Genomic DNA, 54,884 nt, shown 5'->3' on the forward strand with positions numbered 1-54,884 from the left:
TCAGGCGGCCCCGCCCCGGCGCCGCCTTCTCCGGCGGGGCGCTCGCCCTGCCCCGGCTGCGCGTCGACCCCGTCCGGCTGGCCGCCTACGAGCGGGTGTGCGGCTTCCCGACCGGCGACGACGCCCTGCCGGTCACCTACCCGCACGTCCTGGGCTTCCCCCTGGCCATGCGGATCATGAGCGGCCGCGCCTTCCCCCTCCCGCTGCTCGGCCTGGTCCACACGTCGCTCTCCGTCACCCGGCACCGGCCCCTCCCGGCCGCCGGGACGTACGAACTCCTCGTCCGTGTCGACCGGTTGGCCCCGCACCGGCGCGGCACGGAGGCCGTCGTCGTCACGGAGCTGCGGCAGGAGGGGGAGACGGTGTGGGAGTCGGAGAGCGCCTACCTCGCCCGGCACCGGACGCCGGACCGGGAGGGCGGCCGGGCCCCGTCGGACGCGGAGGGCCCGCTGCCCGCGGTGGCCGAGTGGCGGCTCGGCGCCGACGTCGGACGGCGGTACGCGGCCGTCTCCGGGGACCGCAACCCCCTCCACCTCTCCCCGCTCACCGCCCGCCTCCTCGGCTTCCCCCGCGCCGTCGCCCACGGCATGTGGACCGCGGCCCGCTGCCTCGCCGCCCACGGCACCCCGGACGCCGCACGCGTCCGCGTCGGCTTCCGGGCTCCCGTCCTGCTGCCGGGCACGGTGGCCTTCGCGGCGGAGGCGGGACGGTTCGAACTGCGCGGGACGGGCGGGGAGGGGCGCGTGCACCTGCGGGGGCGGGTGGAGCCGGTGTCCCCGGCCGGCTGAACGGCCTGGGCGCGAGGGTCCGGGCCGGGGGTCCGGGCCGGGGGTCCGGGCCGGGGGTCCGGGCCGGGGGTCCGGGCCGGGGGTCCGGGCCGGGGGTCCGGGCCGGGGGTCCGGGCCAAGGCCTCGGTCCAGGGCCTCGGTCCGGGGCGCTTGTCCGAGGTCCCGGTTCAGGACTCCGGTGGGGTCCAGGGCCGGCCGGTCATCAGGTTGCCCAGGCCCGCCCAGGCGAAGTTCATCAAGGTGGCCGCCGCCTGGCGGGGGGTGACCGATCCGGTCGTGTTGGCCCAGGCGGCCAGGGACTCGGCGGCGCCCACCAGGGCCTCGGCCAGGCCCGCCACCTCCCGGTCGGGCAGGTCCGGGTCGCGGTGCGCCTCGCGGGCGGCGACCGCGATCAGCTGGGTCACGAACGCCACGATCTCCGCGCGCATCGCCGTGACCTCGGCCGCGAACGTCTCGCCGTGGGTGCGGGCCTGGATGTGCAGGACGGACCAGGCGTGCGGGTGGCGGCCGGTGTGCGCGAAGAACGCCAGCAGGCCCTCCCAGAGCTGGCGATCGGCCGTCAGCTCCGTGTCCACCCCCGCGCGCACCGCCTCGACGAGCGCCTTGGCCTCGCGCCGGATGCACGCGGTGAACAGGTCTTCCTTGGAGTTCAGGTACAGGTAGACCAGCGGCTTGGACACCCCCGCCAGCTCGGCGATCTCGTCCATCGAGGCGACCATGTACCCGCGCCGCCCGAAGGTCTCCACGGCGGCGTCCAGCATCTGCTGCTCACGGACCGCACGCGGCATCCGCTTGGTCTTCACGGCACCCATGGGAGCCAAGACTAGTGCGGACCCGCGCACTTGGCCGGGAGAGCGGCGGTCACCGCTCGGCGCCGGCCTGGAAGGTACGGCGCGCCCACAGGTAGCCGAGCAGGGCGAGCCCCACGCACCAGGCGAGGCCCACGACCGCGCTGGAGCCGATCCCGGTGCCGAGCCACAGACCGCGCAGGGTCTCGATGACCGGGGTGAACGGCTGGTACTCGGCGAACCAGCGCAGGCCGGCCGGCATGGAATCGGTCGGCACGACGGCGCTGCCGACGAAGGGCAGGAAGGTCAGCGGCATCGGGATGTTGCTGGCGGTCTCCGGGTTCCTGGCGACCAGGCCGATGCCCGCGGAGAGCCAGGTGAGCCCGAGCGTGAGCAGGGTGAGCAGGCCGAGCGCGGCGGCCCACTCCACGGGCGTCGCGTCGGGACGGAAGCCCATCAGCAGGGCGGCCCCGATGACGAGCGCGACGCTGGTCATCGTCTGGATCACGCCCGCGACGACGTGGCCGGTCAGGAAGGCGGTCCGGGAGACCGGCATCGTGCGGAAGCGGTTGACGATGCCCTCGGTCTTGTCGACGCACACGCTGATCGCGGTGGTCAGGGCGCCGGAGGTGGCGGCCATCAGGATGATGCCGGGCGCGACGTAGTCGATGTAGTCGCCGCCGCCGGTGGGCAGGCCGCTGATGCCGGCGCCCAGGGCGTTGCCGAAGACGTAGGTGAACAGCAGCAGCATCATCAGGGGCATGATGACGACGGTGAGCGTCAGGGACGGGTAGCGCAGGGCCTTCTTGAGGTTGCGCCGCAGCATCGTCCTGGAGTCCCGGGCGGCGTAGGACACGGTGGCCATCAGACGTTCTCCTTCGGCGATGCGGCGGTGCCGGCGGTGTCGGCGGGGCGGGGCCGGCCGGTGAGGGTCAGGAAGACGTCGTCGAGGTCGGGGGTGTGCACGGTGAGCGACTCGGCCCGTGCCCCGGTGGCCTCCAGGGTGTCGAGAACGGCCCGCAGGTCGGCGACGGAGCCGTCGCCGGGGATCTGGAGGGTGAGGGAGTCCTCGTCGCGGGTGCCGATGCCGAAGGCGGCCACGGCGGTGTCCAGTGCCCGGAGGTCGGCGAAGCGCACCCGGACGTGCCCGCCGGGGATGCGCCGCTTCAGCTCCTCGGGGGTGCCCTCGGCGATCAGCCGGCCGTGGTCCAGCACGGCGATCCGGTCGGCGAGCTGGTCGGCCTCCTCCAGGTACTGGGTGGTCAGGAAGACGGTCACGCCGTCGTCGGCGACGAGGGCGCGGATGATCTCCCACATGGTGCGCCGGCTGCGCGGGTCGAGTCCCGTGGTGGGCTCGTCGAGGAAGATGACCCGGGGGTCGCCGACCAGGGTCATCGCCAGGTCCAGCTTGCGCCGCATACCGCCGGAGAAGGTGGCGGCCGTCTTGTCCGCCACCTCGGCCAGGTCGAAGCGGCGCAGCAGGTCGGCGGCCCGCCGCCGGCCCTCGCTCCGGTCCAGGTGGTGCAGGTCCGCCATGAGGAGCAGGTTCTCCTCGGCGGTCAGCAGGTTGTCGACCGCCGAGAACTGGCCGGTGACGCCGATCAGGGTGCGCACCTCGTCGGCGTCCCGGGTCAGGTGGCGGCCCGCGATCCGGGCCTCGCCCGCGTCGGCGCCGATGAGCGTGGAGAGGATCTCCACGGTGGTGGTCTTGCCGGCGCCGTTGGGCCCGAGCAGCGCGAAGACGGTGCCTTCGGCGATGCTCAGTTCGATGCCGTCGAGCACGAGCTTCTCGCCGTAGGACTTGCGCAGTCCGGTGGCGGTGATCGCCGGCGCCGGCCGGTGTGCGGCGGCCGGCGCGGACGTCTGGGTGGAAGTCATGCCGCTTCCCTTTCCGGGAGGGGGAGGGGGGTGTGCGGGGTCAGGCGCGGCGGATCAGGATGTCGCCGGCGCCGGTGCGGGCGTGCACCTCGACGGTCTCGTCGGAGTCCGCGGGGCCGTCGGAGGGGCCGAGCGCGTTGCGCACGGTGCCGAACTTGGTGGTCACGTCGAGCCAGGCGGCGGTGCCCTCGTGGATGCCGACCTCGACGTCGCCGACCGAGGTGCGCAGTTCGACGCGGCCGCGGCTCACGTCGCCGACGCGGACGCGGCCGTTGGACGACATCGCCTCGACGTCGGCGTGGGCGACGCCGATCTCGATGCGGCCGTTGGCGGACCTGGCGACGACGGCGCCGTGCGCGACGGCGACGGAGATGTCGCCGTTGGCCGCGTTGGCCTTCAGGGCGCCGCCCACCTCGCCGATCCCGGTCACGCCGTTGCCGTTCTTGACGGTCGCCGCGCCGGCGACCGCGCCGATCTCGATCCGGCCCGCGCCGACGACCTCGACGTCCGCGGTCGCGCGGGTCAGGCGGATGTCGCCGAGGTCGGTCCTCAGGTCGGCGCCGGCCACGTCGTCGGCCTGCAGGCCGCCGAGCGAGGTCTTGAGCGCGACGTCCCCGAGGCGGCCCTCGCAGAGGAGGTCGCCCATGGCGGTGGTGCCCCGGACGTCCGATCCGGCGGGCAGTTCGATGCTCACCTCGACGGCGCCCGGCTTGCCGAACAGGGACCGCTTCTTCGGGGTCCTGACCGTCAGGCGGCCGCCCGAGCAGGTGACCTGGGTCTGCTGCACGGCGCGTACGTCGTGGTCGTCGGAGCCGTTCCTCGGCAGCACCTCCACGACCGTGTCGGTGCGCTCGCCCGCGGTGACGCGGGCGGTGCCGACCTCCAGCTCGAGGACGACGGAGATCGGTTCGGGGGTCTCGAAAGCAGGCATGGCTGTGCCGTCCTCTTGGCTCGGTGGGGTGTTTCCGCTGGTGGGGCGGGTGAGAGGTGACGTCGGCGGATCGGTCGGCGATCCGCCGGTGAAGGGGTGGCGCGCGGTGGCCGGCGGGGCCTAGCGGACCCAGCCGGTGAAGCCGCGGCCGCCCGCGCCCGTGCCCTTGCCGCGGCCCGGCGGGGCGGCGCGCTCGCCGCCGTCCAGCGCGACGGACACGGCCCGCACCAGCCAGGCGTTGACCGACAGGCCCTCGGCCGCCGCGGCGTCCTCGGCGCGGGCCTTGAGGTGGGCGGGGAGACGGAAGTTGATCCGCGCCATGGCGCCGTCGTCGGCGTCCGCCGGCGGCGGGGCGGGCGCGACGGGGGCCGCGAGCGGCTCCCGCGCCTCCGCGAACGGCTCGGCGGCGGGCGGTGCCGTCACCACGAACTCCGGGTCGAGTCCGCGCAGCCGTACGTCGACCGAGCCCGGCGCCAGCTCCCGCGTGACCTCGCCCATGGCGGCGGACAGCGCGTTGAGGAGGGTCAGGCGGGCGGCGGACTCCAGGGGGGCGGTGAGCCGCTCGGCGAGGGCGCGGGCGTCGTCGCCACCGGCGTTCGCGGCGACGGCCAGTTCGTGCCGGAGGTTGTCGACGTAGGGGGTGAGGTCCATGACGCCATGATGGCACACACATGGCGCCACGCGCGAGCCTTAATGGCACCTTCTTGGCGTTAGCCGCTCCGACCTGGCGTTTCCTTCCGGAATCGGCGCGCCGGAACGCCGCCGTCGCACACTCGGAGGCGGCGGGGGATTTACCGTGGCGCCATACGACACCACGATGGCGCCATCGAGGCCACCGAGGGCGTCGGCGCGTGGCCCGCGGGGATGCACGCGGACGGGTCCCGGTGCACGTGAACGGGTCCCGGCCCCGGCGCACGCGGACGGGCCGCGGCCCCCGCACACGCGAACGGGCCGCGGTCACGGCCTCAGCCGTTCACCGCAGCCCGCATGGTCCCGCCCTCCGGGGGACGGGCGCCCGCCTACGAGGGCTGGCTCTGAGCCCGGGGGGAGTCGGCCGCCTCGTCCTCCTGGGAGCGACTGGACTCCAGGCCCGCCTTCATCCGGTCCACCCTGCGCACCACCGTCTCCGAGGCGCGGTCGCGCTCCTTGCGCAGCAGGACGAAGCTGATCGGCGCGGACAGCACCAGCGCGAGCAGCACGATCCACATGCCGTTGGAGTCACCCAGGCCACGCGGGAAGACGCCGAGGTACACGAGTCCCCAGACGGCCGCGAAACAGCCGACGAAGACACCGAGGCGCATCAGCGTGTAGCGGAGCATCTCAACCCACTCTTCCGTCTCTGGGCCCCCCGCGGGGGAGGCGAAAAGGTCCCGAAGGTCCCCATCCGGCACCGTCCAGTGAAGCACGCCCGGCTTGCGGTCCCGCACCGGGGGCGGACCGGTGCCGTCAGCCCAGCGGGAGCAGCATCGTGATGTCGTCCCGGTCGTCGCCCGGTGCCACCCTGATCGCGTCCGGCACGCGGCCGACCTCCTTGTAGCCGCAGGACGCGTAGAAGCGTTCCAGGCCGAGGCCGCCCCGGCAGGTGAGCCGGATCGCCTCCACGCCCTCGACGGTGCGGGCCGCGTCGGCGGCGGCGGCGAGCAGGTCGCGGCCGTACCCCCTGCCCTGGTGGCGGGGGTGCACCATCACCGTGTACAGCCACAGCCAGTGGGTCATCAGGCGGTGCGTGTTGGCGGTGAGGAACGCGGCCGCCGCCACGTCGCCCGCCTCGTCCCGGCCGACGAGGAGGCGGGTGCGGCCCTCGGCCATCTGCACGAGGTGGCGGACCAGTTCCGGGCGGACGAGTTCACGGGTCACGGGCGGTACGAAACCCACGGCCCCGCCCGCGTTGGAGACGTCCGTCCACAGGTCCAGGAGGCCGTCGCGCAGGTCGGGGGTGACGGCGGGGTCGAGAGTGAAGGTAAGGGACACGGAGGGATGGTAATCCTTACCATCGGCGAGAGGCGCGCGGACCCCTCCGGAGGCGGGACAGGACGGGTGCGGGTCCGGTGGGGCCGGTCGCGCGGTTCCCCGCACCCCTGGGAGGGGGCGGTCGCCCTTCGTCCACGGGCAGGTCCGGCCCCGGGGTGGGGCCGGTCGCTCCCGTCCGCGAGCGGGGCCGGCCCCCGGCGTGGGGACACCCGCCCCGCCTGCGGACAGGTGGCGTTCGTCAGAGGCGCATCGGCTGGGGGGAGTCCCGGCGGGCGGGGTCCGGGGCGTCGTACTCGCGGATGATCTCGTAACGGGTGTTGCGTTCCACCGGACGGAAGCCCGCGTCGCGGATGAGGTCCAGGAGGTCCTCGCGGGTCAGCTTGCTGGGGGTGCCGTAGTTGTCGGCGTCGTGGGTGATCTTGTACTCGACGACCGAGCCGTCCATGTCGTCCGCGCCGTGCTGGAGGGCCAGTTGGGCGGTCTGGACGCCGTGCATGACCCAGAAGACCTTGACGTGCGGGACGTTGTCGAAGAGGAGGCGGGAGACCGCGAAGGTCTTGAGGGCCTCCGCGCCCGTCGCCATCCGGGTGCGGGCCTGAAGGCGGTTGCGGATCTTGCCGTCCTTCATGTCCACGAAGTCGTGCTGGTAGCGGAGCGGGATGAAGACCTGGAAGCCGCCGGTCTCGTCCTGGAGCTCACGCAGCCGCAGGACGTGGTCCACGCGGTGGCGGGGCTCCTCGATGTGGCCGTACAGCATGGTGCTCGGGGTCTTCAGACCCTTCTCGTGCGCCAGGCGGTGGATCCGCGACCAGTCCTCCCAGTGGGTGCGGTGGTCCACGATGTGCTGACGGACCTCCCAGTCGAAGATCTCCGCGCCGCCGCCGGTGAGGGACTCCAGGCCCGCGTCGATGAGCTCGTCGAGGATCTCGGACGCCGACAGACCGCTGATCGTCTCGAAGTGGTGGATCTCCGTGGCCGTGAAGGCCTTCAGGGACACGCCGGGCAGGGCGGCCTTCAGCTCGCGCAGGGAGCGCGGGTAGTACCGCCACGGCAGGTTCGGGTGCAGGCCGTTGACGATGTGCAGCTCGGTGAGGTTCTCCGACTCCATCGCCTTCGCGAGCTTGACGGCCTCCTCGATGCGCATCGTGTACGCGTCCTTCTCCCCCGGCTTGCGCTGGAAGGAGCAGTACGCGCAGGAGGCCGTGCACACGTTCGTCATGTTGAGGTGCCGGTTGACGTTGAAGTGGACGACGTCGCCGTTCTTGCGCGTCCGCACCTCGTGCGCGAGTCCGCCCAGCCAGGCCAGGTCGTCCGACTCGTACAGCGCGATGCCGTCCTCGCGGGTCAGCCGCTCACCGGCCCCGACCTTCTGCTCCAGCTCGCGCTTGAGCCCGACGTCCATGCCCCTACCTCTTCCGTTCGCCCTGAGACAGACTCCGCCAACCGTACGCCCCGCCCGTCAGACCTCCTCCGGAAGCTCCCCCACCCGGTTCTCCCACTTGGTGGAGAGCACGATCGTCGTACGGGTCCGGGAGACGCCCTTCGTCCCCGACAGCCGGCGGATGATCCGCTCCAGCCCGTCGACGTCGTTCGCCCGCACCTTGAGCATGAACGAGTCGTCGCCGGCGATGAACCAGCAGTCCTCGATCTCGCCGAGGTCCTTCATCCGCGCGGCCACGTCCTCGTGGTCGGCGGCGTCGGAGAGGGAGATGCCGATGAGGGCGGTGACGCCGAGGCCGAGCGAGGCGGCGTCCACCGTGGCCCGGTAGCCCGTGATGACGCCGGCCGCCTCCAGCCGGTTGATGCGGTCGGTGACGCTGGGTCCCGACAGGCCGACGAGACGCCCCAGCTCCGCGTACGAGGCCCGGCCGTTCTCCCTCAGGGCCTGGATGAGCTGCCTGTCCACCGCGTCCATGCGATCGAGCCTTCCGATGAAGAGGTCCGAGAAGTCTGAAAGATCTGAAAGGTCTGAAGAGTTACTGGGGTCGTGAGAGGTGGGTGGTGCGGGGTGGCGCTGTTCTCCGGGGGTCTCCGGCTTCCCGGTTCCCCGGCTTCTCCGGTTCCCCGGGTTGTCCGGTTCCCCGGGTTGTCCGGCGGCCTCAGGCGGGGCGGGCGCCGCCGAGTTCGCCCTTCCACCGGCGGTAGAGACCGTGCCCCACGCCCGCCGCGTCGAGGACCCGGCCGGCGACGAAGTCGACCAGGTCCTGGATGTGGGTGGCGCCCGCGTAGAAGGCGGGGGAGGCGGGCACGACGCTCGCGCCCGCCTCGTCCAGGGCGACGAGCTGCCGCAGCGTCTGCCCGTTCAGCGGGGTCTCCCGGACGGCGACGACGAGCCTGCGGCGCTCCTTGAGCGTCACGGCGGCCACCCGCTGGAGGAGGTCCTTGGACAGCCCCAGCGCGACCCCCGCGACACAGGCCGTCGAGGCGGGCACGATCAGCATCCCCTTCGCCGGGTACGACCCCGACGACGGCCCCGCCGCCAGGTCGCCGGCGGCCCAGTACCGCACGGCGTCCCCGTCGACGTCGACGTCGAAGGCGTCCGGCTTCCCGTCGGCGCCCCGCGCGAGCCACTCCCGCAGGTCGTCCCGCCAGTGCGCGTCCCGGAAGGAGATCCCCGTCTCGTCGAGCAGCGTGAGCCGCGAGGCCCGGCTGACGACCAGGTCGACGCTCTCACCGGCTGCGAGCAGCGCGCGCAGCACGGCGGCGGCATAGGGCGTCCCGGACGCCCCGGAGACCCCCACGATCCAAGGCACGCGCTGCGTTTCTCCTGCGTTCACACCTTGAGCGTACCGGCGAACGGAACGGTGGTACGGACCGGACCGGCCCCTTGGTCCGGTCCGTACTAGACCGTGAGGCCGCGCACCAGCAGGTCGATCAGCGCGCACACGAAGAGGCTGATGCCGATGAAGCCGTTCGTGGAGAAGAACGCCCTGTTCAGGCGGGACAGGTCGTGCGGGCGCACGAGGGTGTGCTCGTAGACGAACGCGCCGGCGACGATCAGCAGACCCAGCCAGAAGAAGGCGCCGGCGCCGGTGGCGAGGGCGTACCAGACGAACAGGGCCGTCGTCACGGCGTGACAGCCGCGCGCCCCCCGGATCGCCGCCGGGATGCCGAAGCGGGCCGGGACCGACCTGACGCCGATCTCGCGGTCGGTCTCGACGTCCTGGCAGGCGTAGATCAGGTCGAAGCCGCCGATCCAGACGCCGACGGCCAGGCCCAGGATCACCGCGTCCCAGGACCACTCGCCCGTGATGGCCAGCCAGCCGCCGATCGGGCCCATCGCCTGCGCGAGACCGAGGATGGCCTGCGGGAAGTCCGTGAAGCGCTTCCCGTAGGGGTAGACCACCATCGGGATCACGGCGACCGGGGCCAGGGCCAGGCAGAGCGGGTTCAGCAGGGCCGCCGAGCCCAGGAAGACCACCAGGGCGACCAGGGCGCCGGTCCAGGCGTGCCGCACCGACATCGCGCCGGTGACGAGTTCCCGCTGGGCGGTGCGCGGGTTCCGCGCGTCGATCTCGCGGTCGATGATGCGGTTGACCGCCATGGCGAAGGTGCGCAGGCCCACCATGCAGACGGTGACCAGCAGCAGCCGGACCCAGTGGATGTTCCCGTCCAGCTCGAACATCGCGGTCAGCGCGGCGATGTAGGCGAAGGGCAGCGCGAAGACCGAGTGCTCGATCATCACCAGCCGCAGGAAGGCCTTGGTGCGTCCCGGACGCGGGATCGCCGCGGATGCCGAACTCACAGCCCGTACTCCTTCCAGCGTCGCGTGACCCGTTCGGACGTCTCCGGGTCCGACAGGACCATCTCCGGCCAGCCGCCGTCGCGGGTGTAGCCCTCCTCGGGCCACTTGCGGGTCGCGTCGATGCCCGCCTTGCCGCCCCAGAACTGCTGGTAGGAGGCGTGGTCGAGGTGGTCGACGGGGCCCTCGACGAGGGACAGGTCACGGGCGTAGTCGGTGTTGCCCAGCGCCCGCCAGGCGACCTCGTGCAGGTCGTGGACGTCGCAGTCGGAGTCGACGACCACGATCAGCTTGGTCAGGGACATCATGTGGGCGCCCCAGATCGCGTGCATGACCTTCTGCGCGTGCTTGGGGTACTTCTTGTCGATCGAGACGATCGCGCAGTTGTGGAAACCGCCGGCCTCGGGCAGGTGGTAGTCCACGATGTCCGGGACGATGATCTTGAGGAGGGGGAGGAAGAACCGCTCCGTCGCACGGCCCAGCGGACCGTCCTCGGTCGGCGGGCGGCCCACCACGATCGACTGGAGCAGCGGCCGCCTGCGCATCGTCACGCAGTCGATCGTCAGCGCCGGGAAGGGCTCCTGCGGCGTGTAGAAGCCGGTGTGGTCGCCGAACGGGCCCTCCGGGAGCATCTCGCCCGGCTCCAGCCAGCCCTCCAGCACGACCTCCGCCTGCGCCGGGACCTGGAGCGGGACCGTCTTGCAGTCGACCATCTCGATGCGCCTGCCCTGCAGGAAACCGGCGAGGAAGTACTCGTCGATGTCGCCGGGCAGCGGCGCGGTGGAGGCGTACGTGACGGCCGGCGGGCAGCCGAAGGCGATCGCGACCGGCAGCCGCTCGCCCCGGCGCGCGGCGACCTGGTAGTGGTTGCGGCTGTCCTTGTGGATCTGCCAGTGCATGCCGATCGTGCGCCGGTCGTGGCGCTGGAGGCGGTAGAGCCCGAGGTTGCGGACCCCGCTCTCCGGGTCCTTGGTGTGGGTCAGCCCCAGGTTGAAGAACGAGCCGCCGTCCTGCGGCCAGGTGAACAGCGCCGGCAACCGGTCCAGGTCCACCTCGTCGCCGTGCAGGACGACCTCCTGGACGGGGCCGTCCTTGACCTTCTTCGGCGGGACGTGCGTCATCGCGCCGAGCTTGCCGAACGCCTCGCGGACCCCCACGAAGCCGTGCGGCAGCTCGGGCTTGAGCAGCCCGCCGATCCGGTCCGAGATCTCCGCGTACGACGTGAGCCCGAGCGCCTTCAGCAGGCGGCGGTCGGTGCCGAACACGTTCATCGCGAGGGGCATCGCCGAGCCCTTGACGTTCTCGAAGAGGAGCGCGGGGCCGCCGGACTTCTGGACCCGGTCGACGATCTCCCCGACCTCCAGGTACGGGTCCACCTCGGCCTTGATGCGCTTGAGGTCGCCCTCGCGCTCCAGCGCCCTGAGCAGGGAACGAAGATCGTCGTAAGCCATGCGGTCAAGTATCCCCGAGGGGCTACCCTGGCCCCGTACCTGGGGCCCGTCCTCGCGGCCCCGCCCCCTCTGCGCTGGAGAGACCCCATGCTGCGGGTACTGATGTTCCTGGTGCCGCTGGCGCTGAGCGTCTACGCGTTCATCGACTGCATCAGCACGAAGGACGACGACATCCGCCACATGCCCAAGCCGCTGTGGGCGATCCTCGTCCTGCTGTTCCCGCTCGTCGGTTCGCTCTCGTGGATCGTCGCGGGCAAGAGGCGCAGCCCCGCCGCCGAGGGCTGGTCCGGGGTCCGCGGGGGCCGCCCGCAGCAGCGGCAGTGGATCGCCCCGGACGACAACCCCGACTTCCTGAAGTCGCTCGACGACACCGAGAAGGACGACAAGGGCAAGCCCGAGGACGGCCAGAACCCCACCGGTTCCTAGAGTCCGCCGCCGGGACCGGGCCGGGGAACCCCGCCGCGGACGGAACGGAGTGCTCATGCGTCAGCCGGTCCCGCTGGACGGGGCGACCGCCCGCGCCTGGCTCGCCACCGCCGTCGAGGAGGCCCGCACCGGGCTCGCCGAGGGCGGCATCCCGGTCGGCGCCGCGCTCCACGGCCCCGACGGGACGCCGCTCGGTCGCGGCCACAACCGGCGCGTGCAGGACGGCGACCCCTCGGCGCACGCGGAGACGGCGGCGTTCCGCGCGGCGGGACGGCAGCGGACGTACCGCGGGACGACGATGGTCACCACGCTCTCGCCGTGCTGGTACTGCTCCGGTCTGGTCCGCCAGTTCGGCATCTCACGCGTCGTGATCGGTGAGGCTGTCACCTTCCGCGGCGGCCACGACTGGCTCGCCCGGCACGGTGTGGAGATCGTGCTCCTGGACGACCCCGGGTGCGTCGCGATGATGCGCGACTTCGTCGCGGAGAACCCGGCGCTGTGGAACGAGGACATCGGGGAGTGAGCGCGGGAGCGCCCGTGTCCCGACGGGGCGGACCTACGGCACCCGCCCCATTCGCTCGATCAACCGTTCGAAACGGGTGCGCCAGCGGGACTCCGTCTCGCCCTCGCCCTGGAACTCGTGGGTGAAGCGCAGGGCGGTGCCGCCCTCGTCGTCGTGCTCCAGGTGGAAACGCATCCGGCCGCCGCCGTCCACCGTGTACTCGGCGACCCGCTCCACGTCCCAGGCGGTGATCTGCCCGGCGCCCAGGCCGGGCAGGCCGATGACGCCGCCCAGCCGGGGTTCGAGGACGTCCACGGCGCCGAACCAGCCGGAGAGGCCCTCGGCGGTGGCGAGGGCGGGCCAGACCGTCTCCAGGGGCCGCGGGAGCCGCACCACGAAGTGCAGGATGTGCGTGTTCCCGTGGGTCTGGCTGAAGCCCTGGTCGATGGAACCGCTCATGACACCAGGGTGACCCCCGGGAACCGCTTCCGCACGGTCACGCCGTGCGGCCGGCCCGTCCCGCCGGCCGCGCGGGGCTCAGAACCCGGCCGACCTCAGCACGCCCAGGCCGACGTCGGCGTAGGAGTGCTTGCCGGAGACGAAGATGTTGACGCCGTAGTAGTTGAACAGCCAGCAGCCGAAGGCGACCAGCGCGAGGTAGGCGGCCTTGCGGCCCTTCCAGCCGGCGGTGGCGCGGGCGTGCAGGTAGCCGGCGTAGGCGACCCAGGTGATGAAGGACCAGGTCTCCTTGGGGTCCCAGCCCCAGTAGCGGCCCCAGGCGTCGCCCGCCCAGATCGCGCCCGCGATGATCGTGAACGTCCACAGCGGGAAGACGGCCGCGTTGACGCGGTAGGCGAACTTGTCGAGGGTCGCCGCGGCGGGCAGCCGGTCGAGGACCGAGTTGGCGAGCTTGCCGGGCGTGCCGCCGCCCGCCAGCTTGTTCTCGTAGGAGTCCTTGAAGAGGTACAGGATCGTGGAGACCGCGCCGACGTAGAACACCGCGCCGCAGAAGATCGCGGTGGAGACGTGGATGTACAGCCAGTACGAGTGCAGGGCGGGGACCAGCTGGTCGCTCGCCGTGTACAGGACGGTGACCGCGAGGCCCAGGTCGAGCAGGACCGAGGTGATCAGGAACAGCCCGAGCCAGCGCACGTTCTTCCTCAGCGCCAGCAGCGCGAGGTACACGCCGACGGCCACCGTGGAGAAGGTGATGTTGAACTCGTACATGTTGCCCCACGGGGCCCGCTGCACCGAGAGCGCGCGGGCGAGCACCCCGCCGAACTCGATCAGGAAGGCCAGCGCCGTGAGCGAGACGGCGATCCGGCCGTAGAGGTCGCCCTGTTCGTCGCCGCCGTGCGCGCCCGGCCCGTCGGGCACCTCGCGGGCGCCGGCCGCGGCCCGCACCACGACCTTCGGCCGCTCCAGCACGGCGGTGCCGCCGGCCTTCCTGACGGTGACGGCCGGGGCCGCCCTCCCGGCCGGGGCCCGGTCGGTGAGCGCGGCGGCGGTGCGGCCGACCTTGCTGCGGCCGCCGAAGGTCCATTCGGCGATGTACGCGAAGAAGGCCAGGGTGTAGACGGCCATCGCGGAGTAGATCAGCGTGTTGCTGATGTTCGCGAGGTTCTCGTTGGTGGCGGCGGCGAGGTTCACCGCGCCGGCGAGGTCGGTTGCGGCGGCGAGAGTCACTTCTCAGACCCTTCGGCAGGTACGGCTCGGGAATCGGGGGTGTCGGGCTCTTCGGAGACGTCGGAGGGCTCGGGGCCTTCGGGCGCTCCGGGAGCCCGGTCGTGGAGGATCCCGGCGAGGTCGCCCAGTTCCTCGGGCACCTTCGCGGACTCGCTGCGGCCGAGGCCGGCCATCTCGACGACCGTGACGCCGTCGGCGCCCCGCACCGCCCGCACCCACACGCGGCGGCGCTGGATGAACAGGGAGCCCGCCAGGCCGAGGACCGCGGCGACCGAGCCGGCCAGCGCCCAGCCGCTGCCGGGCTGCCGGGTGACCTGGAAGTTCGCCCACTCCTTGGTGCCCTCGTAGGTGATGGAGCCGGCGCCGTCGGGGAGGGTCATGGTCTCGCCGGGCTTGAGGTTGTCCCGGACCTGGAGGTCCTTGACGTCCTTGAACGGCTTCATGTTCCGCTTGTCGAGCTGGTAGACGCTCTGCGGGATGCCCGAGTCGACGCCGAGGTCGCCGTGGTACGGCTCCAGGTTGAGCACGGGGTTCAGCAGTGCCGGGAAGGCGGAGGAGACCTCGTTGCCCTCGGCGTAGCTGGGCAGGAAGAAGGCCTGGAAGGCGAGCTGTTCCTTGACGCCCTCGGCGTCGCGGTAGCCGTCGTAGACCTTGACCACCCCGGAGGAGGTGACGTTGGAGTCGAGCGGCAGCAGCGGTACGGCGTCGTGGTAGACCACGTCGCCCTTGCCGTCCCTGACGGTGACGACGGGGGCGTACCCGTGGGCGGTGAGGTAGACCTTGGAGTCGCCGATCTCCAGCGGGTGGTTCACCTTGACGGTGGTCCTCCTGTCCTTGCCGTAGGCGCCCTCGGAGTAGGTGAGGGCGGCCTGGTAGGTGCGCGGAGTGCCCTTGTTGGGCCCGGAGACCTCGTAGGTGCCGGTGAAGTCCTTCAGGGTGAAGCTGAACGGCGCCAGGTCGTCGGCGTCGAAGAGGGTGCCGGACTTGAAGTCGTCGTACTGGGTGAGCGTGTTGGAGAAGCCGTCGCCCTCCAGGACCAGCTTGTTGCCCTCCATCTTGAACAGCTGGCCCCAGGCGAAGGACGTCAGCATCACGATGAGGGCGATGTGGAAGGCGAGGTTGCCGACCTCGCGCAGGTAGCCCTTCTCGGCGGCGACCGCGTCCCCGGCGAGGTGCGCGCGGAAACGGCGCTTCCTCAGCAGTGCGAGCGCGGCCTCGCGCACCTGCTCCGGCTCGGCGTCCGTGCGCCACGTCGTGTACGCGGGCAGCCGGGTCAGCCGCTTGGGCGCGCCCGGCGGCCGGCCGCGCAGCTGGCCGACGAACTGCCAGGTGCGGGGCACGATGCAGCCGATGAGGGAGACGAACAGCAGGATGTAGACGGCGGAGAACCACACCGAGCTGTAGACGTGGAAGAGGCCCAGCTTGTCGTAGAGCGGCGCGAGGGTGGGGTGGTTCTTCTCGAAGTCGGCGACCTTGGTGGCGTCGGTGCCGGTCTGCGGGATGAGCGAACCGGGGATCGCGCCGAGCGCCAGCAGCAGGAGCAGCAGCAGGGCGACCCGCATCGAGGTCAGCTGCCGCCAGAACCAGCGGGCCCAGCCGACGACGCCCATGGCGGGGACGCCGCCGAGCGGCTCGGCGGGGGCGGTGGACAGCTGGGAGCCGGCCGCGCCGAGGTCCTGGTCCTGCGGTGCGGCGGCGTCCGCGGTCTCGCCGGCGGTGGTCTTGCTCATCGATCAGATCCCCACAGTGAAGCCGGTGGACCAGGACTGAAGGTCCTGCACCAGGTGGTCCCAGGCGCCGGTCAGCAGCAGCAGACCGGTCACGATCATCATCGAGCCGCCGATCCGCATCACCCACACATAGTGCCGCTTGACCCGGGCGAAGGCGCCGAGCGCCTTGCGGAAGGCGACCGCGGCGAGCACGAAGGGCACCCCGAGGCCGAGGCAGTAGGCGACGGTGAGCAGGGCACCGCGGCCCGCGCTGCCCTGCTGGGAGGAGAGCGTCAGCACGGACGCCAGGGTCGGGCCGATGCACGGCGTCCAGCCGATGCCGAACAGCGCGCCGAGCAGCGGGGCGCCGACGAGCCCGGCGACCGGCCGCCGGTGGAAGCGGAACTCGCGCTGGGTCATCCAGGGCATCAGCCCCATGAAGAAGACGCCCATGAGGATCATGAGCACGCCCAGCACCTTGGACAGGACGCCCTTGTTGGCCTGGAGCGTGTCGCCGAAGTAGCCGAACAGGGCGCCGCTGGAGACGAACACGGCCGTGAAACCGGCGACGAAGAGGGAGGCGCCGGCGACCATCCGGCCGCGCCGGGCCTCGGCCAGGTCGGTGCCGGCGACGCCGGTGACGTACGACAGGTAGCCGGGGACGAGCGGCAGCACGCACGGGGAGAAGAAGGAGACGAGTCCGCCGAGCAGCGCGAGGGGCAGGGCGGCCAGCAGGGCGCCGCTCATGACCGTCTGGTTCGGATCGGCCACCGCGGCGAGCGTCGTGAGGGAGCTCACGTCACTTCTCCGCGAGGACCGGGTCGATCATCGCGCGCAGCTTCTCCTCGCTGAGGGCGGCCAGCGAACGGGCCGCGATCTTCCCGTCCCGGTCGAGGACGAGCGTGGAGGGGATGGCCTGCGGGTTGAGCGTGCCCTTCGCGAAGCGGAGCATCAGCTTGCCGGTCGGGTCGTACAGGCTGGGGTAGGTGACGCCCTGCTCCTTCTCGAAGGCGAGGGCGTTGGAGGTGCTGGTGTCACGGGTGTTGATGCCGACGAACCGCACGCCCCGGGCCTTGAGGTCGGTGGAGACCTTCTGGAATCCCGGCGCCTCGGCGCGGCAGGGCGCGCACCAGGAGCCCCACACGTTCAGGACGACGACGTCGCCCTTGAAGGAGGCGACGTCGAGCTGCTTGCCGTCGACGGTCTTGCCCGAGAGGTCGGGGGCGGCGGTGCGCTCGCCCTTCGCGACGGTCGAGACGCCGTTCTTGCCCATGACGAAGTTGGTGTCGCCGCCCCCGCCGGAGGTGCCTCCGGAGGTGCACGCGGACAACAGCAGCGCCGTGACGGCTGCGACGGCGACAGACAGGGGGGTGCGGCTGGCGGCACTCATGTGAAAAGTTTCGCATGCCCGTTCCGGGGATCTTGCGCACCCCCCTCACGGGGAGAAAACCGCATTTCAGGCAGCGGATCCGGAGCTCGACGGGCCGGCGGCGGCACCCGGGGCCGCCGCGAGGAACTCCTTCCAGCCGCCGGCCGGCTTCTGTCCGACCTCCAGCGTGCGCAGCTTGGCGAGCACCTCCGGCTTCTGCACGTCGATCCAGTCGACGAACTGCCGGAAGGAGACGACGCGCACGTCCCCGCCCTTCTCCTTCTCGCGCGCGATGTGCCGGAACGCCTCCTCGACGGCGTCCATGTAGATGCCGCCGTTCCACTGCTCGAAGTGGTTGCCCACGAAGTAGGGCGCCCGGTTCGTCTCGTACGCCCGCTTGAATCCCTGGATGTACGCCTGGGCCGACTGCCGCCGCCAGCCCGGGTAGTTGTGGCTGGGCGCCTTGGTGGAGTTGACCGACTGGTTGGCGAGCATGTTGTAGTCCATCGACAGGACCTCGAAGCCGCGGCCGGGGAACGGTATCTGCTGCAGCGGCAGGTTCCACAGGCCCTGCTTCTTGTCGGGCCAGACCTGGCGGCCGCCCGGCGAGGAGGCGTCGTAGCGCCAGCCGAGGGAGCGGGCGGTGGGCAGCAGGCTGTCCTGGCCGAGGAGGCAGGGCGTGCGGCCGCCGACGAGTTCCTTGTCGTAGTCGAAGGGGAGCGCGGGCAGGTCGGTCCACCCGGTGTTGGTGCGCCACTGCTTCACGAACGACTTGGCCTGGTCGATCTCGTCGCGCCACTGGCGCCCGGTCCAGTTGCCGACCGAGCCGGAGCCGGCGCAGAAGTGCCCGTTGAAGTGGGTGCCGATCTCGTGCCCCTCCAGCCAGGCGCGGCGCACGTTGACCAGCGTCGCCCTGACGTGGTCGTCGGTGAGGTAGCCGATGTCCGAGGCGCCGCGGGGGTTGTTGGGCGGGTCGTAGAGCCGCTTCTTCGACTCGGGCAGCAGGTAGAGCCCGGAGAGGAAGAAGGTCATGGCCGCGCCGTGCTCCTTGGCCAGGTCCAGGAATCGCGGGAAGAGACCGTTGCCGACCTCGCCCGCCCCGTCCCAGGAGAAGACGACGAACTGCGGCGGTTCCTGGCCCGGCTCCAGCGGCTCGGGCGCGGCCGGCTGGTGCGGCTGCGCGCCCGTGAAGGAGGTGGAGCCGTCACCGATCGGACGGGCGGTGGCGGTGGGCTTCGGGGAGGCCGAGCCGCCCTTCCCGGCCGCGCCGGAACCGTCACCGGGACGCGGGTCGTCCGACGACGTGAGGCCGCCGCAGCCCGCGAGTCCGGCGGCGGCCGCGGCCCCCGCCCCCAGTCCCAGTGCTCCCCTGCGGGTGAGAGCGCGCATGGCATCCCCGTTCGTCGTGTACTCCGGTGGTCACCCACTCAGAGGACACGTCGAACGGGGAGGTTCCGCTCATGTGTGCGCGTTTCGTAACGGCGATCGAGGGATCACCGGACGGTGATCGACGGTGACCGGGGGATCACCCGCTCACGCCCCGAAGGCCTTGCCCTTCCCCTTCACCGGCTTGGCGCCGGCCAGCAGGTGCGGCGGCACCAGGTCGCGGGCCGGCTCGGAGTAGCCGACGGACACGATCGTGTCACCGCGGTACGTGAAGGACGTCAGCGAGGCGAGCGTGCACTGCCGCTTGCGCGGGTCGTGCCACAACCGCCGCCGCTCGACGTAGGACCGCACGATCCAGATCGGCAGCTGGTGGCTGACCAGCACCGCCTCGTGGCCGCGGGCCCGGTCCCTGGCCGCGTCCAGCGCGCCCATCATGCGCACCACCTGGTCGACGTACGGCTCGCCCCAGGACGGCTTGAACGGGTTGTAGACGTGCTTCCAGTTCTCCGGCCGGCGCAGCGCCCCGTCGCCGACGCCGAAGGTCTTGCCCTGGAAGACGTTGTCGGCCTCGATGAGCCGCGCGTCGGTGGCGAGGTCGAGCCCGTGCGCCTTGGCGATCGGGCCGGCCGTCTCCTGCGCCCGCTCCAGCGGGGAGGCGCAGACGTACGTCACGTCGCGGGGGGCGAGGTGCTCGGCGACCCGGTCGGCCATCCGCCGGCCCAGGTCGGAGAGGTGGTAGCCGTCGAGACGGCCGTAGAGGATGCCGTCCGGGTTCTCGACCTCGCCGTGCCGCATCAGGTGGACGACGGTCAGGTCGGTGCCGCTTCCGGTACCGGTGGTGTGGTCGTTGCTCACGCGCGGGCCTCCGCAGCCGCTCGGGCCGCCGCCGGGAGGGCGTCGGCGATGCGCTGGACGGCCCGTTCGTCGTGGGCCGTGGACACGAACCAGGACTCGTAGGACGAGGGCGGCAGGTAGACGCCGTTCGCCAGCAGCGAGTGGAAGAAGGCGGTGAAGCGGAACGACTCCTGCGCCTTGGCGTCCTCGTAGGTGCGGACGGGCCGGTCCGTGAAGAAGACGGAGAACATGTTGGAGGCGCTCTGCAGCGTGTGCGCGACGCCCTCCTTGGTCAGGGCCTCCGACACCAGCGCCTGGATCTGCCCGGACACGGCGTCGAGCGTCGTGTACGCGGCGTCGTCGAGGAGCCGGAGCTGGGCGATGCCGGCGGCGGTGGCGACCGGGTTCCCGGAGAGGGTGCCGGCCTGGTAGACGGGCCCGGCGGGCGCGAGGTGCGCCATCACGTCGGCACGGCCGCCGAACGCCGCGGCCGGGAAGCCGCCGCCCATGACCTTGCCGAAGGTCATCAGGTCGGGCCTGACCCCGTCGATCCCGAACCATCCGGCCCGGCTGGTCCGGAACCCGGTCATGACCTCGTCGGAGATGTAGAGGGCGCCGTTGTTCTGGCAGGCGTCCTTGAGTCCCTGGTTGAACCCGGGCAGCGGCGGGACCACGCCCATGTTGCCGGGCGAGGCCTCGGTGATGACGCAGGCGATCTCACCGGGGTGCCGGTGGAAGGCCTCCTGCACGGCCTCCAGGTCGTTGTACGGCAGCACGATGGTGTCGCCGGCCTGGGCGCCGGTGACGCCGGGCGTGTCCGGCAGCGCGAAGGTGGCGACGCCGGAGCCGGCGGCGGCGAGCAGCGAGTCGACGTGACCGTGGTAGCAGCCGGCGAACTTGATCACCTTGGAGCGCCGGGTGAAGCCGCGGGCGAGCCGGATGGCGGACATCGTGGCCTCGGTCCCGCTGGAGACCAGCCGCACCTGCTCGACGGGCTCGACCCGCGCGACGATCTCCTCGGCCAGCACCACCTCGCCCTCACCGGGCGTGCCGAAGGACGTGCCGCGCGAGACGGCGTCCTGGACGGCGGCGATCACCTCGGGGTGCGAGTGCCCGAGGATCATGGGACCCCAGGAACAGACGAGGTCGACGTACTCCCGGCCGTCCGCGTCCGTCAGGTACGGGCCGGTGCCGGACACCATGAACCGGGGCGTGCCGCCGACGGCGCGGAAGGCGCGCACCGGGGAGTTCACGCCACCCGGTGTGACGACGGCCGCACGGTCGAACAGTGCCTGTGAGGCGGGCGCTTCGTATGAATAGGGCAGTTCGCTCATGACCTGCGACTTCTCCGACTTCTCGGACTCCGGTTGTCAGTGACCTCCTCAGGGTAGGCCAGCGGCGCCGGAGGACAGCGGGGCGTGTGCCGTGCCCGCGCGGGCCGGGCGGACCTCTTCCGCAGGCTTCTTCATCTGCGAAACTGAAACGGACTGAGCCTGATAGACGTAGCTCACAGCGACGGCGTGTCGAGAGGGCTGCGAAGATCCTGCGGACAGGTGTTTCACCGCACGTTTCGGCGTGCGGCCGTGGGGGAGGTCACTGACACGATGATCGGGTTGCGCGGCGGGGCCTGCGCGTCCCAGAAAAGCAGTCGGGTGGAGATATGCATCGCGGTGGCGGACTGGGCGAGGGGACTGATGACCGGGGTCCTCGGCGTGCCCGGCGGGGAAGGCACCGGCGCGACGTGGAGGAAGCCGACGGAGCACGGCGGGCGCAGGGCGCCCCGGGAGTGCCCGAGGTACCGAGTGAGTCCGAGCGGCTCGACCGCACGGTCGACCGGCTCCGGGCGGCGAGCGGGAATGGTGGTCGGGTGGGGGTGACGTACAAGTACTTCGGCGCACCGGACGGCGCGACCGCGGCCCGGGTCCCGATCTCGATGCGCCCCGAGGAGCTCGGCGGCGACGAACTCGGCATGAACGGCATGTTCACCAAGATCAAGCCGGAGACGATGGCCGCGATGGTCCTCACCGGCATCGAGGGCGTCCCCCTGCACAAGGTGCCCCCGCTGGAACTCGTCGTCCTGCACCCCGACTACGCCGTCGTCAAGCTCCCCATGACGGTCGTCGACCCCCTCCGCGACATCGGCGAGGAGGCGGTCGGCGCGGCCGCCTTCATCTGGTCGACGGTCCCGGACCGGGGCGGCCCGCGGGACGCGTTCAACGTGTACCAGCTGCTGCACGAGTGGCAGGACTTCAGCCACCGGCTGCATGAGGCGGGGCATCAGCCTTATTGCCTTGTGTGGCCCTGAGCTGGGGTTTCGTAGGGATCGGGCGGGGTCTTCGGGCCTCGCCCTTTTCCGTGCCGGAGAGGGGTCGTCAGGCGGCCAGGGCACATTGAGGGCACATTGGTTTTGCTGGGGGTGGTGTGCCCTGGGGCTCCCCTGCGTCCTGCGGCTCCGCGTCCGTGAAGGCGTCGTCGATCGCCTTGCGGGTTCGGGTCTCGCTGGACGGCAGCAGGTGCGTGTACGTCCGGAGCGTGAAGCCAGGATCCGAGTGGCCCAGGTACTCGGAGAGCGCCTTGATGCTCTCCCCCGCGTCCAGGAGCACAGAGGCGTACGCGTGCCGGAGGGCGTGCATGCCGTCCTCCGGGGCCGCCTGGAGGCACCTCGCCCCGCGCTTGCGAGGAGGGATCACGCCGGCGGCGACCAGGGCTCGCTTCCAGGCACCCATGTTGAAGACGCTGCGGTTGTACGCCCGGCCCTTCTCGTCGACGAAAAGCAGTCGGTAGGTCTTGGGCTCGCCGTCGGGCTTCGCCCAGGGAAGCGTGACCGCCGTCGGCGGGAATCGCCTCATGTGGGCCTTGAGGGCAGCGGCCAGCTGAGCCGACAGCGGCATTGACCGGATCCTGTTGCCCTTGGGCAGAGCGAAGACCGGCTTCGTGCCTACCATCGGCGTCTCGGCCTTGCTCATCCTGCGTGCCGCCCCTTGGCGCTCTCGCCTCTACGTCTGGGCCCTCGTCGGCATCGCCACCATCACGAGCATCTGGGCCAACGCCCTGCACGCCGTCCGTCTCAACCAGGAGAGCGACGCCGCCGGGCTCCACCTGGACGACGTCACCGTCGGCGCTCTGTCGGCCATCGCCCCGCTCGCGCTCGCCGGAGCCGTCCACCTGGATCTCGTCATACGCCGCCACCCCACTGGACGGCACTCGCCTGAACCGGTCAGTGCTCGGCGCCACATTCACGTCGAGAACTTGCTGCGCCCCGCTCCGGACAGCGACACGGCCGATGCCTCGAAGGGCGCGGCACAAGCACGGCATGAAGTTGTGGCGGAGGACACCGCGGACGTGGCGGACCCTCCGGCCGAAGTGGCGGAGGCGCGTCAACCCCACAGCCCGATCAAGGGTCGGCAGCCCAGCGCTTCCACGGAAACGCTCCTGGCTCTCGGCCGCGCCGCGCCCCTGGGCCGCCAAGGACATATCTCCCGCCGCCACGTCGAAGCGGCGATCCGAGCCCAGGGCCACCCTGTCGGCAAAGACCGCCTCACCGAGATCACACGCCGCCTGCAGGCCGAACTCGACCGTACGCCCGAGCGCGTCTCCTAGCGCGCTGACCGGTCGGTACCGCCCGTCATCGCGCTGCTCAACGAGTGGACAGAGGGCGGAGCCGACCACCCCTGGCACATCCCGTCCGCCAACCCCTAGTAAGGACTGCCCCGATGCGCGAAGCCCGACGTGAGCTGCCCTCCGGACAGCGGGAGACGACCACAAGCGTCACCCAGCCAGCAAGGTATGCCGTTGGACCGTCCAAGGGGCGGTCCAACGGGAGTTCCGCCCCGGGGGTGGCGGCGATCCACGGGCGCCAGGGAGCACCCGAGGAAGGACAACGCGTCCAGGCCATCCCCGTCGTCCTCCCTCGTGCCGCCGAAGCCGCCGCCCTGCACCGCATCGCCCGCCGCCGCAAGCGCAAAGACACCCAGCGCAAAGAACGCGTCGACGTGCGCTACAGCGTCGAAGAGAAGAGCGCCATCCTCGCCAAGGCCCGGTCATTCAACATCGCCGGCGCCCACTACGTCGGCGCCGTCGTCACGGCCAACATCCACGGCGACCTCGCCCTTCCGGGCCAACGCACCTCGCTGGACGACTACATCGACGAGCTGACCGCCCTGCGCGAGCAGATCGCCAAGATCGGCAACAACGCCAACCAGATCGCCCGGAAGCTCAATTCCGGCGGCCAACCACACACTGGGGACACCGCCGCCCTCGCCCAGACCGAGCGCACCCTCGGCGCGGTCCGAACAGTCATCAGCGAGATCGCCGCAGCTGCGCACCAGGCCGTCACCAACAAGGCCACCCGATGATCGCCAAGATCAGCAGCGGAAAGGACACGGCTGGCCTGATCCGCTATCTGTTCGACACCAAGAAGGCCAAAGACCACACCGACCCCCACCTCGTCGCCTCCTGGGACGGCTTCGCCCCCGACCCCGGCCGCACGGACGACTTCAACGTCACAAAAAGGCTGCTGGTGGCCGACCTCGACCTGCGCGTCAAGCAAGCCCGCCGACTCGGCCGCGCACCCGAGCGGCACGTCTGACACTGCTCCCTCCGCGCCGCCACAACCGACCGCCACCTCAGCGACGAGGAGTGGGCCGACATAGCCCGCCGCGTCGTGGCCGCCACCGGCATCGCGCCACAAGACGACCCGGACGGCTGCCGCTGGGTCGCCGTCCGCCACGCCCCCGACCACATCCACATCGCCGCCACCAAGGTCCGCGGCGACCTACGCCCCGCACGCCACTGGAACGACTACCTCACCGCAGACCGCGAACTCGCCACCATCGAGAAGGAGTACGGACTCCTTCAAGTCGTCCGCGGAGACCGCACCGCTGCCAGACGCTCCACTCGCGCCGAGCAGGAAAAGGCACACCGCCAAGGCCGGGACAAGTCGGCTCGTGAACGCCTGCGCACCATCGTCCGCACTGCCGTGGCCGCCTCCACCAGCACCGAGGAGTTCATCCGCCTGCTCAGCCGCACCGAAGGTGTGTTAGTCGAAGCCGTGTACTTTCCTTCCGGCGACGTGCGCGGCTACAAGGTCGCCAGCGAAGACAACCTCACCGCCGGCAAGGGACCCATCTGGTACTCCGGCTCCACACTCGCCCCGGACCTGTCCCTCCCCAGGATCCGAGCACGCCTGGAGGCCACCGACCCGCAGCTCACCAACCAGCCGAGCAAGCACTCTCCTCGCTCTCCCAACCCCTGGCACCAAGCCATCGCCGCCACCGAGCGCATCCCCCACCACCTCAGCGGTCACGACGATGGAGCCTCGCAGGCCCACCTCGCCGCCTTCGGCGAAGCCCTTGACGCCCTGCCCCTTCTCGCCCCCGCACCCATCCACGCCCAGCTCCGCGAAGCCGCTTCCGCCTTCGAGCGCGCCACGCGCTCCCGCATTCAGGCCGAACACCACCACGCCCGCGCCCTACGAAGCGCCATACGGGCGATGCTCCGCGAGCCCGCACCGGGGGACGGTACGGCTCTGGCGATGTTCCTCGATGCCGCGATCCTCGTCACCATCGCGGCCACCCGCTGGCACCAGCTCCGCCACCACGACCAGCAGGTCACGGCCACCCAGCAGACTCTGCTCCACCTCCAAGCCGCATACGACCAGGCAGCAGCACCCCTGACCGCCCTCGTCCGGCACCGACCGCCGCAATCAACGGTGGACCGGCACATCCACCACATCCGTCGGGCCGTACCCGCGCACTCGGAGCAGGTCCTCGCAGATCCCGCGATCGCTGCCCTCACTGCCGCACTCGCCGAAGCGGAAGCACTCGGGCACGACCCGGAACGACTTCTCAGGCAGGCCGCCGACCAACGTGCCCTGGATGACGCCCGCTCCCCCGCAAGGACCCTGGCGTGGCGTATTCAACGCGTCAGCGCACGGCCGACGCCCAACGCACGCGCCCGTGCAGCACAGGCCCACAGCGCAGCACGGCCCGATGGGACACCCAGCGCTCCGGCCCACGAGGCAACCACCGTCTCGCTCCCGCAGCCGCGAGCACATCGGCGCTGATCACGACTGCGCGGACAGCCTCGGGGCAAGCAGCTCCAGCACTTCCTCCCAGCGGTAGCGGTCGGCCCCACCGCCGGCCTTCGGCCGATGAGGCTCGTAGGAGCCGACCAAGACACCCATCTCGCGTAGCAGGTCCAGACTCCGGCGGTATGCAGGATGGGCGGCCTGGGCGGAGTTCAGGTAAGGCAACACGGCGACCGGTACACCCATGGCGGGCGCCTCACACAAGATGCCCAGCGCGAGGTTGTCCGAGATTCCGGCAGCCCACTTATTGACCGTGTTGAAGGTCGCCGGGGCGACCGCGATCGCATCCGCAGGCCGGCTCGGGCGTGGCTCACCCGGTGACCGCCAGGCCGAGCGGATGGGGCGGCCGGTCTGGGCCTCGACCGCCTCGGCATCAAGGAAGCCGACTCCTTGCGGGGTGGCTACGACGCCGACGTCCCAGTGCCGTTCCTGTGCTGCCGTGATCAGCCGGCCAACGTCGGCGGCGACCCCGGCCGCGCAGACCACGATCTGGAGGAACGGCTTGTCGTGCTGGTCACTCACGCGGGCACTCCCAGTTGGCGGCTGAAGTGGTGGAGCTCGGGCAGCGCCCGGCGACGGTCACGGGCTGCCATGTCGGCGACCAGTTCGCGTACGGCCGGGCGGCGGACGTCCTGTGCCGCGCAGCTCTCGGCGATGCGCAGGGCCTGGTAGCCGTCGGCGAGTCTGCCCTGCTGACTGTAGGCGCGGGCGGCCTCCACCCAGAGCGCGGCCCGTCGCTCGGGGACGGGGATGTGCCGCCGCATGAGGGGGCGAGCGGTTTGGAGGGCGATTCCGGCGTCGCCGAATGAGACAGCCGCACTGATCTCGTGCAGGGCTACGTTGGTCGGGCTGAAGTTCGCCCAGGCGTCCGGCCTGTCGAATGCGACGTAGCGGGCCACCTCTTTGGCCTCGGTGAGGAAGTCGCGGGTGGTTTCGCGGTCGCCGTTTCTACTGGCGGCGGTTGCTCCGCGGAGCAGCAGCAGGCCGACCGCTGCCAGGTATCGGGGCGAGCGTCGGTCGTAGGAGCCGCTGAGTTGGTCGACGGTGTGGCGCACCATGTTCACGGCTTGGGCTGTGTGCTTCTCCCGTACGAGCACGTGAGCGTGAACGCGGACGCTGGCGGCGAGGACGACAGGGTCCCCGGACCTTTCCGCCTCGGCCATGGCCCGGCCGGCCGCGAGCCAGGCGTTGCCCTGGTCGGCTCGCTTCAGCAACAGGCTCACCGACGTCTGGTAGGTGGTCGCGAGCAACCCGGATGCCTCCGCCGAACCGGAGGAACCGCCGGCGACCTGGCGCAGGTCGGCGATCAGGCCCGGCAGGGCCTGCTCCAGTTTCGCGTAGTCGCACGTGCAGAACAGCCGGCGCACGGTCCGCGCTCGCTCCCGCAGCTCGTCGATACCGGAGGAGTCACCGGTGGCGGCGGGGCTCGGTCCCGGCAGCAGGACCTGGATCAGGTCGTGGTGCGCCATGGTTGGCGTCGGCGTTGCCGCGAGCGCGGCGACGCTCGCGGCAAGGAAGGTGCGGCGGTGCATGTCCTCGGTTTCGGGATCGCTGGGGCTGGCGTCGGGGGCAGCGGCGAGGCCGAGGCGTTGCGGTGGGATGTCCAGTACCTTCGCGATCTCGCGCAGCACGCGCACGTCCTCCGTGCCCCTGCCGTTCTCCAGGCGGCTCACCTTCGACTGGTGGTAGCCCAGTGCGGTGGCAACGTCCTTCTGCGAGCGCCGCTGTAATACGCGTGCCTGACGGATGACTTCGCCGATCCGTCCGGCTTCACTCTGTGCGTCGGCCATCTGCGCCACGGCCCCTTCTGCCGTCGCCGATCCTGCCTGCTCAACCGAGCGTAACCGAGCATCGATTGGCCGCGATGCAGCTCCTGCATAAGTGATGCGGCCCCGGCACACGGCATGGTCCCGCTTGTCTCCGGAGCGGTTGCCTGGAGCAGCCGCACCGACCCTGGAGGCAGCTCGTGAAAGCGCACCAGTTCGCACTCTCCGTATCCGCCACACCGACCGCGGTCACCGCCGCCCGGCACCGGGCCGTGGATGCTATGGAGGGCTGGGACACGGTGCTGGGCAACGAGGTGGTGCACACCGCCGAGCTCGTGATCAGTGAGTTCGTCACCAACGCGGTCCGGCATGCCGAAGCCGGCCCGGTTTCCCTGTCCGTCCGTCTCGACGAGCAGTCACTGCGGATCGAAGTCTGCGACGACTGCCCGGAGCTGCCCCGGCCGGGTCTCCCGGATCCGTGTAGCGAGAGCGGCCGAGGTCTGTTCCTCGTGGCCGCGCTCGCGGATCGATACGGCGTCGAGCCGACGGCGGTCGGGAAGTGCTGCTGGGCCGAGATCGCACTGCCCACCAATCCGGACCATCCGATCGTGTCCCCCCTTGTTGCACAGAGGAGTTGCTGATGACGACCACTCACGTCCCCGGCGCGGCCGCCGAGGTGATCGCCGTTCGTCCGGGCCCACCGCTCACCGGCACTGTGACTGTCGACGGCTCCAAGAACGCGGCGCTCCCGCTGGTGGCCGCCGCGGCTGCCCTCGGCTGTCCGGTGAGACTGAACAACATCCCTGCCAACACGGACGTGCAGACCATGCTCGCGCTGCTCCAAGAGTCGGGCTGGCACGTAGCGCAGCCGGTCGGGAAGCCGACTGCGGCGGTGATTCTGCCGACTGAAAACCAGCCCGTGCGCCCCCACCTGCCCCAGGCCGCGCGTATCCGTGCCTCGTACTACCTGGTGCCGGCCCTGCTCGCCCGGCACGGAGAGGCACGGCTGCCGTGGCCGGGAGGCTGCCGGATCGGCGCACGCGGGATGGATCTGCACTTCAAGGTGTACGAGGCATTCGGCGACCGGAGTGTCTTGGATGACTCCGGATATCGCGTCGAGGCCGCCAGACGTCGCTATGGCACCGTGTCCCTGGTGCTGCCGTTCCGCTCGCGCGGGGCGACCGTGGCCGCCCTGCTTCGAGCCGTCACCACCGGCCGGCCTCTGCGGCTGGGCGAGCCCAATCTCTCGCCGGAAGTGCTGTACGTGCTGGAGGCCCTGCAGACGGCGGGATGGGAAACCCGGGCCGGCGAGCGCCTGCTCGCCCTCTCGCCGCCCCCCTCGGCACCGAGCGACGCCGCATGGGTAGTGCCGGGAGACAAGGTGGAGGCAGGGACACTCGCCTGTGCAGTCGCCACCACCGGCGGAAGCGCGCGCATCCGAGGCGCGCGAGCCAACGACCTGGGCCCCCTCGTGGCCGCCCTGCACCGACTGGGCATCTCCACCGTCAGCGAGGCGGACACTCTCACCGTGAACGCCCAGGACGGCCGCTTGGCCAGCCGCCCCTTACGGGCCACCGCCTCGCTCAGCCCGGGCGGCTTGGACGCCGACTTCGAACCACCACTCATGGCACTGGCCCTCGGCCTACCCGGTACCCATCTGTTCACCGACGCCATCAACCCAGGTCGCCACGGCAATCTTCTGCCGCAGTTGGCCCGCCTCGGGGCGGACATCCAGGAGATCTCCCCCACCGAGTGCCGCCTTACCGGTCCTCAACGACTGACCGGGACGGGCGTGGAGGCCACCGACATCCGAACCGGATCCGCCCTCATGGTCGCCGGCCTCACCGCCCAGGGCGTCACCACCCTTGGCGGTCTCGACCAGCTCCGCCGCGGCCACGCCGACCTGCCCGGCAAGCTCCACACCCTGGGCGCCGACATCTGCGAGGTCACCCCATGACCACCGACGGGCGCAACCTACGCCAGATCGTTGCCACAACGGACGTCCACTCCGCCTTCGACAACGCCGCGCCGTTCCTGACCCACCTCCACTCGCTGCGGCCGACTTCCCTCATCGTGGACTGCGGCGACTTCTTCGAAGGCAGCGGGTACTACCGCCTCGCCCGCGGCACGATCGAGCGGGGGATCCTGCTCAGGCTGTACGACGTGCTGGCCCCCGGCAACCACGGCTGGCCCCACTACTTCGAACCCGACCTTCACCGGCGCACTGTCTGCGCCAATGCCGTGGATGCCAACACCGGCGACGCTCTGTTCCGCCGCCTGTACATCGCCGACATCGATGGACGGCGCGTCGGCGTAACCGCTGTGATCGGCCGGCAAGCCTTCCACTCGATCCCGGCTGCCCAGCGAGTCGGCCAATGCGTCACCGATCCCCTGCAGTCCCTGCGCGAGGTGATTCTCGCCCACCACGAGGTGGACAGCTGGGTCCTGCTCAGCCATTCCGGCTTCGACGAGGACCGGAAACTCGCGGCGGCCTGTCCGTTCCTCGACGTGGTCTTCGCCGGGCACTGCCACAGCGATCAGTACGGACCGGTCCGAGTCGACGGCACCCTGGTCGCCAAGGGTCGGGAACTCGCCGACGGCTACGCGATCGCCACGCCCGTGGGCACGGGATGGGGTGCGGGCACCACATCCTTCCCGAGGCGGGCCCCGAGCGTCGTTCCCATGGAGCTTGCCGATCTGCGCTCCCACATCGAAGACGTCAAGCAGCGGCTGGCCGCCGTCCTCGGTCCGATCAGTCCGGCGTACCGCCACCAGCCCCTCGACCGGCGCAGCCTGCTCATGGAGCTCACCGCCCGCCTGCGTACGGCACTCGGGGCAGACATGGTCATCCTCAACGAGACGGCACTACGTGCCGTCCCGCTCGGCGACACACTCACCCAGGGCGACCTGCTCTCCATCGAGCCGTTCGCCAACCAGCTGGTGCACGCCCACGTACCTGAGCCGGCACGCAGCGACCTCCGTGGCCTGCTGTCAGATCTGACCGCGCAGTCCGGTCCGCTCGTCACGGCCCCCTATCCCCCGCCGGACGCCATCACCACCGTGCTGACCACCGACTACCTCGCCGACACCTACCTCGGCGGACGCACACACGAGGCCGGCCTGCGCCTGGACCAGGCCGTCCAGCACGTCCTCACCGCTCCCGACACCGCAGAAGGAGACAGCGAATGATCCTCACCGGCCCGGAGATCACCGCTGCCGCTCACGACGGCCGCCTCCGTATCACCCCGTTCGCCGCCGACCAGGTCAACCCCAACAGCTACAACGTGCGTCTGGGCCCCACCCTGATCACCTACACAAGCACGGTCCTGGACCCACACCGGCCCAACCCCACAAACGCAACCAGCATCGGCTCGGACGGGCACATCCTCCAGCCAGGCGAGCTCTACCTCGGCCACACCCTCGAAGAGGTCGGCTCCGACACCTTCGTGCCACTGCTGTTCGGTCGTTCCTCCGTCGGACGCCTCGGCCTGTTCGTCGAGATCACCGCCCCCATCGGCGACATCGGCTTCCACGGCCAGTGGACGCTCATGCTCACCCCGATCCGACCGCTGCGCGTGTATGCCGGCATGGCGATCGGGCAGATCATGTTCTTCGTCTCCACCGGCGCCATCGACCTCTACCGCGGCAAGTACCAGGCCGCCGCAGGACCGCAGCCTTCCGCCTACTGGCGAGACCTCGCCCGACTCCGGGCGGTGGCATCGTGATCCTCACCGGTCCCGCCATCGCCGCCGCCGTCCAGGCCGACGAGATCACCATCGACCCGTACGAGCCCAGCCGCCTCTCCCCCAACGCCTACGACTGGCGGCTCGGCGAAACGATCCGCGTCTGCGACGGCAACCTCGACGCCGCAACCCCCACCGCCTTCACCGAGCAACCCATCCCCGACACCGGCCTCATGCTGCGCCCTGGCCTGCTCTACCTCGGCATCACGCTGGAGCGGACCGGTTCGGAGACGTACGCGCAGCTACTGAACGGCGACCGCACCACCGGGTCCCTGGGCATCTGGGTTCACGTCTCGGCTCCGCTCGGACACCAGGGCCATACGATCCGCTGGACGCTGGAGATCCGCGCCACGCGACCGGTGCGCGTGTATCCGGGCATGACCTTCGGCAAGCTCGTCTTCCTCACCACCTTCGGCACCCCGGCCAGCTACCAGCAGCAGCCTGCCAAGTACGCGTCCACGGAAGGCATCGACATCTCGCGCCTCTACGAGGAGATCGACGGAGGAGCGCGGTGAACGCTCGCTCGGCCACCGGCCCGATGGCCGCCACCTTCCTGGACCTCCCCGTCGGAAGCCCCGGCGGCAGCATCGAGCTCTTCCTCGACCTCTACACCGGACGACAACCCCTCATCCCGGCCCGCGCCTTCATGCTCGCACCACCTGGTCACGCTCCTCGTCCACCCGCCGGACTCAACGTGCTCCCCGTAGCAGGCAAATGCCTGGAAGGAGCGGCCTTCAGCCGCTACGTCGCCACCCTGCGTAGAGCGCTCACAGCCATACTCGATCCCACGCAGATCGGCGTCCTCCACTTGCAGCACCTCGCATTCGGCGCCACTCCTGCCCTCATCCGCGCTCTGCCCGCGCATCCCCGGATCGCCCTCGTCCACGGCACGGACCTGATCTTCGCCGAGACCCACCGAGACCAGCTCCAAGTGCTGCGCGAAACAGCCAGGGCCGCCGACGCCATCGTGGTCCCGACCAACGCAATGGCCGACCGCCTCCTCAAGCTCGCCCCGCAAATCGAACGCCGCAAGATCACCCACATCCCCTGGGGCATCCCCGACCACCTGCTCACCGCACCGCCCGCCCGGCCGGCACGCACCTCCACCAGCCACCTGCGGCTCCTGTACGCAGGACGCCTGACCACCGAAAAGGGTGGCGAGACCCTGATCAAGAGCCTGGCTCCCGTCCCCGGTGTCGAGCTAAGCGTCGCCGCGCCCGGAGCCCAGTTCCACGCACTGGCCCCGCTGCTGCAACGCGCCGGCGTACGAGTCCGCTACCTCGGCTGGCTGCGCCGCCCACAGCTGTGGAAAGCCTTCACCCAACACGATGTGCTGGTCGTGCCGTCCACCACCCTGGAGGCCATGGGACTGGTCGCGCTGGAAGCCCAAGCGTGCGGGCTCCCCGTCCTTTACCAGCCTGTCCCCGGCCTCAGCGAGGCGCTCGCCGCTTCCGGTATGACCACCGACTTCACCCACTCCGCCGCACTCGCACGGGATCTCGACCGGCTGATGAAGACCCCTGGGTTGCTGTCCGCCCTGCGCCAGGCGGGCTATGCCAATGCGGCACGCTACCCCCTCTCGGCAACCGCACGATCCCTGACCGACCTCGGCCGACAGCTCACCTGAACCGACCGTCAGACGTCCCGACACGTCACTACCCGAACCGCTCTGCGAACGTCACTACGCTGACCGACGGGATACCCCGGCGAAGAGGGAGACCATGACGTACGAGCATGACCGCATCGAAGCCCTACTCGACGAGGGGGTCCGCGACAAGGTGTACCCGGGCGCCGTATGGGCCCTCGGCGACGCCACCGGCACCCTCGCCCAGGGCACCACCGGCGTCCTCGACCCCGACGAGCCGGACGTGCCGATGCGCACCGACACCGTCTTCGACGCCGCCAGCCTCACCAAGATCCTGGCTGTCTGGTCCTCCGTCGGCGCCCTGTACGAGGACGGAACCCTCGACCTCGACCAGCCGCTCGGCAGCTTCTGGCAGGAGGTCACCGGGCACCCACTCGGAGCCGTCACCGCCCGGCATCTGCTGACGCACACCGCCGGCGTCCCACTGCGAGCCCAGCTGAAGAACCTCTACGGCACCAACCCGGACGACATCCGCCGCGGAGTACTGCACGAGGCACTCCACCGGGCACCCGGCGAAGCCGTCGAGTACACCGACCGAGCCGCCCTCATCCTCGGCTACCTCGCCGAACACCTCTCCGGCAGCCCCTTGGACCAGCTGGCCACCGCCCGCACCTGGCATCCGCTGGGCATGACCGGCACCCGCTTCGGCCCCCTGCCCGCCGACCTCGCCGCCCGCTGCGCACCCACCGAACTCGACCAGGACACCGACACCCACCTCAAGGGAGTCGCCCACGACTTCTCTGCCCGCCTCCTGGGCGGCGTCTGCGGCATCGCCGGCGCCTTCACCGTCCTCGACGACCTCGCCGCCTTCCTCCGGTACATGCTCGCCCCTGCCGCTTCCCAGTTCCGGGCTGGTTTCGGGAGCGAATGGATCACCCGCTCCCTGACAATCCAGACGGGCCGGCTCCAACCTGCTCGCGGCCTGTTCTGGCACCCCGCTCCCGGCACGACCGCCGACGAAGACGTCTGGGTCCACTACGGCTTCACCGGCACAGGCATGTGGATTTCCCCCACCAAGTGCCGCTGGGCGGTACTCCTGACCAACAAGCTCTACTACACAAGGGATCGTGGGCCATTGACCGAAATTCGCAACACCTTCCGTGAACTCGTATTCACCTGACGTGTCAAAGCGGATCCCAGGCCACATCCCCGACGTCCACCCCCGGATCAGCCGCATCAACATCGCACACGCGACATCAGGGAGTATTTACTCCGCGCTTCTCCGCCCACGTTGGATCGAGCACCCGCGGTTCAAGTGCCTGCCGTTGTTCCCCCACCTGGACGGCGACGAGCGACAGAGGCCGGCGTTGGGCGTTGTACGGAGGCATTGGGATTGCGACCACGACCTCGTTCTGTGGTCGCACGCGGAGTGGGCGGTACAGGAGGCGCTACCACCGTCGCCGCGAGATCGTTCAACGTGGCATTCACCACCGGCCAGCACATGTCGAGCGTGTCGCGGTTCGGGCTGTGTCCGGTCCGTTTCTCCGCCAGGGGATGGACGAGATTCCTGTAGTGCCGGACAAGCTCCGAGGCAAGTTTGGCATCGTGCTCGATCCATTTGTTCTCGTACGCGAAGTCGACGAAGTCATTCAGCCCCATGTTCCGCAACGGCTTCGGCATGCGTACGCCTGCGGCGCGGACCTGCGCGGCATGCGCGAGCACCCCCTCCAGGAGACTGCCCAGCATGATGACCGCCGACGTATAGGCGCCGTGCTCGTAGCAGGTGCGTGCCTCGTCCAGCCGAAGTTGCACGGTAGCGGCGAGTTCCGGGTCGCTCACCACCTCCGTCACGGAGACCTTCAACTCCACACGCGGCAACTGCCGCCGTACTTCGTCCTCGAAACCGGCTTCGCAGCGGACAAGGACCGGCTGGCCTTCTTCCTCGCCGATCCGGCGTCCGTCGAGCACAAGTATCTCGTTGAGCCGCTTCAGTGTGGCGTGGTACTCCTGCTGCTGGTTGTAGTACTCAAGGCGATTCGCCAGGCGAAGGACGGCTCGCTGGGCGTCGTCCGTACCGTCCTCCTGTCGTTCCCTGAGGAGATCCAAGGTCCACTTGTGCCTCGGTGTGCCGTCGTAATTCGGGACGTCGTCCCAGCCCGCACGCTGGAAGAACGTGGCTATCTCGTACCCCTTCCGGTAAAGCAGCGGCGTCTCGTCCCCGCAGATCAGGTGGGCAATCTCCGTCAGCGTGCTGTCGTCGAAGATCTCGTTCACATCAGACCCCTTCAAGAGAGACGGACGCATCCTCATCGAGCATGGCGTCGAGTTCATCGGTGGTGAGGTCGGCATCGTCCATCTCGATCGGGGCCCAAATGCTCCCCGAGTCGCCCTGGGCCTCCTCGGTAACTCCGGGCCGGATCCCCAGAGCGTCAAGACGCTTCCACAACGGGGTCAGCGAATCCTCGGGAGACAGGGCAAACTCGCTGCTGCGTATACGCCAGAACTGCCAGCCTGCCCGGCGCAGTTCCCGCTCCCGCTCGTAGTCGTCACGGATCTGGTCAGGGGTGGAGTGATACGGGCTGCCGTCACACTCCACGGCGAGGCGGCCCGTCTCTCCAACGACGACGAGATCGATGCGTTTGCCGCTGACTTTCCACTGAGGGACGACGTGGTAGCCACGTTCCTTGATCCTGCGGAAGACCCGCTGCTCGAAGAGCGAGTCGAACGGCTCGCACTGCTCATCGGGTGAAACGGCGGAAAGGCCGGGAGAGGTGCCCTGAAGTTCCGGCGGCGCCTGCATATAGGTGAGCAGGGAGTGGCGCAGGTCCCTACTGCGCAGCTGGTCCGGTGTGACGGAGGTGAACAGCCACATTTGGTCGCGGGCCCGGCTGGCAGCCACGTTGAACCGTCTTCCGTCACCCTGGCCGGTCAGGGCCCGGGTGTTGTCGGCGTCGACGACCAGCGAGAGCAGGATGACGTCCCTTTCGTCCCCCTGGAACTGTTCGGCCGTGCCGACACGTATGTTGTGCCGCTCCTGGATCGTGGAGTCGATCTGCGTGTCGATGAGACTCTCCAAGAGCCTTGTCTGGTGTCCGGAACGGAGCACGATGACCCCGAAACTCCGTTTCGCATATGCTTCGTCCTCCGCGAGTTCCTGCAACTTGGCGACGATGCGTTCGGCCTCGGGCTTGTTGACCAGGGTCTCTCGCCGTCCCTCACAGTGACCTTCATGCACATGAACGACTTCGAGGGGCCGCAGTCGGTCCGCTCCGTACTGCCGCAACGGCACGAGTTCGTTGTCGGGATAGAACTGGGCGGAGGACCACTTGATAATCTCGGGCATGCACCGGAAGTGCTCGGTGAGCCTGATCGTCTCGCTGAAGCGCGCAGACAGCAGGTCGTAGAGGTTGGACTTGGGGCTGAATCCGTCCCGCTGCCAGTCGGTGAGATGGGGCAGGAGTGAGTCGAGGAGTTCGTTGAGCCGCTCGTGCTTGCCGCCTGTGTAAAACGGGACACACTGCTTGTCGTCACCCACGACGATGATTCTCGGAGCGAGCCACAGCAGCATCAGCCCGTCCAGACCGACCTGGCTCGCCTCATCCACAATGACGACGTCGAAGGCGTCCGGCTCGGGATCAATCATTTCGGCCACCTGTTTGATCGGCATGACCCATGCCGGGACCGCGGCACGCGCGTCACGCATCGCGGAACGGGCGGCCTTCAGGTGCCGCTTGCCGAGTGCCGTCATTCCTTTGCCTGCGTTCGCCGTGGCCGACGCGTAGGCACTCAGCGCCTGTTTCTGTCCGGCCGTCATCCGGTCCAGGCAGTGATACAGCGCTCGGTCGGCCGCTAGTTGAGTCACCGTTCTCCTCAACTGCGTTTCGATTGCCTCCAATTCGCCATCTAGCTTGGCTTCCCTGCCAGGTGTCAGCATCGTGTCCTGGAAGGTACGCGCTCGCCGCCATGCCCAGGCCCCATCCAGGTCTACAAGGCGGGTCTCCCACGCCGCCTCGGTCGGGGACTCGGCGAAGCGCCGTGCCAGTTCGGGGTGGTCCTCGGACAGGCGGTCCAGGAGTTTGCGGGCCTCCCGGCGATCAGCCTCACGGTGGAATGCCTCGGTCAGCGAATCGATCGCGGACGTGTACGCCTGCGGATCACGGTCGGTGACAGCCCGGTGTACCTCTGCCAGTTCGGCCACTCCGCGGGCATCGGGTCGCGGCAGCTGCTCGGAGATGGACCGCAGCCTCTCCTCCGCCTCACGGGCACGGAGCAGCCGTTCCGCACTGTTCGCCGACGTACGCACGTCGTCCCACTGTTGTGCCGTCCGCACCGTGGCCTTGATCCGGGCCTTAAGTAGGACTTCGTGCAGCGTACGCACGGATTGGGTGAACCCGTCCACCGCGCGGAGCGTCGGCACCCGGTCCAGCAGCTCCGACAGAGCCACCTGCGTGGAGCCTTCGGCCTCGGGCGCGTCGACGCTCTTCCAGCGCTCGTTCAGCTGCCGAATGCACTGGCGTGCCGCCAGATGAGCCACCAACGCGGAGATCTCGTCCGGTGTGCTGGGCAGCCTCCCATCCACCCGGCAGTCCCGCAGAAGGACTTGGGCCTCCTTCTGGACCGGCCTCGGGGCGAACTTGCGCAGCTTGCCGCCTGCACGCAAGTACTGTTCGAGATCCTTTCCGGCGGCAATGAGACGTGATTCCTCGGCAAGCGCCACGTCGGGTACGTCGAGCACGGCGAAGAGCATGTGCTGAAGCACGCTTTGCACGTCCTCGGCACGAGCGGACGCCTGCCGCACTCCCTCCCACAGCTGTTGCCGCCGGCCTGCCATTCCGTCCTGCAAGGCGCGCGTGGTCCACTCCTCGGGCGGCCAGGCGGCAGGGTCACCCGGCAGTCCCTCGCTCTGCAGCGCGTGTTCCGCTGCGTCCAGCAGACCGACCAGTGTCGCGATCAGCTCATCCCCGCGGTCTGCGAGTTCGAGGGCAAGTGTGTCGGACGCCGACGCAGCACAGACACGTACAGCGGCGTCCAGGGCGTTGACCGCTTCTTCGAACAGCACGGGTGCGATGAAATCTGCGGGGTCCGGGCAGCGGGCGGCATGCTCGTCCAGTACTCCGGCCCCGTGCCGGGACACCAGACCCAGCAGGCGCTGGGCCTCGTCCTGGCTCAGCGAAGGTTCTCGCGGTGCCGAAGCGGGCAGGGCGGGCATCCAGCCGTACTTCGGTGCACCGGCAGCGACGGTCTCCACGATCTCCGCGAGCCGCCCCTTGTATCCGGGCGCCACCTCGAGGTGTTCGTACCACTCCGCCTCACGGATGGCGCGCAGTTCGTTACGGAGGCGTGCTCGGGTGTCCGACAGTTCCGAGCGCAGCGCCTCATGGCTCTTGATCCTTACGTCGAGTCGCTCCGTCGACTGGGTGGCACTGAGCTGGGAGAGAGAGCGCACGGACTGTTCCAGGTCGTCGCTGCCGTCCTGGCGCCGGTCGCCCTGGAGGACGCACAGGTTGCGCAGCTCGGGCGGCAGTTGCTGCCGCAGGACCTTCAGCGCTTGGCCCTTCTCACTCGTCACGAGCACCCGCTTGCCGTCTGCCAGCAAGGCGCACACGAGGTTGGCGATGGTGTGCGTCTTTCCCGTGCCGGGCGGCCCTTGAACGACGACGCCAGTATCGGTCTGTAGGCGCCTCAGCACCTCCCGCTGGGCTTCGTTCGACAGCAGCGGAAACAGCGGGTCAGGGCCAAGGGCGGGCGGCACGTCACGGCTCCCCGCCGCCGTACCCCACACCCTGCGGTCCTCCGCTTCCAGCTGGTACAGCAGCTGAGCCAAGCCCAGCGGAGCGATGGCACCGGGCTGAGCGAGGCGGTTCGCGATGCCGTCGTAGAAGTTTACGAGGGCACCCTGGCCCCTCTGGCGGAGAATGATCGCCGGCGCGAACCCAAGTGTGGGCACCGGCAGCACGAGGTCTGCGGATGGGCGGCCCCAGCCACGGTGGAACGCCACCACGCGATTGGTGCCGAACGCCCTCTCCGACCAGTCGCCGAGCACGTCCTGGGAGTCACGGGACAGCGGATGGAATCCTTCCGTATCGATACGGTCCCGCAGCGGGCTCAGCAGACGGGTGCTGTAGCCCGCGTCCGCGTCGAGAAACTCGCTGTCCTCCATCCGCGCCGGGTCGCCGGGGGCGAGGGCGACGGTGATGGACATGTTCGTGGGATTCACGGTGAGTATCAGCGGCGCCGTCAAAATGTGCCGGGCGATGCGCGCCGACGGACGTGCGGCTCCGACGGTCAGCAATCCGGCGCCCAGTACCGCCTCGTATTCCTCGCCGTCCTGCTGAATCCTGGTCGCCATTCGGTACAGCTGCTGATGAAGTTCCCTATAAGGACGGTCAATGCGCTCTTTCTCCGACCACTTGCGCCACGCGTCGAGCCACCGTGTGTAGGCGCGCAGCACGTTGTGCGCTTCCTCCCGGCGAATCTCGGAAACTTCGAACAGGTCTCCGTTTTCGTCCTCTTGCCAACCTTGCCCCGGTCCCGATTCGGCCAGCGGTGGCACTTCGGGCGATGCGGTAGCGGCGGCTTCGGGATCGACCCATCCCACCAGTACCTCGGGCAGGACAGGAGCCGGGCGGGACGGGCGGTGCGCCACCTTAAGCAGCGTCCGGTCGCCATCCGGGTTCCGCCGGAGCCTGTCGTCCGGAATGTCGGAAAGCCAGAGGACCTCCGGGTATTTCTGCCAGTCCCGCACCGGCTTGTATGACCCGCGAACAAATTCGCGCATGTATTCGATAAGTTGGCGCGTGCGGTGGACCGCCTCCGGGTGGTTCGCACGGAGTGCAGAATGAAGAGACACCTATCCCCCCAGATCATGGCTCAACGGAAAGCCTTCCAGGATGCGGGAGAGAAGCGCGGCCTTCAACAAGGACCGACGAGTAATGACGTAAACCAGCCACATTCCGCGGAAATTGGCTGTAACCCAGCCAACCGTTCAGGGGCGAACCCACGTGCGGCGATCACGTGCCGCCATGTACACCAACTCGACCTTGTCCGGTCCCCAGCCAGTCTTGAGGTGCTTGAACGTCGCGATATCGCGCTCCTGAAGGACACGCACGTCGCGAAGCGACGGCACGACCTGCAGCTCTGCCACCGCAACGAAGGCAAGCACAGGCTGAACCTCGACGGGAAAGCCACACGCACGCGTCAGCGCGCTCGATGCCCGACGCGCCTCGGCTCGACTCTTCCGCACGTAGGGGTACGACTGGCCGCCTATCCGAACCGAGTCGTCGCCCACCCACACACGCGCCCCACGGTGGCACTTCGTGTTGACACAAAAGACTCCGCCCGGACCGATCAGGACGTGGTCGATGTCGACATCGCCTGCCAGGGGTATGGAATGCAGTACTCGCCAGCCTCGCCGCACCAGCCTCTCCAACTCCGCTCCCACCCGGCGCTCACCGGCCAGTCCGGTGCGCCAGCTGTCCACCCCTAGACGCCTACCGGACATCCTGGCCAACACCCACCGCCAGAAGCCGGGTGCCAGTTCGTCCACCTTCGTCTGCAGCGCGTCTCCTGGGCGGTTCCCCGCAAGGTCGTCTTCAGAGCGCAGTGCCCTGTGCACTACCGGCAAAGAAGAAGTAGCAAGGTAGGGAGCGAGGGCGTCGAGTACCGCGTCCCGCTGCTCCTCGACCAGAAGCTCCAGAGACCCCGTACGGCGGTCGAGCCAGGCGACCTTCGTGCCGTCCGGCTGATTCACGTAGAGACGGTCATGTCCGTAACGCTTCCACACAGAGACCCGTAATCCGCTCACGCGTCCCCCGTTTCGCATCCCACCAAAGACCAATGACCATGTGACCAGGGTCAGAAGCAGTGAGCAAGACGGCCTCATGTATGCGCCGGGCAGGCGTGCGCTTCCCAGCCGACTCTGCAGCCAGGACGGGGCACATCCAGGGCACATGAGCCCGGGAAACGGCGTTGACCCGTGAGAACTACCGAGAGGAGTCCCGCAGGTCAACGCACATATGACCAAGAAGCCCCAGGTCAGCACCGCACCCCTCCCACTCGCTGCACGAGTGGCAGGACTTCAGCCACCGGCTGCACGAGGCGGGGCACCAGCCGTACTGCCTGGTGTGGCCCTGAGCCGGGGCCTTCGCGGCGGCGGGTGAGGTCCGCGGGGCCGGAGCCCGCACGGGCCCGGCCCCTCGTCGTGCCGTCCCGCGCGGTGTCCGTCGCGGCGCCCCGTGCGGGGCGGACGGCGTACGGCGCCCGGCGCGGGGCACCGCACCCGCCGCCCGGCCGGAAGCCGGCGCCCGCCCGGGGCCCGCCGCCACCGCACCACCTCCTCCGCCGGCACCCCGCCGCCCGCGCGTCCGTACGGCGCCCGGCGAGCGCGGGTTGACCCTCCCCCTACGTCAGGCTCGAGGCTGTACGCCGACGAAAGGGCAGGTGGATGAGCTACTCCGTGGGACAGGTGTCGGCCTTCGCCGGCGTGACGGTGCGCACGCTGCACCACTACGACAAGGCGGGACTGCTCTCGCCCGGTGACCGCAGCCCCGCCGGCTACCGGCTCTACGGCGAGGCCGACCTGGTCCGGCTCCAGCAGATCCTCTTCTACCGCGAGCTCGGCTTCTCCCTCGACGAGATCGCCGCGATCTTCGAGGATCCGCGGGCGAACCCCCTGGAGCGCCTGCGGGCCCGGCAGCGGCAGCTGCGTGAGGAGATCGCCAGGCTGCAGCGGCTGGCCGAGGTGGCGGAACGGGCGATAGAGGTCCAGAGGACCGGGGTGTCCCTGACTCCTCAGGAACGCTTCGAGGTCTTCGGCGAGATCACCTTCGACCTGAGCTACGCCACCGAGGCGGAGCTGAAGTGGGCGCACTCGGAGGGGCAGCGCGAGGCGATGGCCCGCGCGACCGCCCACACCAAGGAGGACTGGCGCCGGCTCATGGGCGAGGCCGCCGCCTGGCGCGCGGAGCTGCTCGCGGCCTTCGACGAGGGGGAGCCGAGCGACGGCGAGCGGGCCATGGACCTCGCCGAGGAGCACCGCCTGCACGTCTCGCGCTGGTTCACCTCCTGCCCGCCCGACATGCACCGGCGCATCGCGGACGACTTCGTCGCCGACCCGCGCGCGTTCGCCCTGGTCGTACCGCCGTCGCAGCAACGCCCGGGCCTGGCCGCCTACACGTGCAGGGCGGTCCACGCCAACGCGGCACGCCACCCGGGCGGCCGCACCGGTTCCGAGGAGGAGCGATGAGGATCCTGATCGCCGCGGCCGGATCGCGCGGCGACGTCGCGCCCTACACGGGGCTGGGCGCCGCACTGCGCCGGGCCGGACACGACGTCGCCCTCGCCACCACGGACGCCTTCGCCCCCCTCGTGCGCGGCGCGGGACTGGAGTTCCGCGCCCTCCCCGCCGACACGCGGGGGCGTGGCGGCGTCACCGGCCGGCGTGAACTGATGCGCACCGCCGCCGCCTTCATCACCGAACTGGGACGGGGCTTCGCCGACGCGACGGCCGACGGCACGGACCTGCTCCTGCTGTCGACCACCACGGCCCCGCTCGGCTGGCACCTCGCCGAGGCCACGGGCACGCCGAGCCTCGGCGTGTACCTCCAGCCCACGGCCCCCACCGGCGACTTCCCGCCCGTCGTCACGAACGCCCGCTCACTGGGCCGTCTCGCCAACCGGGAGGCCGGACGCTTCGCCCTGCGGATGGCCGACCGCGTCTACGAACAGGCGGTCGCGGAGCTGCGCCACCGCCTGCGGCTGCCCCCGGTCTCGCCTTCCGAGATGCGCCGACGGCGGGAACGGGCGAACTGGCCCGTCCTGCACGGCTTCAGCACCGCCCTGGTGCCCCGTCCCCCGGACTGGCGCCACGGTCTGGAGGTCGTGGGCAACTGGTGGCCCCCGCACGATGCGGCCGGACGCCTGCCCACCGTGCTGGAGGACTTCCTGCGCGCCGGCCCCCGGCCCGTCCTCATCGGCTTCGGGAGCATGGCGTCCGGCGACGGGGAACGGCTGAGCGGGATCGCCGTACGGGCCCTGCGCCGCGCCGGGCTGCGCGGCATCCTCCAGGCGGGCAGTGCCGGGCTCGCCGCCGACGGCGACGACGTGCTCACCGTCGGGGACGTACCGCACGCCCTGCTGTTCCCCCGGCTGGCCGCGGTGGTCCACCACGGCGGGGCCGGCACCTCGGCCGCCGCGCTGCGCGCCGGTGTGCCCGCGGTCACCGTGCCGGTGACGGCGGACCAGCCGTTCTGGGCGGGGCGGCTCGCCGTCCTCGGCGCCGCCACCGATCCGATCCCCTTCCGGTCCCTCACCGCCGAACGGCTCGCCGAGTCGCTCGGCCGGGCGGTGCGGGAGCAGGCGTACGGCCGGGCCGCCGCGAGAGCGGCGCGGCACCTGGCGGCCGAGGACGGGGCGGGCCGGGTGCTCGAGGCCGTCGGGCGGCTGGCCGACGGCTGACGCCGGTCCGTCGCTCCTCCCCGGCTCCCCGGCTCCTCGGCCCTTCGCCCCCTCGGCCCCTCGCCCTCTCGCTCCCCCGCCGCTTCGCCGGCCTCCGCACCGGATCGCCCTCCGGCCTGGCGGGGGTCTCAGCGCCGGGCCAGCGCCAGCACACTCAGTCCGAACATCAGGACGCCCAGGGGGAGATGGACCGACGGGACGTGCGCGATGCCGAGCACGACCTGGACCGAGGCGAGCACGAGGAAACCCGACGCGTACCAGACGGGCCGGAGCGAGCCGCCGCCCGGCTTCCACGCCAGCACCGCCGCGAGCACGTACAGCATCGACGCCCCGTACATCACCCGGGCTCCGACGCTGTGCAGCGTCTCTCCGTAGGCCGCGGTCAGCAGCAGGCCGGCGGAGACCGCCTGGAGGAAGATGGTCAGGGTCTGCAGGGCGATCGCGATCCGCAGGAACGAGGAGCCGCGCTCCCCGTCCTCCGTCCCCCGAGCAGTGGTCGCGTGAGTGGTGGTCATGTCACAGTCCCCTTTTCCGCCCTCGGGCGGCAGGCCCTCGGACAGCGAACCGACAATGGTCTCACCAGCCCGACGACGCGGGCCCGCGAAAGGTAAGGCGGGGGGCGAGAACATGGGGACCGCCGGGACCGGCGAGGCTGAGGAAGCCGCCGATCGAGGCCAACTGATCAATGTCGCCTACCGATTGCTCGGGTCGGTGACCGAGGCCGAGGACGCCGTGCAGGACGCCTACGCCCGCTGGTTCGGGCTGTCGCGGAGCCGTCGGGAGGAGATCCTGTCCCCCGGCGCCTGGCTGACGACGGTGACCGGCCGCATCTGCCTGGACCTGCTGGGCTCGGCGCGGGCCCGCCGGGAACGCTATGTCGGCGCGTGGCTGCCCGAGCCGCTGCCCGACCGCACCGAGTGGGCCCGTGCGGGCGGCACCGGCCCCTCGCGACCCGCGGACCCCGCCGACCAGATCGTCCTGGACGAGTCGGTGACCACGGCCTTCCTCGTCGTCCTGGAGTCGATGACGCCGGCCGAGCGGGTGGCGTTCGTCCTGCACGACGTCTTCCGGTACCCGTTCGCCGAGATCGCCGACGTTCTCGGCCGGACCCCCGCGGCCTGCAAACAGCTGGCGGCGTCCGCCCGGCGGCGGTTGGGCACCGCACCCGCCGAGGTGACGGCGAGCGGCCGGGCCGACGTGGTGAGGCGCGTCAAGGAGGCGTGGGAGAGCAAGGACATCGCGGCCCTCGTCGGGCTCCTCGACCCGGCCGCCGTGATGACCGCCGACGGCGGCGGCGCGGCCGGCGCCGCCCCGCGCCCGGTCGAGGGCGGCGCGCGCATCGCCACGTACATGGTCGCCATCGCCGACAGGGCTCCGGGACTCGAACTCCTGGAGCGGTCGGTCAGCGGCGTGCCGGGCCTGGTGGCCCGGCGTGCCGGCGTCGTCACGACCGTCGCCTCGTTCGACGTCTTCGACAGGCGCGTCGCCCGGATCTGGGCGGTCCGCAACCCGGAGAAGCTGCGGCCGTGGGCCGGGGTGGCAGGAGATGCTCCACGACCGGGGGAGTCGCGCGGGTGACGTCGGCGACCGGCACCGGCTTCGCGGCCGAGCGGCGACGGGCGGCGTCGAGCGGCGGCGGTCGCCCCGCTCGACGCGGTCTCCTGCCTTGCGGGCGTGCCGTCCGGCGCCGTCAGCCCAGGAAATCCATCAGCCGTTCGTTCAGCTCCTTCGGCTCGGTGAGCGGCAGGGAGTGGTGGGTGGCTCCGGGGAGCAGGACCACCTCGCCCCGCGGCAGGGCCCGGCGGGCCCTGCCGGCGACCTCGGCGGCGCGGTGGGCGCGGCTGTGTTCCGCGAGCAGCACCAGTACCGGCATGCGGAGGTCGGCGGTCCGCAGGCGGCCGCCGGTGAAGAGCTTGCGGCCGGGAACGGTGGTGGCCAGCGCGTTGAGCCGCTGCCAGGTCTCGTCCGGGTGGAGACCCGCCGTCTCCCAGGCGAGGAAGGCGCGGGCTCGGGCCTGGCTCGGGCGGATCAGGGTGGGCAGCGCGCGCAGCAGGTAGCCGGGGCGGAGCCCGGCGAAGATCTGGGTGGGGTCGACGAGGGCGAGGCGCTCGACCCGCCGCGGTGCGTGCAGCGCGTACCTGGCGGCCAGCCAGGAGCCGTAGGAGTGCCCGCACAGGTGCGTGCGGGCGAGCCCGAGCCCGTCCAGCAGCGCGTCCAGCCAGGCCGTCAGGTCGTCGGCGTTCCTCAGCGGTTCGCCCCGGCGTTCGGTGCGGCCGGCGTCGCCCATCAGATCGACCGCGTGGACCCGGTGACGCTCGCCGAGCACCGGCGCGTTGGCGAACCAGACCAGGCCGGTGGCGGAGCCGCCCGGCAGCAGCACCAGGGGGCTGCCGTCCGCCGGACCGTACACATGGACCCGGGTGCGCCCGTACGGCGTGGCGACGTCGCGCTCCTCGGTGGACTCGGGCCAGCGGGCGCGCAGTTCGTCGTAGGCACGATCGAAAGCCGACAGGGACACGGGCGTTCCTCTCGTTGAGCGATAATCTCGTTCAGCGAGATGTTATCGAGGATCCGAAGGGACGCGCATGGACGATCAGAGCCCGGCGATGGGGCTGGTTCACCTGCTGCGCGCGGTGACCGTGGAGTTCGACCTGCTGGGCGCCGAGTTCGCCGCGCGCCACGGGCTGCACCCCACCGACGTGCGCGCGCTGATCCACCTGCTGGACGCGGCACGGGCCGGCACCCGCGCCACGCCCGGGTGGCTCGGCGGGCGACTGCGCCTGAACTCGGCCGGGACCACCGCCCTGGTGGACCGCCTGGAGCGGCTCGGACTGGTCCGGCGCAGCAGGGACACGGCCGACCGGCGACGCGTGCTGCTGGAGGTGGAGGAGAAGGCCACGCACCTCGGGTGGAGCTTCTTCGGTCCGGTGATCGGCGAGGTGGTGGCGGTCTCGGAGGATTTCGAGGCGGGCGAGCTGGAGACGGTGCGCCGCTTTCTGACCTCGGTGCTGGAGTCCACCCGGCAGACCCCTTCCGCCTGACGGGGCTCCGGCGTAGCGGCGGGCGGGGCCCGCGGGTGGAGCCCGCACGGGCCCGGCCCTCCGTCGCGGCGCCCCGCGCGGCGTCCTTCACGGCGTCCCGCGCGGCGCCCCGTGCCGGGCGGGTGGCGTACGGCGCCCGGCACGGGACGCCACGACGGACTCGCCGCCCCGGCCGGAACTCACCCCCCGCCCGGGTCCCGCGGGGCCTGCCGCACCTCCCGCCGCCGCACCCCCTCCGGCCACACCACCTCCACCGGCACCCCCGCCGCCCGCGCGTCCAGGACCGCGTCGGCCGTGCCGCCGCCCCCGCCCGACGGCGGCTCGCCGTCCCAGACGGCGACCAGGCGGTCGGCGCGTTCGACGAGGACCGCGTTGGCGGCCCCGTACGCCTGCCGGTCGGCCCGCTCGCGGGGCAGGACGACGACCTCGTGGGCGGCCTCGACGAGGCGGTCGAAGCGGGCGGCGTGGCCGGGCCGGACCTTGGTGCGGCGGTAGTCGCGGGACGGGACGACGACGGTCAGCCGGCCGCCCGCCGCCAGCACGGCCTCGGCGAAGACGGAGTCGGCGCCCTCCGCGATGCAGGACACCCCGACGAGGCCGCCACGGGCGCCGTGGCGGCGGAGCAGGTCGTCGAGGGCCGCGCGGACCAGCGGGACGCTGTCCTCGGTGAGGTCGGTGTGCCCGGTCACCGCGACGGTCACCGCCGCGGTCGGCACGGGGGCCGCAGCCGTCCCCGGGTCCGCGGCCGTCCCCGGGTCCGCGGCCGTCCCCGGGTCCGCGGCCGTCCCCGGGTCCGCGGCCGTCCCGGGGGCCGCGGGGGCCAGCTCCGCCGGGGGGTCGGTGGGCGTGTTCTCGTCACCTTGCCGGAGGTACGTCCGGAAACGTCCTGGTGACTCCTCGGGTGTCATGGGCACGATGATCCCGTTTCGCGGCACGACGCACCATCGCTCGCACGGAGCCCACCCGGCACAGCCCCACTCCCGAGAAGAGGGTCCACCCGATGTCCCTGCGTACGCGTACCCGCACGCTCACCACGACCGCCGCCCTCGTCGGCGCCGCCGCCCTCGCCCTGTCCGGCGCCGGCACGGCCACCGCGAGCGGCGGTGCCGGCCTCCCCGCCGGCGCCGCCGCCACCGTCTCCTGGTCCGCCTCCCACGGCACCGCCTCGGCGGCCGGCGAACGGTGGGTAGAGAGCGGCAGACTCGTCCTCGACGGCACCCTCACCAACACCGGTACCGGGTGCTACTCGGTCTGGACCCGGTTCGTCCACGACTTCGTCGTCCTGCCCGCCGCCAAGCAGGCGGAGATCTGCGGCACGGGCTCCGTCCACTTCACCGCGGGCAAGAGCTACACGTACACCACGACCGGCACCGTCAGGGTGTGCCGGGGCACGACCGACACCACCGACTGCGGCCAGGCCGTGAGCATCACCCACTGGCCGATCGGATAGACCCGGCACCGGGCCGGGACCGGGACCGAGGCCGGAACCGGAGCCGGGACCGAGGCCGGAGCCGAGGCCGGAGCCGGAGCCGGGACCGGCCCCGCCTACTCCGCGCCGCCCACCGTGAACCCGATCACCGCGCCGCCGCCCGCCCGGTGGAAGGCGAACGCCGCTCCCCCGTGCGCCAGCGCGACCTCCCGGACGATCGAGAGGCCGAGTCCCGAGCCCGGCAGGGAGCGGGCGTCCGCGGCGCGGTAGAAGCGGTCGAAGACACGGGTGAGGTCGGTCTCGGTGATGCCGGGCCCGCGGTCGAGGACCTCGACGCGGACCGGGCCGTGCCGGGCCGGACCGGTCACGGTGATCTCGATGGGGCCGCGGCCCTCGCGGTCGAACTTGGCGGCGTTCTCGACCAGGTTGGACAGCGCCCGCTGGAGCATGCCGGGCCGGCCGTCGGTGGTGGTGTCGCCCGCGGCGCGCACCACGATCCGCCGCCCGGTGCGGCGCCGCGCGAGTCCCGCCACGTCCTCGGCCAGGTCGGCGAGGTCGATCCGCTGCGGCGGCTCGGTGTCCGACTGCCCGGCGGCGAGGTCCACCAGTTCGTTGACCAGGTCGGTCAGTTCGCGCGCCTCCTGGCCGAGGTCGGCCACGAGTTCGTCCCGGGTGGCGGGCGGCAGTTCGTCGATGCGGCGCAGCAGCGAGATGTTGGTCCGCAGTGAGGTCAGCGGCGTCCGCAGCTCGTGCCCGGCGTCCTGGACCAGCCGCCGCTGGTCCTCCTCGGACTGGGCGAGGCGTCCGAGCATGCGGTCGAAGGCGCGGCCGAGGCGCCCCACCTCGTCGTAGCCGGTGACGGGCACCTGGACGCCGAGCCGGCGGGTGCGCGCGACGACCTCGGCGGCGGTCGTCAGCATGACCAGGCGGTGGGTGATGCGCCGGGCCAGCCACCAGCCGGACAGCCCGGCCGCCGTCACGACCGCGGCCATCAGGAGCAGCGTGCGCTGCTGGAGCGCCCGCAGCAGGTCCTCGGTGTCGCTGAACTCCTGCGCGATCTGCACCGCGCCCCGGCCGCCGCCGAGCGCGACGGTGGCGACCCGGTAGACGTCGCTGCCCACGTCGACGTCCTGGTGCTCGACGATCGTGCCCGCGACAGCCGCCCCGGCGATCCCCCGGTCGGCGTCCTTCACGGGCAGCCCCGGGTTCCCGGGGTCGACGACGCTCCCGTCCGCCCCCAGCACCTGCACGTCGGTGCGGGCCGGGCGCACGATGTCGTGGCCGGGCGCGGCGGAGGAGAAGTCGGCGGGGTCCATCGCCCGGTCGCGCACCTCGTCGCGCAGGTCCTGCACGACCTCGTCGAAGACGGACTCCTGGTCCACCCGCAGCAGGCGGGCGGCGGCGTTGTACGACAGCACGCCGACGACGACGGTGACGGCCGCCGTCACCGCCGCGAAGGACACCGCGAAGGTGGTGCGCAGCGAGACGGCCTGCGGACGCCGCCTGGACACCCACCGGCGGAGCCGACCGGACACGGGGTGCGCCTCAGTCTTCCCGCAGCACGTAGCCCACGCCCCGCACGGTGTGGATCAGCTGCGGGGCGCCGGGCCCGTCGAGCTTGCGGCGGAGGTAGCCGACGTAGACGGCGAGGTTCTTGGAGCCGGGGCCGAAGTCGTAGCCCCAGATGCGGTCGTAGATGGTGGAGTGGTCGAGGACGACGCCGGCGTTGCGCACCAGCAGTTCCAGCAGCTCGAACTCGGTACGGGTCAGCTCCAGCTCGCGCTCCCCGCGCCAGGCCCGCCGCGCCCGCGGGTCCATGCGCAGTCCGGCCGCCTCCAGGGAACGCGCGGCGGCCGCCGCCTCCGGGGCCGTGCCCTGCGGGGCGCCCGCCGTGGGGGCGGTCCCGCCGGCTTTCGCCCCGGCGGGGTCGGTCCCGCCGGGGTCCGTCCCGGCGGCGTCCCTGCGTGCGTCGGCCGGCGCGCCGGAACCGGTGCGGCGCAGCAGGGCGCGCAGCCGGGCGAAGACCTCCTCGACGTCGAAGGGCTTGACCACGTAGTCGTCGGCGCCCGCGTCCAGGCCCGCGATCCGGTCCGCGGTCTCCACCAGCGCCGTCAGCATCAGGATCGGGGTGCGGTCGCCCTCGGCCCGCAGCACCCGGCAGACCTGCAGGCCGTCGATGCCGGGCATCATCACGTCCAGGACGAGGACGTCCGGCGGCGCCTTGTGGGCCTGCGCCAGTGCCTCGACGCCGTCGGCGACCGCGGTGACCCGGTAGCCCTCCAGGGTCAGCGCGCGTTCCAGGGCGTGACGGATGGCGCGGTCGTCTTCGGCGAGCAGCAGCGTGTGGGGCACGCGCCCAGTCTCCCAGCCGTCACGCTCCCGCGGCGTGACGGGCGGCTCACCGGGCGCCCTTCTTACGTGCCTCTCACCCGCCCCGGCCCGCCCGGCCGCCCGGCGCGCGGGCCCGCTCACCCGCCCCGGCCCGCTCAGCCCGCCGGCCGCAGGGCAGCGAGCTGCTCCGCGAACGGCACCACCGCGAACTCGTCCTTCACCGCGGGCCGGGCCGCCGCCAGGCCGCTCGTCAGCGCGGCCAGTTCCCCGGCGGCCCGCTCGATCCGCTCGGGCAGACCCGCCGCGCCCCAGTCCTCGGAGGCGGCGTAGACACCGGTCGGGACGACGACGGCCCGCAGGTGGGCGAAGAGGGGCCGCAGCGCGTGCTCCAGCACGAGCGCGTGCCGGGCCGTGCCGCCGGTGGCCGCGATCAGCACGGGCTTGCCGGTCAGCGCGTCCTTGTCGAGGACGTCGAAGAAGGACTTGAACAGTCCGCTGTACGACGCCGAGAACACCGGGGTGACCACGATCAGCCCGTCCGCCGCCGTGACCGCCTCCAGCGCGGCGGCCAGTTCCCGGCCGGGGAACCCGCTGGTGAGGTGGTGGGCGATCTCGACGGCGAGGTCGCGCAGTTCCACGACCCGCACGTCGGCCGGGGTGCGTTCGGCGGTGGCCGCCGCGAGCCGGTCGGCCAGCAGGCGGGTGGACGACGGGACGCTCAGTCCCGCCGAGACGACGACGAGCCTCATGCGACGGTCTCCTTGTCCTGAGCGGGGTCACCGGCGGCGGTGTTTCCGGCGGCGTTCTTGGCGGCGTTCTCGGCGGCCAGGAGCGAGGCGTGGGTCGGCGCGTCCGGGACGCCGGCCGGGCGGCCCTTGGCGAACTCCTCGCGCAGCACCGGCACGACCTCCTCGCCCAGCATGTCGAGCTGCTCCAGCACGGTCTTCAGCGGCAGTCCGGCGTGGTCCATCAGGAACAGCTGGCGCTGGTAGTCGCCGGCGTACTCGCGGAACGCCAGCGTCTTCTCGATGACCTGCTGCGGCGAACCGACGGTCAGCGGGGTCTGGTCGGTGAAGTCCTCCAGGGACGGTCCGTGCCCGTAGACCGGCGCGTTGTCGAAGTACGGCCGGAACTCGCGCACCGCGTCCTGCGAGTTCCTCCGCATGAAGACCTGCCCGCCGAGGCCGACGATCGCCTGCTCGGGGGTGCCGTGCCCGTAGTGGGCGTAGCGGGCCCGGTACAGCTCGACCATCCGCCTGGTGTGGTCGGCCGGCCAGAAGATGTTGTTGTGGAAGAAGCCGTCGCCGTAGAACGCGGCCTGTTCGGCGATCTCCGGCGAGCGGATCGAGCCGTGCCAGACGAACGGCGCGACGCCGTCCAGCGGGCGGGGGGTCGAGGTGAAGCCCTGCAGCGGGGTGCGGAACGTGCCCTCCCAGTTCACGACGTCCTCGCGCCACAGCCGGTGCACCAGGTTGTAGTTCTCGACGGCGAGGTTGATGCCCTCGCGGATGTCCTTGCCGAACCAGGGGTAGACCGGGCCGGTGTTGCCGCGGCCCATCATCAGGTCGACGCGCCCGTCGGCCAGGTGCTGGAGCATCGCGAAGTCCTCGGCGATCTTCACCGGGTCGTTCGTGGTGATCAGCGTCGTGGAGGTGGACAGGATCAGCTTCTCGGTGCGCGCGGCGATGTAGCCGAGCATCGTCGTCGGGGACGACGGCACGAACGGCGGGTTGTGGTGCTCACCCGTGGCGAAGACGTCCAGGCCGACCTCCTCGGCCTTCAGCGCGATGGCGACCATGGCCTTGATCCGCTCGCGCTCGGTCGGCGTACGTCCCGTGGTGGGGTCCGGCGTGACATCGCCGACCGTGAAGATCCCGAACTGCATGGCCGCTCACCCTCCAAGTTGTTTACGGTTCAACTATACCGCCCAACGGTGCCCCCTCGCCCCGTATTCCTGCGGCCGTCCCCTCCCGCCGTCCCCTCCCGCCGTTCCCCCGCCGTTCCCGTCCCCCGGCCGCGCCGGGACCGATGTCGGTGGCCCGTCCTACGATCCCGGCATGGCCGCCCCCCGCCGTGACACCCGCGGCATCGTCGACGCCGCCGAACTGCTCGCGCGCGTCCGCTTCCGGCGCCGCGAACCGGCCCCGCCGCTGCGCCCCTACCTGGAGCACTACTGGCTGATCGACTGGGACCTGGACCGGCCGTACGCCTCCCGCGTGGTCCCGCATCCCTCGGTCAACCTGGTCTTCCGGCGGTTCGGGGACCGGGCACCCGTCGCCGAGGTCTGCGGCGTCGGACTCGGCCTGTTCACGCAGAGCCTGGAGGGCAGGGGCCGGGTCTGCGGCGTCCAGTTCCGCCCCGGCGGCTTCCGCCCCTTCGCCCCCGGTCGGCCGGCCTCGGCCTGGACCGGCCGGCGCGTGCGCCTGCCCGCCGCCGACCCCGCCCCCGTTCTCGCCCCCGCCGACGAGGACGCCCGCGTCGCCGCCCTCGACGCCCACCTCCTCGCCCTGGCCCCCCGGCCCGACCCCCGCGCCGACCGGGCGATGGCCCTGGCCGACCGCGTCCGCACCGACCGGACCGTCCGCCGGGTCGCCGACCTCGCGCGGGCGGAAGGCGTCTCCGCGCGCCTGCTGCAACGCCTCTTCGCCGCCTACGTGGGCGTCGGCCCCAAGTGGGTGATCCTGCGCTACCGCATCCACGAGGCCCTCGAACGGGCGGAGACCTCGGCGGACGTCGACTGGCCGGCCCTGGCGGCGGACCTGGGCTACGCGGACCAGGCCCACCTGGTGAGGGACTTCAAGGCCACGGTGGGCGTGTCCCCGACGGTCTACGCGTCCCACCGGGGCGCCCTCGGGGGAACGGGCGGGACCGCCTCCGGCCGGCCGCCGCGCTACGACCCGAGCGGCAGCGCGTCGGTGTAGCCGTTCACCGGCCGCTCGACCTCCGTGACGGTACGGCCGTCCAGCGCGACCGCCGCCGAGGACGTGCCCAGCGTGCCCTGCGCGTGCCAGGTCCCCGTCACCGTGACCCAGGTGTCGGCCTCCGGCGCCGCCACGCCGTACACCCGCACCTTCACCGACTGCGCGTCCGCCGCACAGCACGACAGCATGATCCGCGTCAGGTACCAGCCCCCGTCCGCGGGCGTGACGAAACCGGTCATCCGCACCGTGCGCCCCTGGACGGCCCGCGCCCTGTCCTGCTGCACCCGCTGGGTGAAGTCGGTCAGCGTGATCGGCAGCGGCGAGGTCGCGGGCAGCGGGTCGAAACCGTCCCCGTCGACGACCGCGACCGCCTTGGACGCCTCCCGCGAGGCGGTGTAGGACCCGAGCGCGGGCGGGGCGTGGAACAGCAGGCTCAGCGCGGGCAGGAGCAGCAGCCAGGCGACGCGGGGCACACCCGCGTGACCGTGCCCGTGATCCTGCCCGCCGTCGCCGTGCGCCTCATCGCCACCGCCGCCGCCGTCGCCGCCGCCGTCGCCGCCACCGCCACCGCCACCGCCACCGCCACCGCCACCGTCGCCGTCCCGCGCGGGCCGCTCCGCCGGCCGCCGGGCCGACCACGCCTCCGCCGCCCCCAGCAGGAGCAGCAGCACGCCCGAGGCGATCAGCAGCGGCCGCATCCCCTCCTTCACGTACCTCAGGTACGCCTCCGAGAACAGCGAGACCCGCAGCACCCCCACACCGCTCAGCACCAGCAGCGCCACCTGCGCGAACCGCCTCACAGCAGCACCCCTCCCACGATCACGCTGCACACCACCGCGACGACGGCCGTGGCGCCGGAGAACCGGACCGCGAAGGCCCGTCCGAAGGTGCCCGCCTGAAGCGCGATCAGCTTCAGGTCCACCATCGGGCCGACCGCCATGAACGTCAGCCGCGCCGTGGGCGAGAACCCGCTGAGCGAGGCCGCCACGAACGCGTCGGCCTCCGAACACACCGCCAGCACGATCGCCAGCAGCGCCAGGAACAGCACCGACAGCCACGGCGAGTCCGCGAAGGTGTCCACCACCGAACGCGGTACGGCCACGTTGAACGTCGCCGCCGCGATCGCCCCCACCACCAGGAAGCCTCCCGCGTGCAGGAAGTCGTGCTGGAAACCGCGCCGGAACTCCGTCCAGCGGCTGTGCCCCGGCCGGTGCCCGGTGTGCCGCACCGCCGGCTTCAGCCACTCCTCGCGTCCCCGCCACAACCACAGCCAGCCCATCACGGCCGCCGTCACCAGCGAGGCCAGCAGCCGGGCCACCACCATCTCCGGACTGCCGGGGAACGCGATCGCCGTGGCGGTCAGCACGACCGGGTTCACGGCGGGCGCCGACAGCAGGAACGCGAACGCCGCGGCCGGATTCACCCCCCGCCCGATCAGGCTGTTCGCCACCGGCACCGACGCGCACTCACAGCCCGGCAGCACCACCCCCGCCGCCCCCGCGACCGGCACCGCGAACGCGGCCCGCTTCGGCAGCAGCCGGTGGAAGACGCTCGCCGGCACGAACGCGTCGATCGCCCCGGACAACGCCGTGCCCAGCAGCAGGAACGGCAGCGCCTGCACGGTCACCGCGAGACACACCGTCCGCCACGCCTGCACGGCCGGGTCCTCCAGCGACCGCCCGACCAGCACCAGCACCGCTCCCGGCAGCACGGCCGCGCCGGCCAGCAGCAGCGGCCAGTTCCGCGGCAGCGCCCGCCCGGCACCCGGCCCCGCCCCCTCGGCCGGTACGGGGCCGCCGTCCTCCGTGCGGGTGTCCGCGACCGTCCGCATGCCTACCCCAGCCCTCCCCGCAGCCGCGCGACCTGCTCCCCGCTGAACTCCACCGTCCGCCCCATGTGCCGCACGATCACCGCCAGTTCCGCGTCGTCCAGATCCGCGAAGAGGGGACTCCAGTCGCCGCCCAGCCGCTCCCAGGTCCGCCCGAACTCGGCGATCCGCTCCGGCACCGTCGCCACCAGCACCCGCCGCCGGTCGGCCGCGTCCCGCTCCCGCACGACGTACCC

54 protein-coding genes and 2 pseudogenes (2 of these 56 only partly in view) are annotated in these 54,884 nt (G+C 71.4%); 20 read left to right on the plus strand and 36 right to left on the minus strand.

Going from position 1 to position 54,884, the window contains the following annotated elements:
• Nucleotides 1-788, plus strand: partial view of a MaoC family dehydratase gene (locus ACZ5FU_RS05215; protein WP_451777639.1) — the 3' portion only. It extends 136 nt beyond the left edge of the window; only the last 788 of its 924 coding nucleotides appear in the window; its start codon lies off the left edge, out of view; the stop codon is at nt 786-788.
• A 167-nt stretch (nt 789-955) separates the two neighbouring features.
• Here ACZ5FU_RS05215 and ACZ5FU_RS05220 read toward each other — a convergent pair whose 3' ends face one another.
• From ACZ5FU_RS05220 to ACZ5FU_RS05275, 12 genes are all read right to left on the minus strand, one after another.
• Nucleotides 956-1,600 carry a TetR/AcrR family transcriptional regulator gene (locus tag ACZ5FU_RS05220; RefSeq protein ID WP_451529500.1) on the minus strand — a complete coding sequence of 215 codons (645 nt, stop codon included), beginning with the start codon at nt 1,598-1,600 and terminating at the stop codon, nt 956-958.
• A gap of 49 nt (nt 1,601-1,649) precedes the next feature.
• Nucleotides 1,650-2,441, minus strand: a complete 792-nt coding sequence (locus tag ACZ5FU_RS05225; protein WP_451529501.1) for an ABC transporter permease — start codon at nt 2,439-2,441, stop codon at nt 1,650-1,652.
• Entirely contained in the window at nt 2,441-3,454 is a 1,014-nt protein-coding gene (locus ACZ5FU_RS05230) for an ATP-binding cassette domain-containing protein (RefSeq protein WP_469044586.1), read from the minus strand. Before ACZ5FU_RS05230 ends, ACZ5FU_RS05225 begins: the two co-directional genes overlap by 1 nt.
• Before the next feature lie 40 nt (nt 3,455-3,494).
• Nucleotides 3,495-4,385 carry a DUF4097 family beta strand repeat-containing protein gene (locus ACZ5FU_RS05235; protein WP_469044588.1) on the minus strand — a complete coding sequence of 297 codons (891 nt, stop codon included), beginning with the start codon at nt 4,383-4,385 and terminating at the stop codon, nt 3,495-3,497.
• A 120-nt stretch (nt 4,386-4,505) separates the two neighbouring features.
• Complete coding sequence (locus ACZ5FU_RS05240) at nt 4,506-5,036, minus strand: toxin-antitoxin system HicB family antitoxin (RefSeq protein WP_469044589.1); 531 nt, start codon at nt 5,034-5,036, stop codon at nt 4,506-4,508.
• 368 nt (nt 5,037-5,404) lie between these two features.
• The gene (locus ACZ5FU_RS05245; protein WP_451529505.1) at nt 5,405-5,704 is read right to left on the minus strand and encodes a DUF4229 domain-containing protein; all 300 of its coding nucleotides are present in this window, start codon (nt 5,702-5,704) and stop codon (nt 5,405-5,407) included.
• Nucleotides 5,705-5,831: 127 nt separating this feature from the next.
• Entirely contained in the window at nt 5,832-6,356 is a 525-nt protein-coding gene (locus ACZ5FU_RS05250; protein ID WP_451529506.1) for a GNAT family N-acetyltransferase, read from the minus strand.
• Between the two features lie 238 nt (nt 6,357-6,594).
• Nucleotides 6,595-7,758 (minus strand): aminofutalosine synthase MqnE, encoded by a 1,164-nt coding sequence (gene mqnE, locus ACZ5FU_RS05255; protein ID WP_451529507.1) that lies wholly within the window; start codon nt 7,756-7,758, stop codon nt 6,595-6,597.
• Nucleotides 7,759-7,815: 57 nt separating this feature from the next.
• Complete coding sequence (locus ACZ5FU_RS05260; RefSeq protein ID WP_451529508.1) at nt 7,816-8,271, minus strand: Lrp/AsnC family transcriptional regulator; 456 nt, start codon at nt 8,269-8,271, stop codon at nt 7,816-7,818.
• Between the two features lie 184 nt (nt 8,272-8,455).
• Nucleotides 8,456-9,109, minus strand: coding sequence for a UbiX family flavin prenyltransferase (locus tag ACZ5FU_RS05265; protein WP_451529546.1), 654 nt, complete (start codon nt 9,107-9,109; stop codon nt 8,456-8,458).
• 89 nt (nt 9,110-9,198) lie between these two features.
• Nucleotides 9,199-10,101, minus strand: coding sequence for a menaquinone biosynthesis prenyltransferase MqnP (gene mqnP, locus ACZ5FU_RS05270; protein WP_451529509.1), 903 nt, complete (start codon nt 10,099-10,101; stop codon nt 9,199-9,201).
• Nucleotides 10,098-11,549 (minus strand): menaquinone biosynthesis decarboxylase, encoded by a 1,452-nt coding sequence (locus ACZ5FU_RS05275; protein WP_451529510.1) that lies wholly within the window; start codon nt 11,547-11,549, stop codon nt 10,098-10,100. Before ACZ5FU_RS05275 ends, mqnP begins: the two co-directional genes overlap by 4 nt.
• Before the next feature lie 87 nt (nt 11,550-11,636).
• Here ACZ5FU_RS05275 and ACZ5FU_RS05280 point away from each other — a divergent pair, with 87 nt between their 5' ends.
• Together ACZ5FU_RS05280 and ACZ5FU_RS05285 are read left to right on the plus strand one after the other, a co-directional pair.
• Nucleotides 11,637-11,975, plus strand: a complete 339-nt coding sequence (locus tag ACZ5FU_RS05280) for a PLD nuclease N-terminal domain-containing protein (protein ID WP_451529511.1) — start codon at nt 11,637-11,639, stop codon at nt 11,973-11,975.
• A gap of 55 nt (nt 11,976-12,030) precedes the next feature.
• Nucleotides 12,031-12,498 (plus strand): nucleoside deaminase, encoded by a 468-nt coding sequence (locus ACZ5FU_RS05285; protein ID WP_469044602.1) that lies wholly within the window; start codon nt 12,031-12,033, stop codon nt 12,496-12,498.
• Between the two features lie 33 nt (nt 12,499-12,531).
• Here ACZ5FU_RS05285 and ACZ5FU_RS05290 read toward each other — a convergent pair whose 3' ends face one another.
• From ACZ5FU_RS05290 to hemL, 8 genes are all read right to left on the minus strand, one after another.
• Nucleotides 12,532-12,936, minus strand: coding sequence for an SRPBCC domain-containing protein (locus ACZ5FU_RS05290; RefSeq protein ID WP_451529513.1), 405 nt, complete (start codon nt 12,934-12,936; stop codon nt 12,532-12,534).
• A gap of 78 nt (nt 12,937-13,014) precedes the next feature.
• Nucleotides 13,015-14,127 carry a c-type cytochrome biogenesis protein CcsB gene (gene ccsB / locus ACZ5FU_RS05295; protein ID WP_451777796.1) on the minus strand — a complete coding sequence of 371 codons (1,113 nt, stop codon included), beginning with the start codon at nt 14,125-14,127 and terminating at the stop codon, nt 13,015-13,017.
• A 32-nt stretch (nt 14,128-14,159) separates the two neighbouring features.
• Nucleotides 14,160-15,893: a cytochrome c biogenesis protein ResB gene (gene resB / locus ACZ5FU_RS05300; RefSeq protein ID WP_451777630.1), complete on the minus strand. Its 1,734-nt coding sequence runs from the start codon at nt 15,891-15,893 to the stop codon at nt 14,160-14,162.
• A 3-nt stretch (nt 15,894-15,896) separates the two neighbouring features.
• The gene (locus ACZ5FU_RS05305) at nt 15,897-16,670 is read right to left on the minus strand and encodes a cytochrome c biogenesis CcdA family protein (protein ID WP_451529515.1); all 774 of its coding nucleotides are present in this window, start codon (nt 16,668-16,670) and stop codon (nt 15,897-15,899) included.
• A 1-nt stretch (nt 16,671) separates the two neighbouring features.
• Nucleotides 16,672-17,262: a TlpA family protein disulfide reductase gene (locus ACZ5FU_RS05310; RefSeq protein WP_451529516.1), complete on the minus strand. Its 591-nt coding sequence runs from the start codon at nt 17,260-17,262 to the stop codon at nt 16,672-16,674.
• 66 nt (nt 17,263-17,328) lie between these two features.
• Nucleotides 17,329-18,630: a polysaccharide deacetylase family protein gene (locus ACZ5FU_RS05315; protein ID WP_469044611.1), complete on the minus strand. Its 1,302-nt coding sequence runs from the start codon at nt 18,628-18,630 to the stop codon at nt 17,329-17,331.
• A gap of 144 nt (nt 18,631-18,774) precedes the next feature.
• Nucleotides 18,775-19,422, minus strand: coding sequence for a histidine phosphatase family protein (locus ACZ5FU_RS05320; RefSeq protein ID WP_451777795.1), 648 nt, complete (start codon nt 19,420-19,422; stop codon nt 18,775-18,777).
• Nucleotides 19,423-19,478: 56 nt separating this feature from the next.
• A complete protein-coding gene (hemL, locus tag ACZ5FU_RS05325) occupies nt 19,479-20,795 on the minus strand; it encodes a glutamate-1-semialdehyde 2,1-aminomutase (protein WP_469044613.1) in 1,317 nt (438 codons plus the stop codon).
• A gap of 326 nt (nt 20,796-21,121) precedes the next feature.
• On the opposite strand from hemL, the gene ACZ5FU_RS05330 reads away from it, so the two are divergent.
• Complete coding sequence (locus ACZ5FU_RS05330; protein WP_468643206.1) at nt 21,122-21,766, plus strand: hypothetical protein; 645 nt, start codon at nt 21,122-21,124, stop codon at nt 21,764-21,766.
• A gap of 67 nt (nt 21,767-21,833) precedes the next feature.
• On the opposite strand, the pseudogene ACZ5FU_RS05335 reads toward ACZ5FU_RS05330, so the two are convergent.
• Nucleotides 21,834-22,406 (minus strand): annotated as a pseudogene (locus tag ACZ5FU_RS05335) (tyrosine-type recombinase/integrase); the annotation flags it as partial.
• Here ACZ5FU_RS05335 and ACZ5FU_RS05340 point away from each other — a divergent pair.
• From ACZ5FU_RS05340 to ACZ5FU_RS05350, 3 genes and pseudogenes are all read left to right on the plus strand, one after another.
• On the plus strand, nt 22,372-23,061 hold the full coding sequence (locus ACZ5FU_RS05340; RefSeq protein WP_451777623.1) for a DUF2637 domain-containing protein: 690 nt from the start codon (nt 22,372-22,374) through the stop codon (nt 23,059-23,061). The pseudogene ACZ5FU_RS05335 and the gene ACZ5FU_RS05340 overlap by 35 nt on opposite strands.
• A 113-nt stretch (nt 23,062-23,174) precedes the next feature.
• Entirely contained in the window at nt 23,175-23,816 is a 642-nt protein-coding gene (gene mobC, locus ACZ5FU_RS05345; RefSeq protein WP_451777620.1) for a plasmid mobilization relaxosome protein MobC, read from the plus strand.
• Nucleotides 23,813-25,525, plus strand: a pseudogene (locus tag ACZ5FU_RS05350) (relaxase/mobilization nuclease domain-containing protein). The gene mobC and the pseudogene ACZ5FU_RS05350 overlap by 4 nt, the downstream one beginning before the upstream one ends.
• Here ACZ5FU_RS05350 and ACZ5FU_RS05355 read toward each other — a convergent pair.
• Both ACZ5FU_RS05355 and ACZ5FU_RS05360 read right to left on the minus strand, forming a co-directional pair.
• Complete coding sequence (locus ACZ5FU_RS05355) at nt 25,526-26,071, minus strand: flavoprotein (RefSeq protein ID WP_451777615.1); 546 nt, start codon at nt 26,069-26,071, stop codon at nt 25,526-25,528.
• Nucleotides 26,068-27,339, minus strand: coding sequence for a helix-turn-helix domain-containing protein (locus tag ACZ5FU_RS05360; protein WP_451777792.1), 1,272 nt, complete (start codon nt 27,337-27,339; stop codon nt 26,068-26,070). Before ACZ5FU_RS05360 ends, ACZ5FU_RS05355 begins: the two co-directional genes overlap by 4 nt.
• Before the next feature lie 176 nt (nt 27,340-27,515).
• Here ACZ5FU_RS05360 and ACZ5FU_RS05365 point away from each other — a divergent pair, with 176 nt between their 5' ends.
• The 7 genes from ACZ5FU_RS05365 (at nt 27,516) to ACZ5FU_RS05395 (ending at nt 33,823) form a co-directional block, all read left to right on the plus strand.
• Nucleotides 27,516-27,956 (plus strand): ATP-binding protein, encoded by a 441-nt coding sequence (locus ACZ5FU_RS05365; protein ID WP_451777612.1) that lies wholly within the window; start codon nt 27,516-27,518, stop codon nt 27,954-27,956.
• Nucleotides 27,956-29,272 carry a UDP-N-acetylglucosamine 1-carboxyvinyltransferase gene (locus ACZ5FU_RS05370; RefSeq protein ID WP_451777610.1) on the plus strand — a complete coding sequence of 439 codons (1,317 nt, stop codon included), beginning with the start codon at nt 27,956-27,958 and terminating at the stop codon, nt 29,270-29,272. The genes ACZ5FU_RS05365 and ACZ5FU_RS05370 overlap by 1 nt, the downstream gene beginning before the upstream one ends.
• A complete protein-coding gene (locus tag ACZ5FU_RS05375) occupies nt 29,269-30,504 on the plus strand; it encodes a metallophosphoesterase (RefSeq protein WP_451777607.1) in 1,236 nt (411 codons plus the stop codon). The genes ACZ5FU_RS05370 and ACZ5FU_RS05375 overlap by 4 nt, the downstream gene beginning before the upstream one ends.
• On the plus strand, nt 30,501-31,040 hold the full coding sequence (dcd, locus tag ACZ5FU_RS05380; protein WP_087808836.1) for a dCTP deaminase: 540 nt from the start codon (nt 30,501-30,503) through the stop codon (nt 31,038-31,040). Before ACZ5FU_RS05375 ends, dcd begins: the two co-directional genes overlap by 4 nt.
• Nucleotides 31,037-31,573 (plus strand): dCTP deaminase, encoded by a 537-nt coding sequence (locus ACZ5FU_RS05385; protein ID WP_355978670.1) that lies wholly within the window; start codon nt 31,037-31,039, stop codon nt 31,571-31,573. The genes dcd and ACZ5FU_RS05385 overlap by 4 nt, the downstream gene beginning before the upstream one ends.
• Nucleotides 31,574-31,596: 23 nt before the next feature.
• The gene (locus tag ACZ5FU_RS05390; protein ID WP_451777789.1) at nt 31,597-32,685 is read left to right on the plus strand and encodes a glycosyltransferase family 4 protein; all 1,089 of its coding nucleotides are present in this window, start codon (nt 31,597-31,599) and stop codon (nt 32,683-32,685) included.
• 94 nt (nt 32,686-32,779) lie between these two features.
• Nucleotides 32,780-33,823 (plus strand): serine hydrolase domain-containing protein, encoded by a 1,044-nt coding sequence (locus ACZ5FU_RS05395; protein ID WP_451777602.1) that lies wholly within the window; start codon nt 32,780-32,782, stop codon nt 33,821-33,823.
• 131 nt (nt 33,824-33,954) lie between these two features.
• On the opposite strand, the gene ACZ5FU_RS05400 is transcribed toward ACZ5FU_RS05395, so the two are convergent.
• The 3 genes from ACZ5FU_RS05400 to ACZ5FU_RS05410 form a co-directional block, all read right to left on the minus strand.
• Nucleotides 33,955-34,917 (minus strand): hypothetical protein, encoded by a 963-nt coding sequence (locus ACZ5FU_RS05400; RefSeq protein ID WP_451777600.1) that lies wholly within the window; start codon nt 34,915-34,917, stop codon nt 33,955-33,957.
• Between the two features lies 1 nt (nt 34,918).
• Nucleotides 34,919-39,421 (minus strand): AAA domain-containing protein, encoded by a 4,503-nt coding sequence (locus tag ACZ5FU_RS05405; RefSeq protein WP_469044618.1) that lies wholly within the window; start codon nt 39,419-39,421, stop codon nt 34,919-34,921.
• 207 nt (nt 39,422-39,628) lie between these two features.
• Entirely contained in the window at nt 39,629-40,393 is a 765-nt protein-coding gene (locus ACZ5FU_RS05410) for a nuclease-related domain-containing protein (RefSeq protein ID WP_451777595.1), read from the minus strand.
• 693 nt (nt 40,394-41,086) lie between these two features.
• On the opposite strand from ACZ5FU_RS05410, the gene ACZ5FU_RS05415 reads away from it, so the two are divergent.
• Together ACZ5FU_RS05415 and ACZ5FU_RS05420 are read left to right on the plus strand one after the other, a co-directional pair.
• Entirely contained in the window at nt 41,087-41,887 is an 801-nt protein-coding gene (locus ACZ5FU_RS05415; RefSeq protein ID WP_451777593.1) for a MerR family transcriptional regulator, read from the plus strand.
• Nucleotides 41,884-43,098, plus strand: coding sequence for a glycosyltransferase (locus tag ACZ5FU_RS05420; protein ID WP_469044621.1), 1,215 nt, complete (start codon nt 41,884-41,886; stop codon nt 43,096-43,098). The genes ACZ5FU_RS05415 and ACZ5FU_RS05420 overlap by 4 nt, the downstream gene beginning before the upstream one ends.
• Nucleotides 43,099-43,226: 128 nt before the next feature.
• On the opposite strand, the gene ACZ5FU_RS05425 is transcribed toward ACZ5FU_RS05420, so the two are convergent.
• Nucleotides 43,227-43,613, minus strand: a complete 387-nt coding sequence (locus tag ACZ5FU_RS05425) for a hypothetical protein (protein ID WP_451529522.1) — start codon at nt 43,611-43,613, stop codon at nt 43,227-43,229.
• Between the two features lie 112 nt (nt 43,614-43,725).
• Here ACZ5FU_RS05425 and sigJ point away from each other — a divergent pair, with 112 nt between their 5' ends.
• Entirely contained in the window at nt 43,726-44,676 is a 951-nt protein-coding gene (gene sigJ / locus ACZ5FU_RS05430; protein ID WP_469044622.1) for an RNA polymerase sigma factor SigJ, read from the plus strand.
• Between the two features lie 112 nt (nt 44,677-44,788).
• On the opposite strand, the gene ACZ5FU_RS05435 is transcribed toward sigJ, so the two are convergent.
• Nucleotides 44,789-45,616, minus strand: a complete 828-nt coding sequence (locus ACZ5FU_RS05435) for an alpha/beta fold hydrolase (RefSeq protein WP_468833788.1) — start codon at nt 45,614-45,616, stop codon at nt 44,789-44,791.
• A gap of 67 nt (nt 45,617-45,683) precedes the next feature.
• On the opposite strand from ACZ5FU_RS05435, the gene ACZ5FU_RS05440 reads away from it, so the two are divergent.
• On the plus strand, nt 45,684-46,139 hold the full coding sequence (locus ACZ5FU_RS05440) for a MarR family winged helix-turn-helix transcriptional regulator (protein ID WP_468643217.1): 456 nt from the start codon (nt 45,684-45,686) through the stop codon (nt 46,137-46,139).
• 179 nt (nt 46,140-46,318) lie between these two features.
• Here ACZ5FU_RS05440 and ACZ5FU_RS05445 read toward each other — a convergent pair whose 3' ends face one another.
• Nucleotides 46,319-46,840 (minus strand): hypothetical protein, encoded by a 522-nt coding sequence (locus ACZ5FU_RS05445; RefSeq protein WP_469044740.1) that lies wholly within the window; start codon nt 46,838-46,840, stop codon nt 46,319-46,321.
• A gap of 299 nt (nt 46,841-47,139) precedes the next feature.
• Between ACZ5FU_RS05445 and ACZ5FU_RS05450 the strand changes: the two genes are divergently transcribed.
• Nucleotides 47,140-47,589: a hypothetical protein gene (locus ACZ5FU_RS05450; RefSeq protein WP_468833791.1), complete on the plus strand. Its 450-nt coding sequence runs from the start codon at nt 47,140-47,142 to the stop codon at nt 47,587-47,589.
• 95 nt (nt 47,590-47,684) lie between these two features.
• Here ACZ5FU_RS05450 and ACZ5FU_RS05455 read toward each other — a convergent pair whose 3' ends face one another.
• From ACZ5FU_RS05455 to ACZ5FU_RS05470, 4 genes are all read right to left on the minus strand, one after another.
• A complete protein-coding gene (locus tag ACZ5FU_RS05455) occupies nt 47,685-49,079 on the minus strand; it encodes a sensor histidine kinase (RefSeq protein ID WP_469044624.1) in 1,395 nt (464 codons plus the stop codon).
• A 34-nt stretch (nt 49,080-49,113) separates the two neighbouring features.
• Nucleotides 49,114-49,908, minus strand: a complete 795-nt coding sequence (locus ACZ5FU_RS05460; protein ID WP_469044742.1) for a response regulator transcription factor — start codon at nt 49,906-49,908, stop codon at nt 49,114-49,116.
• A 146-nt stretch (nt 49,909-50,054) separates the two neighbouring features.
• Nucleotides 50,055-50,648 carry an FMN reductase gene (locus tag ACZ5FU_RS05465; protein WP_469044626.1) on the minus strand — a complete coding sequence of 198 codons (594 nt, stop codon included), beginning with the start codon at nt 50,646-50,648 and terminating at the stop codon, nt 50,055-50,057.
• The gene (locus ACZ5FU_RS05470) at nt 50,645-51,784 is read right to left on the minus strand and encodes an LLM class flavin-dependent oxidoreductase (protein ID WP_451529531.1); all 1,140 of its coding nucleotides are present in this window, start codon (nt 51,782-51,784) and stop codon (nt 50,645-50,647) included. The genes ACZ5FU_RS05465 and ACZ5FU_RS05470 overlap by 4 nt, the downstream gene beginning before the upstream one ends.
• 172 nt (nt 51,785-51,956) lie before the next feature.
• Here ACZ5FU_RS05470 and ACZ5FU_RS05475 point away from each other — a divergent pair, with 172 nt between their 5' ends.
• The gene (locus ACZ5FU_RS05475; protein WP_451529532.1) at nt 51,957-52,820 is read left to right on the plus strand and encodes an AraC family transcriptional regulator; all 864 of its coding nucleotides are present in this window, start codon (nt 51,957-51,959) and stop codon (nt 52,818-52,820) included.
• Here ACZ5FU_RS05475 and ACZ5FU_RS05480 read toward each other — a convergent pair.
• The 3 genes in view from ACZ5FU_RS05480 to ACZ5FU_RS05490 are tightly spaced (at most 2 nt apart) and all read right to left on the minus strand, a layout consistent with a single transcriptional unit that may run on beyond the window.
• Nucleotides 52,790-53,620 (minus strand): TIGR03943 family putative permease subunit, encoded by an 831-nt coding sequence (locus ACZ5FU_RS05480; protein ID WP_469044628.1) that lies wholly within the window; start codon nt 53,618-53,620, stop codon nt 52,790-52,792. The two genes, ACZ5FU_RS05475 and ACZ5FU_RS05480, sit on opposite strands and share 31 nt — an antisense overlap.
• Entirely contained in the window at nt 53,617-54,651 is a 1,035-nt protein-coding gene (locus ACZ5FU_RS05485) for a permease (RefSeq protein ID WP_469044629.1), read from the minus strand. Before ACZ5FU_RS05485 ends, ACZ5FU_RS05480 begins: the two co-directional genes overlap by 4 nt.
• A 2-nt stretch (nt 54,652-54,653) precedes the next feature.
• Nucleotides 54,654-54,884: the final stretch of a MarR family winged helix-turn-helix transcriptional regulator gene (locus ACZ5FU_RS05490; protein ID WP_451529535.1), read on the minus strand. The gene runs 243 nt beyond the window's last position; only the last 231 of its 474 coding nucleotides appear in the window; its start codon lies beyond the right edge, outside the window; the stop codon is at nt 54,654-54,656.

Source organism: Streptomyces sp. NPDC031554 (genome assembly GCF_055580685.1).

What these genes read in the sequence shown, in the direction of transcription:
- ACZ5FU_RS05220 (WP_451529500.1), bottom strand. Translation starts at nt 1,600, where the DNA reads ATGGGTGCCGTGAAGACCAAGCGGATGCCGCGTGCGGTCCGTGAGCAG.
- ACZ5FU_RS05225 (WP_451529501.1), bottom strand. Translation starts at nt 2,441, where the DNA reads ATGGCCACCGTGTCCTACGCCGCCCGGGACTCCAGGACGATGCTGCGG.
- ACZ5FU_RS05230 (WP_469044586.1), bottom strand. Translation starts at nt 3,454, where the DNA reads ATGACTTCCACCCAGACGTCCGCGCCGGCCGCCGCACACCGGCCGGCG.
- ACZ5FU_RS05235 (WP_469044588.1), bottom strand. Translation starts at nt 4,385, where the DNA reads ATGCCTGCTTTCGAGACCCCCGAACCGATCTCCGTCGTCCTCGAGCTG.
- ACZ5FU_RS05240 (WP_469044589.1), bottom strand. Translation starts at nt 5,036, where the DNA reads ATGGACCTCACCCCCTACGTCGACAACCTCCGGCACGAACTGGCCGTC.
- ACZ5FU_RS05245 (WP_451529505.1), bottom strand. Translation starts at nt 5,704, where the DNA reads ATGCTCCGCTACACGCTGATGCGCCTCGGTGTCTTCGTCGGCTGTTTC.
- mqnE (WP_451529507.1), bottom strand. Translation starts at nt 7,758, where the DNA reads ATGGACGTCGGGCTCAAGCGCGAGCTGGAGCAGAAGGTCGGGGCCGGT.
- ACZ5FU_RS05260 (WP_451529508.1), bottom strand. Translation starts at nt 8,271, where the DNA reads ATGGACGCGGTGGACAGGCAGCTCATCCAGGCCCTGAGGGAGAACGGC.
- ACZ5FU_RS05275 (WP_451529510.1), bottom strand. Translation starts at nt 11,549, where the DNA reads ATGGCTTACGACGATCTTCGTTCCCTGCTCAGGGCGCTGGAGCGCGAG.
- ACZ5FU_RS05280 (WP_451529511.1), top strand. Translation starts at nt 11,637, where the DNA reads ATGCTGCGGGTACTGATGTTCCTGGTGCCGCTGGCGCTGAGCGTCTAC.
- ACZ5FU_RS05285 (WP_469044602.1), top strand. Translation starts at nt 12,031, where the DNA reads ATGCGTCAGCCGGTCCCGCTGGACGGGGCGACCGCCCGCGCCTGGCTC.
- ACZ5FU_RS05290 (WP_451529513.1), bottom strand. Translation starts at nt 12,936, where the DNA reads ATGAGCGGTTCCATCGACCAGGGCTTCAGCCAGACCCACGGGAACACG.
- resB (WP_451777630.1), bottom strand. Translation starts at nt 15,893, where the DNA reads ATGAGCAAGACCACCGCCGGCGAGACCGCGGACGCCGCCGCACCGCAG.
- ACZ5FU_RS05310 (WP_451529516.1), bottom strand. Translation starts at nt 17,262, where the DNA reads ATGAGTGCCGCCAGCCGCACCCCCCTGTCTGTCGCCGTCGCAGCCGTC.
- ACZ5FU_RS05315 (WP_469044611.1), bottom strand. Translation starts at nt 18,630, where the DNA reads ATGCGCGCTCTCACCCGCAGGGGAGCACTGGGACTGGGGGCGGGGGCC.
- ACZ5FU_RS05320 (WP_451777795.1), bottom strand. Translation starts at nt 19,422, where the DNA reads ATGCGGCACGGCGAGGTCGAGAACCCGGACGGCATCCTCTACGGCCGT.
- hemL (WP_469044613.1), bottom strand. Translation starts at nt 20,795, where the DNA reads ATGAGCGAACTGCCCTATTCATACGAAGCGCCCGCCTCACAGGCACTG.
- ACZ5FU_RS05330 (WP_468643206.1), top strand. Translation starts at nt 21,122, where the DNA reads ATGCATCGCGGTGGCGGACTGGGCGAGGGGACTGATGACCGGGGTCCT.
- mobC (WP_451777620.1), top strand. Translation starts at nt 23,175, where the DNA reads ATGCGCGAAGCCCGACGTGAGCTGCCCTCCGGACAGCGGGAGACGACC.
- ACZ5FU_RS05360 (WP_451777792.1), bottom strand. Translation starts at nt 27,339, where the DNA reads ATGGCCGACGCACAGAGTGAAGCCGGACGGATCGGCGAAGTCATCCGT.
- ACZ5FU_RS05370 (WP_451777610.1), top strand. Translation starts at nt 27,956, where the DNA reads ATGACGACCACTCACGTCCCCGGCGCGGCCGCCGAGGTGATCGCCGTT.
- ACZ5FU_RS05375 (WP_451777607.1), top strand. Translation starts at nt 29,269, where the DNA reads ATGACCACCGACGGGCGCAACCTACGCCAGATCGTTGCCACAACGGAC.
- dcd (WP_087808836.1), top strand. Translation starts at nt 30,501, where the DNA reads ATGATCCTCACCGGCCCGGAGATCACCGCTGCCGCTCACGACGGCCGC.
- ACZ5FU_RS05390 (WP_451777789.1), top strand. Translation starts at nt 31,597, where the DNA reads ATGGCCGCCACCTTCCTGGACCTCCCCGTCGGAAGCCCCGGCGGCAGC.
- ACZ5FU_RS05395 (WP_451777602.1), top strand. Translation starts at nt 32,780, where the DNA reads ATGACGTACGAGCATGACCGCATCGAAGCCCTACTCGACGAGGGGGTC.
- ACZ5FU_RS05405 (WP_469044618.1), bottom strand. Translation starts at nt 39,421, where the DNA reads ATGCGCGAATTTGTTCGCGGGTCATACAAGCCGGTGCGGGACTGGCAG.
- ACZ5FU_RS05415 (WP_451777593.1), top strand. Translation starts at nt 41,087, where the DNA reads ATGAGCTACTCCGTGGGACAGGTGTCGGCCTTCGCCGGCGTGACGGTG.
- ACZ5FU_RS05420 (WP_469044621.1), top strand. Translation starts at nt 41,884, where the DNA reads ATGAGGATCCTGATCGCCGCGGCCGGATCGCGCGGCGACGTCGCGCCC.
- ACZ5FU_RS05425 (WP_451529522.1), bottom strand. Translation starts at nt 43,613, where the DNA reads ATGACCACCACTCACGCGACCACTGCTCGGGGGACGGAGGACGGGGAG.
- sigJ (WP_469044622.1), top strand. Translation starts at nt 43,726, where the DNA reads ATGGGGACCGCCGGGACCGGCGAGGCTGAGGAAGCCGCCGATCGAGGC.
- ACZ5FU_RS05440 (WP_468643217.1), top strand. Translation starts at nt 45,684, where the DNA reads ATGGACGATCAGAGCCCGGCGATGGGGCTGGTTCACCTGCTGCGCGCG.
- ACZ5FU_RS05450 (WP_468833791.1), top strand. Translation starts at nt 47,140, where the DNA reads ATGTCCCTGCGTACGCGTACCCGCACGCTCACCACGACCGCCGCCCTC.
- ACZ5FU_RS05465 (WP_469044626.1), bottom strand. Translation starts at nt 50,648, where the DNA reads ATGAGGCTCGTCGTCGTCTCGGCGGGACTGAGCGTCCCGTCGTCCACC.
- ACZ5FU_RS05470 (WP_451529531.1), bottom strand. Translation starts at nt 51,784, where the DNA reads ATGCAGTTCGGGATCTTCACGGTCGGCGATGTCACGCCGGACCCCACC.
- ACZ5FU_RS05475 (WP_451529532.1), top strand. Translation starts at nt 51,957, where the DNA reads ATGGCCGCCCCCCGCCGTGACACCCGCGGCATCGTCGACGCCGCCGAA.
- ACZ5FU_RS05485 (WP_469044629.1), bottom strand. Translation starts at nt 54,651, where the DNA reads ATGCGGACGGTCGCGGACACCCGCACGGAGGACGGCGGCCCCGTACCG.